This is a genomic window from Acidobacteriota bacterium (genome assembly GCA_016208495.1).
Lineage (GTDB): Bacteria > Acidobacteriota > Blastocatellia > Chloracidobacteriales > Chloracidobacteriaceae > JACQXX01.
Genome location: JACQXX010000085.1, coordinates 1 through 57,671 on the forward strand (window position 1 = coordinate 1; position 57,671 = coordinate 57,671).

Here is a 57,671-nt window from a genome sequence, read left to right on the forward strand (position 1 = left end):
AAATCTGACGCAATGAGTCAAAAGGGTTGACGAAGGAAAAAGAAATGAGTATTCCCGACAGAACAAAAAATAGACAGAAGGAGAATACTCATCATGGTGGCCTATCATAGTCTGGATTCAGCCTATCGGAAAGTGGTGAAGCAGGCGCTGGCGAATGCAAGGAAACTGGGACAGGAAAAAAAGGCGAGGCGGTTGGGAGCAATCCTGGCGTTGGATCAGGGAATCCGGATTGAGGAAGTGGCGAAGTTGAGCGGGGTGACGGTGGAGACAGTGGCGGAGTGGGTGAAACGATTTTTGGTGGGGGGAATCCGGGGATTGATGGCGAAAAAAGCGCCGGGACGACCGGGAAAACTGACACCGAAGCAAAAGGCGGAAGTGAAGGCGATGGTGGTGGCGGGGCCGAAGGCGGCAGGGTTTGAAGGGGGGTGCTGGCGAACGCCGATGATTCAGGATTGGATCAAACGGCGGTTTGGAGTGATGTACAATGTGCATTATCTGAGTGAGTTGCTGAGAAATTTGGGGTTATCGTACCAGAAAGCCAAATTTGAGTCGGATCATTTGAATGACATTGCGCGCCACAAGTGGAAAACACAGACGTTTCCGGCGCTGGTGGCCGAAGCCAAAGCCAACGGGGCCTGGTTATTATTTGGAGACGAAGCCTCGTTTCCGCAATGGGGGACCTTATCCTATACCTGGGCGGAACGGGGACACCAACCCGTGGTCAAAACCTCGGGGAAGCGCAAAGGCTACAAAGTGTTTGGGGTGATTGATTATTTCAGTGGCCGGTTTTTTGGCCGGGGTCAGGAAGGCAAGTTCAATTCCGAATCCTACCAGGCATTTTTGACTCAGGTGATGGCCCAAACAGGTGAGCGGTTCGTGATCTTGATTCAGGATGGAGCCAAATATCATACCAGTGCCGCCATGAACGTGTTTTTTGCTCAGCATCAGGATCGGTTGCGAGTCGAGCCGTTGCCGACCTACTCTCCCGACTATAACCCGATTGAGAAATTGTGGAAGCGGATCAAGGAAACGGAAACGCACCTTCACCATTTCCCGACTTTTGAATCGCTGGTGACCAAAGTTGAGCAGGCGATTGCCCGATTTCAAAATAGACAAGAAGAAATTTTGGCGTTGTGTGGGTTGAAGGTGCAGAAACGGTGATTTTTCCTCATATCATCAGTTTCAATTTTTTCCGCATGCCTTCTTTGTCTGAACCTGATGAGCCTTTTTGATTTACTTACCCAATCTGAAGAACGCCGACCACTTTCTGTTTCTGAACTCACTGCCCAAATTCGCCGCCGCCTGGAAGGTGAATTTGGCGCAGTGATCGTTCAGGGTGAAATCTCAAATTTCAAAGCCCACTCTTCAGGGCACTGGTATTTCACGCTCAAAGATGATCGGGCGCAAATCCGCGGCGCCTGTTTTCGCAATGCCAATCAGCGTATTCGATTTCGCCCAGCCGATGGGCTGAGTGTGATCGTTCGTGGAAGCCTGTCGGTCTATGAACCTCGTGGCGATTATCAATTGCTGGCCACGATGATTGAGCCGGTTGGTGTTGGTTCACTTCAACTTGCCTTCGAACAATTAAAAGCCCGACTTGAAAAAGAAGGACTCTTTGACCCGGCGCACAAACGGCCCATTCCGCTCATGCCACGTCGGGTAGGTGTGGTGACGTCTCCGACTGGAGCCGCCATTCGCGATATTGTCCGGGTTCTTTCGCGTCGCAACGATACGGTCAGCCTTTTGCTCTATCCAGCAGCGGTTGAAGGCGAGAGCGCGGCCAAAGAAATTCGGGCTGGAATTGAATATTTCAATACCCACAACACCGGCAACACAGCAGTTGATGTGCTGATTGTCGGGCGCGGCGGTGGTTCGGCTGAATCACTCTGGGCGTTTAATGACGAAGCCTTGGCGCGGGCCATCCATCACTCTCAAATTCCAGTTATTTCAGCCGTCGGCCACGAAGTTGATTACACGATTGCTGACTTTGTGGCTGATTTGCGTGCCCCGACGCCATCGGCAGCCGCAGAAATGGTGGCGATTCAGAAAAGTGAAGTCATTGGGCAGTTAAACCGGGCGGAAGTGACCCTGGAGCGGCACATTCGATATAAACTCCTTGTTGCCAGGTCACGCTGGCAGGAGCTGGCCCGACATCAGGTCTTTTCGGATGTTCAATCCCGATTGCGTGACACCCAGCAATGGCTTGATGAATTGTCGCAACGATTGGAAACCAGCATGGTGACTGGCCTGCGGTCACTTCGCGAACGTGAACAGCGAGCGTCGCAGCAACTTTATTCATTTGACTGGTCACGCTATTTTCAACTTCAACGCCAGCGTGTCGGGCAAACCGAAGCCCGGTTGCATAATGTGCTTGCTCATCAACTGGAAGCCCGCCAGGCACGGTTCGAGCAGGCAGCGGCCCGTCTGGAAATGCTCTCGCCGTTGCGGGTGTTGAGTCGTGGGTATGCACTGGTGTGGAATCAACAGGGGCAACTGGTCAAGCGTGCGGTTGACATCAAATCCGGAGAACTTCTTCGCATTCGAGTCAGTCAAGGTGAATTCAACTGTACTGTTCTTGATTCTCAACCTGAAGAATCCTAATCTCTCGAAATTCCAAATCTTCACCATTTCCGCACCCACTCAACCCGTTTCAACTCGAAGGAATACAGTTGTTTCCTTCTTTCCTGCCCATTTTCATTCTCAAACCTTATGCACCCAAATGAACAGCTCATCAACAAGTTCTACTCAAGTTTCCAGAAGCGCGACCACGTCGGAATGAATGAGTGTTATCACCCCAATGCGGAATTCACCGATGAAGCGTTCGTCGGCTTAAAAGGCAAAGAAGTCCATGCCATGTGGCACATGCTGTGTGAGCGGGCAAAAGACTTCGACATGACATTTAGCAATGTGCAGGCTGATGACCGCAAGGGATCGGCCAACTGGGAAGCCCGCTACACGTTTCGGCTGACTGGGCGACCGGTTCACAATGTCATCAAAGCCTCCTTTGAATTTCAGGATGGAAAAATCATCCGCCATCGGGACACCTTTGATTTCTACAAATGGGCCCGGATGGCCTTTGGGATGAAAGGCACATTGCTCGGAGCAACCGCGTTTTTCAAAAAAGCCGTTCAGCGAAAAGTCCAAATTACGCTTCAAGAATTCATGCAGGCCAAGAAGTACAATAGCTAGGAGTTGGGCTGAAAAAACCAGGGCTTGGGGCAATCAAAGGGATGAGGGATGAAGGATGAGGGATGAAATAAAACCAGGTCTTCAACCCCAAGCTCTCAGCCCCAAACCCTCAGCCCTGGTTTTTCAGCCCTAAGCCCTGAGCCCTGAGCCCCAAGCCCGAAGTCTTCAAAGTCACCTTTTGAGTCATTTTCACCGTGGCTATTGAGCAAATGAGGCAAAATTGCACAGTTTTGAAAACCTTCCCCATCGGGAAGGTTTTTTTATGCGCGGAAAACTCCTGGAACGTGAGTGGAACCAAAGGTTTAGAAAGGCCGTAGGACAAAAGTGAGTAATCACTTACTTTGGCACAAAGGTTGCTCTCTTAATTCTCAGAGAGCGCAAACCACAACCACGTGAGCCCGATGGCAAAACGGAGGAGGTGGTAATTTGGTAACAGGAGACAACCAATATGAAATCCACATTTATTCAAAAAGTTATTTACACGGTGCTGGTCGGATTGGTGGTAGGCAGTTTCATGACCCCAGCGGCACTGGCCCAAACCAATTCCAATACCCGATTAAAAACCGTAACTGTCACCGTGAATGTTGAAGGCAACACAACCCTTGATCCCAAAGACTTTATGGTTTTTGAAGATCGCATTCAGCAAACCGTCGTTTCAGCCATTCCAGCATCAAGTGAAGCGGCACCGCTCAATCTGGCGATTGTGATGGAAACGGCGTTGCCTCAAATCAATGTCGAATTGCAACGACTCCGAACATTTGTGCGGGAGCTTCCGGCTGGTTCGCGAGTCATGGTGGGCTATGTTTGGGGCAACTACCTGACGGTGCAACAACCATTTTCAACTGATCTGGATGCCGTTGCAGCCAGCATGCACGTGGTACCGGCAACGCAAAACGGAGTCTGGAGCCCATACCTGCCATTGATGGATGTCTTGAAGAAATTCAATGGATTACCTGAAGGACGCAATGAAATCCTGTTCATTTCCAATGGGTTTGACCCATTTAATGGTTCATTTTCCTCACCCTCGTCAAATCTTTACCTGGATCGAGCCGTGAGACAGGCCCAGCGGTCAAATATCACGATTCACACGGTTTTCAGTCCGGCGCCGTATGTCAGACGCTTTAATGCGGTGTTAACTGGTCAGAGCGCATTGGCCTACGTTGCCGAAGAAACCGGCGGGCAGGCTTACATCGGGACCAGAACCGGTTTTGTGACATTTGATTCACCACTGAAGAACCTGAGCAATGCGCTCAAAAATCAGTATGTGATTACCTATCAGAGCACAAACCTCGACAAGAAATTCCATAAAGTCGAGGTCAAAACCGATTACTCAAATGTGAAAGTGTCGGTTTTGAAAGGGTATTCAGTGAAGTGAGGTTATCAGGGTTCAGGGTTCAGGGTTCAGGGTTCAGGGTTCAGGGTTCAGAGTTCCTAATCCCCCCGGATTTTGTGGGATATGCTCAAAATGAAGCAAAAAGTCCGAAAAATAGCCTGTTTTGAGCTGTTTTATCTGTCACCCACAAAAATGTAGGTTAGCTAAGTCCTTTGTTTTCGATATAGGGTTTGCCTGCTGCCAAAATTCCTGCGCCGCACCAAACAGCATCACTGCTGATATGTGGCATTCTAAAACTGGATCAGACCACACTGATTGCCCATCCGGAAGACACTGTATCCGCTGCGGATGCTGCCAGATTGCGGAATGCTTTTTCCCGACGCGCCCAGGGTGAGCCAGCGCAATATCTCATTGGTTCACAAGAGTTTTATGGTTTGGAGTTTCGGGTGTCGCCAGCCGTTTTGATCCCACGCCCGGAAACTGAATTTCTGGTTGAAGTGGCCCTTGAATTTTGCTGTCAACAAAACCTTACCCACCCACGGATCATTGATATTGGGACTGGTTCCGGTTGCCTGGCGGTGACGCTGGCGGTGAAATTGCCAGCCGCCCAGGTCATCGCGCTGGATCTTTCCCCAGATGCGCTTGAGATTGCCCAGCAGAATGCTACGACTCATTGTGTGGCAGACCGAATTCAATTTCTGGAAAGCAATTATTTAAGCGCCGTGCGGGATCTCCCACCTTCTGAACGAGTTGATGTTGTGGTCACTAACCCTCCATACATTTCGCAGGCAGAATATGCCGGACTCCAGCGCGAAGTCCGTGATTTTGAACCGAAAATGGCACTTGTTGGAGGTGAAGAGGGAACGGAAGGCTACGCCCAGATTCTGATTGATCTGGATCGAGTGCTCAAACCCAACGGGCTCTTTGCCTGTGAAGTCGGCTACACCCAGGCGCAAACCATTGCCAGACTTGGACTTCAAGTCGGTTGGGATGACCAGCGGATCATTGATGATTTGCAGGGAATTCCACGTGTGGTGGTTCTCAGGAAACAGCGAGTGAAGAGCGAGTAGTGAGATAGCGAGTAGCGAGTAGGGAAACAACCACTTCAGCCCAAAGTCTTCAGCCCTGAGCCCCATAAGCGTCAGGATAGGGGTTTTAGGCGCGCAGGGTCGTTTGTTCAATAGCGCCGTGGTGCGAAGCCCACGGTCTTCAGCCCGAAAGTATTAAAGTGCCAGCAAAAAATCAGTAAATCCTTCATCTACAGCCTTTTGCCAGCTTATCAATAAACTGCCGTAGGTCGTGTTCCGGCGGTTCCGATAGTACTCAATCAGCCACAAAATGGTCGGACGTTCCAGTGTGAGACAGATGCGTTGCCGGTAGTTGAGAAATTCCACCATCACATCGCAATCGTGGAGCGTTCCAAGGTCTTCCTGAACCGTCTTGAGAATATGGAGCAATTGTCCGGCATTGGAGAGGCAACTGGCAAAGATTTCAATGGCATACCGCAATCGTTTGCCCGCAATGCGCATGATATGTTGTTCTTCGCTGGCAGTTGGGTCCGCCAGACAGGGCTGATGGCTTAAAAATTCGTGGGCCAGGGCTGACAACACAACGTGGGCCTGTTCTTCAAAGAGCACGGCGTGGGCAAACGGGTCAGATTCCACCTGCCCAAAAAATTCGACGAATTCACCGGGATGCCACTTCTGAAGGGTTTTTGCCAGCAACGCAAACTCTTCAGCTCGAATGGTGCCGATGTAGCCATAAAATGAATCAAATCCGTCGAGGAGGTCTTTTGGACCCCGACGTTCGGCTTTTTCCAAACTTTCAAGCATCACGTCAAGGTCACGGACCGTGCCCAATGTGCGGGTGACGTCGCGCGCTTCGCGTTGAAAGCGGGCAATGCGTTTTCCAGGGAAGAGCGTGCCGAAACTCCGCCACGCAGCCCGTAATCGGCGCGAACATACGCGCATATCGTGCAAGTTTTCAATGTCGGTATCTTCCAGAACCGCATCCCGATACGAGGCCATCTGTTCAAAGCGGGCCATAATCACGTGGCGTGCCGCCGTATCGAGGTGCATGCCCGGATGTAAATCAGGAATTTCCCAGGGTTTTGCCATAGAAAGAAGAATGAGGAGTTGAAAATGAAGAATGAAGAATGAAGAATGAAGAATGAAGAATGCAGTGTCAGTACCACCTGCGTGAGCGGGTGAGTTTTCCATTCTACATTCTAAATCAAACATTCGACATTCGGCCTTCCCGGAGGATTGCAATGGAGCAGTATTTGGAGGACTTCAAAAAACATCTGATGTACGAGCGCAACGTTTCGGAACATACCTTGCGCAACTACCTGAGCGATTTGGAACAATTCCACGATTATCTGTGCCCGGTTGATAAACAAGGTGTTCGCCGTGAAGTCAATATCCGCGATATTGATAACATCACGATCCGCGAGTATATGGCGACGCTATATAGCAAAAACAAAAAGAAGACCTCAATTGCCCGCAAACTCGCCACACTCCGCACCTTTTTCAAATACTTATGCCGTGAAGGGATCCTGGAAATGAACCCGGCCCGGCTGGTTTCGTCGCCCCGGCTTGAGAAAAAGCTTCCGAATTATCTCACGGTTGAAGAAGTCATCCGCTTTATCGAAATCCCAGATTTGGAAACAGTGCTCGGGAAGCGGGATCGCGCCATCTTGGAAATGCTGTATGGAACTGGCGTTCGCGTCTCGGAACTGGTCAATTTGAACTTGCAGGATATAGATTTCACCCAAATGACGGTGCGTGTGCGAGGAAAAGGCCGGAAAGAACGCATTGTTCCATTTGGTGAATATGCCAAAAAAGCAGTGGAACTCTACCTTGGCGTGCGCGGCGAACTGATGATGAATGCGCCGGAAGACAAGCGGGTACCGAACGCGGTCTTTTACAACTATCAGGGAACACGCATCACGACGCGCTCCGTTGGGCGAATGATTGACAAGTACATCAAAGAATGCGCCGACCTGCACCACATCAGCCCACATAGTTTGCGGCACTCGTTTGCAACCCACCTGCTCAATGCCGGAGCTGATTTGCGTTCCATCCAGGAATTGCTTGGCCACGCCCGGCTGTCAACCACCCAGCAATACACCCACATTTCACAGGATCGGCTGATGGAAGTGTATGACAGAGCCCATCCAAAAGCCTGATTAGTGGCTAGTGGTTAGTGGTTAGTGGTTAGAAATCAATACTTTCGAAGAAAAACCCTGAACCCTGACAAGATGACCGACTGACAAGGTGACAAGGTGATTTTTTCATCCCTCATCCTTCATCCCTCATCCCTTCCGAAAACCCTGAACCCTGAGATGGTATTCAACAATGACTGACTTCGATTTAATTGTGATTGGTGCCGGCACTGGCGGATATGTCGCGGCGATTCACGCTGCCCAGGCTGGTTTGCGAACTGCACTGATTGAAAAAAATGAAAACCTTGGCGGCGATGCGATTTTGCATGGGCTTGTACCGCGTCGGTCCTGGCAACAGAGTGCTGCGGTCTTTGAACAAACCCAATCGGCAGCGGAGTTTGGCGTCCTGGCAAGCAATGTGGCGCTCGATTTCGAAGCGGTGCAGCGCTACAAAAACAAAACGGTGCTCAAATCGGTCAAGGCCCTTGATTACTTGATGAACAAGAACAAAGTCAAAGTCTTAAAAGGGCAGGGAAAGCTTGAAGACCCAACCACGGTTGTTGTGACCACTCCGACCGGAGAGCAACGGATAACCACAGGGAAGATCATCCTGGCGACGGGTTCCACTTCGCGAACACTGCCTGAACTTCCGATTGATGGGCAGTTTATTCTCAATAGTGCGCAACTGGTTGAAATTGGGTCGCTTCCGAAATCGCTGGCGATTGTCGGTGCCGGGTCAACGGGTGTTGAACTGGCATCAGCGCTGGCCAGATTTGGCGTCGCGGTGACGTTGATCGAACAGCAAAACCGGGTGCTCCCACACGAAGACGAAGCCATCAGCCTGGAATTTGAACGGTCGCTCCGGGGCCTGGGCATCAAGATCAAAAATCATACCTACTGTGAACACGCCGAAGTAACCGGCACGGGCGTTGAACTGACGCTCAGGAATCAGGTCGGAGAGCGGCTTTCTCTGTCGGTTGATAAAGTGTGTGTGACTGTCGGGCGAGTTCCCCAGAGCGCCGGGCTGGGATTGGAGTGGACCCAGGCGGCGATCAAAAAGGGCTACGTTCAGGTCAACAAAATGCTGCAGACGGCAGAACCGACGATTTATGCCGTGGGCGACGTGGCCGACACGGTCTGGTTGCCTCACGTCGCGGCTTCGGAAGGTTTGCTGGCGGTTGGGCACATTCTCGAACGCGACGAAGTTGACCCGATCAATTACGCCCACGTGCCGAGTTGTACCTACAGCGACCCGGAAGTGGCCAGTGTCGGGTTGACCGAAGCCGCCGCCAAAGCCCGTGGACACAAAGTCCGAACTGGATCGTTTCCCTTTGTCGCTAACACCCAGGCGCGGGTGCTCAACCAGACCGAAGGCATGGTCAAACTGGTGAGCGACGCGCAATATGACGAACTCCTCGGCGTCCACATTGTCGGCGCGCGAGCTACAGAACTGATTGCCGAAGCGTGCATTGCCCTGCGTGGAGAAATGACAATTGACGAACTGATTCGCACCCTGCATGCCCATCCGACGCTCTCCGAGGCTTTGTGGGAAGCCGCGCTGACGATTCACAGCCGTCCAATTCGGTTTTGAGAGCCAGGGTTCAGGGTGGAAAACCAGGGTTCAGGGTTCAGGGTTCAGGGTTTCTTTCACAAATAGGTTTTTGGTTTGCACCTCGAAGAGTTGCAGTTCGGATAGCCGGTTGGTTGGCCGCTTTGGGCCTACCACCGGACCCAAGGCCATCTGTTTGTTTCTCCACGCGTCCCCCGCGCCTCAAGGCGCGGGGGACGCGTGGAGAGATGGAGAGAACGAACTTTTTTCCGGTGGTAGCTCGCAAAGCCTCGTAACCGACCGGCTATCCGAACGGCAACCCTTCGGGATGCTCAATCCAATTCTTGAAGCTCAATTCCTTTCGAACCCCGAACCCCGAACCCCGAACCCCGAACCCCGAACCCCGAACCCCGAACCCTACCTCACATATTTGTCCAGCACGTCTTTCACGGCTTGTGGCTGGTAAAATTCTTTCCAGAGGTCTTCGGCGGGGTATGATCTCAGCGTGCCGAGTTCGGTATAGCGCAAATAGCGCATGCCTTCGGGGCTGCCGTCAAACCGGCCATCCGGCAACAAATCGAGCCACGCCCCCGGTCCAAACGCGTAGCGATACAAAAACGTCTCTTCGCGTTCAAAATCCCAAAATTGCAACCGCCCCGCAGCACCTGCCGCGACCAGATATTTCCCGTTGGGTGCAAAACTGACAGTATAAACCGGCCCTAAATGTCCGTATTTGCTTTTGCTTCCAGGCGCTTTGCCCAATATGGCCAGACACTGACTGGTCTCCACATCCCACAATCGCACTGTTCCATCATCGCTTCCACTCGCTAGTCGTTTCCCATCTACCTCAAACGCCACTGAAACTACTGGAAGCTTATGCCCTGATAGTACTCGTACCACGCGCTTTTGCTCTACATCCCACACATGCACTGTTCCATCATCATTTCCACTTGCTAGTTGCTGCTCTTCTACTCCAAAAGCTACGGAACTAACCCCAGATTGATTGCTTCTCAGTACTTGTATTGCATGTCCTTGCTCAATATTCCATATTCGCACTGTCCCGTCAGCACTTCCACTTGCCAACGACCTTCCATTTATCCCACCAAATGTTACTGATGTTACCCAAGATTTGTGGCCTTCCAGCGCCTGCACTAACTGTCTTTGCTCCAAGTCCCACACCCGTACTGTCATATCCCCACTTCCACTTACTAACTCTTTCTTATCTATCCCAAATGTTACCGAACTTACCCAAGCTTGATGGCCTATCAATACCTGCACTACTTCTCCCCGCTCCACATTCCACACCCGCACCGTCCCACCATCACTGCCACTGGCCAACCACTTCCCATCCCTCCCAAATGCCACTGACCAAACCCTAGACTTATGGCCTTCCAACGCCTGTGCCTCCTCGCTCCGCTCCACATTCCACACCCACACCGTCCCATCGTGATTCCCACTCGCCAATCGTTTCCCATCCACCCCAAACGCTGCCGATTTTACTTCTGACTGGTGGCCTATCAATACCTGCATCACCTCACCTCGGTCCGCATTCCACACCCGCACCGTCTTGTCAGAACTCCCACTCGCCACCTGCCTCCCATCCACCCCAAACGCCACCGACCTCACCCCTGACTGGTGGCCTTCCAACACCTGCACCACCTCGCCCCGCTCTACATCCCACACCCGCACCGTCTTGTCAGAACTCCCACTCGCCACCTGCTTCCCATCCACCCCAAACGCCACCGACCAAACCCCTGACTGGTGGCCTTCCAATACCTGCACTACCTCTCCCCGCTCCACATCCCACACCCGCACCGTCCGATCAGCACTCCCACTCGCCAACCGCTTCCCATCCATCCCAAACACCACCGAACTCACCCCTGATTGGTGACCTTCCAGCACCTGCACCACCTCACCTCGCTCCACATCCCACACCCGCACCGTCTTGTCATAACTCCCACTTGCCACCCGCTTCCCATTCATCCCAAACGCCACCGAACTCACCCCTGATTGGTGACCTTCCAACACCTGCATGACCTTTCCCCGTTCCACATCCCACACCCACACAGTCCCATTATTACTGCCACTTACCACCCGCTTCCCATCCACCACAAACGCCACCGAACTCACCCAATCCTGGTGGCCTTCCAACACCTGAACCACTTCACCTCGTTCCACATTCCATACCCGCACCGTCCCATCATAACTCCCACTCGCCACCCGCTCCCCACCTCCCCCAAACGCCACCGAACTCACCCAATCCTGGTGGCCTTCCAACACCTGCACCAGTACTCCTGTCTGACTCTGGTAGAGGTACACCAGATTGCCGCTGCCAACCGCGATCAGGTTTCCATCCGGGCTGTAGGCAACTGCATTTACCTGGTTTGAATGCCCAAGCTGAACCATTGGAATCAGGTTTTGCAAATCCAGGGTAAGTGAGATCAATCCCTGACAATGCTCAATGACAACTGTGGCAAGAATGGATGGGTCATAGTTTGCACCGCGAAAATCACAATTCCTCAACTTTGCTGAGGTAAAAGAAACACTCTCAAATTTGGCCGCTTGAAAATTGGTTTGCTCAAACTCAGCATGATTAAGGTTAGCTTTGGTAAATTCGGCATGGTGAAAGTTGGCATTGGAAAAACAGGCTGCCTCCAGCATCATGCCTTCCAGTTTGGCCTCCGGCATCTGAATTCCTGGTGGGATCCGAGTTGAAAATTCAGCTTGTAGCTTTGCCAAGTCATTGATTTTTTCTTCCATTCGACAGCGAATCCGACCGCTCCAGTACAAAAGCTGGAGCGCGTTTTCTGAGACTTTCGCTGTGTAGGGTGCCGTTAGAATCCCGCGCAAAACTTCGGCTATCTGGTCGGTTTCATCCAGCAAAGCCAAAAAGAAGACCACTTTTTGTTCAAAGCGTTTGGTGTTGAGGACTGAGCGGGCACTTTCGTCTGAGGCAATCAGGCATTCGTGGAGTTTGCAGGCCAGAAAGAACTCCATAAACGAGCGGTGCATAAACAAAAAGTTCCCGCTGTGGTCACGTTTGAGGAAGCTGGCGGCCTGGATTTCGCGGTCAACCAGTTCGGGTTCTTCGTCACCGACCGCAATCACCCGTTCGGTCATGAGCTTTTTCACAAAGGTCAAGAGTTCGCTAAAGTGAATCGCCGTCTGGTCGGTATTCCACATTTGCCACGCCAGTTCGAGCATCAGCCGGTAGCGTGTTTCACCACTCAGGATGCGGTTTTTCTTTTCGGTGTCTTCGCGTTCAATCCACAAATCGGTGTAGACCCGATACAGCGTGGCGGTGGTCACTTTCTGGTTAGTTTGATCCAGCTCCGGCAGTGACTTGACGATCATATCCAGCAGCAACGGACGATGGGCCAAATCCGCCAGATTGTGGATCTTGCGAAGTTTGCGAAGCGTCTTGACTTGTTCTGCTGGTCTGACCACCTGTCGGATGTACTGGCGAATTTGCTTTTTATTAAACTCTTGCAGATACAGTACCTCGGCATCAGAACGCTGCCGAAGATCCCGCTTCAATTTGGTTTCTGTTTCAGAAAGTGTCGGCCCCTGGCCAATCACACGGGCCTGTTCCTCGCGGTTCTTGAAATAGTGGGTGCGACAGGTGATGAGGACCTTTCCGTTCTCTTTGGCAGCGCGGCTTAATTGGTTGAAATTGTTGCGGATTTGATCTGAAAGCATCCGGTCAGCCATTTCATCAAAGGCGTCAAAGAGCACGATGATCTTGCCGGTTTTCACCAGGTGTTCAAACCGTGAAAACAGAATGTCGCGCAGTCCCTTTTCATCAAAATGGCTGACGATGATGCCCGGAAGCGAAATCTCTTTCCGCACATCCTTTAAAGAAATCAGCACCGGCGCCGGATGCCGCACCGGGTCCAACAAGAACGCCTGTGCCCAGTTGCAGGCTAAAAAGCTGGAAATCGTCGTTTTGCCAGTGCCTAAATCCCCCAGCAGCACGAGCAGGTTTTCACGGCTGTCACCCAACCAGTCAGCGATGTATTTCAGCGCCGGAGTTGGTTTCGGGTTTTCGTACTGCCGGAGCACTTTGTCAGCCACAACGTCAGGCCGGATAAACCAGTCGTTTCCCAACCAGCGACGTTGCCGCCAGTCTTCATATTCGGCAATGAGTTTTCGGGCATAGTGCTCAAGCGGGACCAGTTCACTGAGCAATTCACCATAGGTCAGGCAGGTGATTCCGGCTTCTTCAAGCGACGTTCGTGAGCCGGCGGCAAATCCCTGGGCGGAAATTGCAATCCACCGCATCATTGGGAGTTTGCGTTGGGCCAGGTTTTGTTGAGCCAGAATCTGGTCACGTTCCTTGCTGGTAATTTGGGTGTCTTTGCATTCGACAATCGCCTGGATGGTAAAACCGGCTTCTTTTTTCTGAACCTGGAGATCAATCTGAATGCTGTGAAGTTCAAAGTTCCGTTTCACTTCAAAGCGCAGCAACCGGTAGATGTCGGCGACCTCGTCTTCAAACCGCTTTCCTTTGCGATAACTTTCAGCGCCTGAAAGTCTTCGGTCTTCACGGTCAAATTTGCGCTCCCGGTGCGGGGCGTCTTCCAGTTCGGGTGCTTCACGAAGAAACCGATGTAACGGCAAATCAAGTGCTTCCAACAGTTGCCGGAAGCGAAGGTCAAAATCATCTGCCCGTTGAAAGTCAATCACTGGAATCTGTTGCAAAACTTCTGGCGTTGGGCAGAGCTTCAACAAAAGCGGAATCACCAGTCGCTCGCTGGGCGGTGCATCCGGGTGTGATTTGAGGAATGAAGCCAGCGATTTTTGAAAACTCTGGTGACGAATCGCCTCTGGAGAAAGTCCGATGATCAGCTTGCGTGAATTTTTCAGCGCGCTGTCAAGGTTGGCGGTTTGGTGACCAGACAGAGCTGAGACGCCGGCGTCCTTCAACTTTTTGGCAAGGGTTTCGGCCCATTCGTGATCTTCGGGAGCAAAGTTGAGAAACACGTCTACGTGGGGCACCCATAACGCCTGGATTTGCTGTTGCGCCAGTTGCAATTGATTTTGGAAGCTTTCGGCCAGGGCAGGGGACAGGTTGGGACGTGCCAGCATGTCTTCAAAGCGTTTCGCCTGTTGGAGCAGGTGGGCGACTTCCTCAGAGATTTCAAACGAGACGTGACTGGTCACCCAGTCGGAAAAATCGGCTGCTCGTGTCTGCAAATCTTTTTCGCGTTCAGGAGTCATCCACAGAATCACGGCGCTTTTGGTATCGCGAATGTCCTCCCGATGGCTGTTAAGCAGTGACAGAGCGGTGTCATATCGCTGGCGGCTTTGCTGGTGCAGATCGTCGAGTCCAATCGCAAACACACAGGCCGGCTGATGGAGCGTCCGACAAAACCGGGGCAGGCTCAACTGGTCATCCGGCTGATTGGCGAAGTCAAACTCAACGAACGAATACCCCGTGACCGTCTCCCGAAGTCGTTTGAACACTTCACTTTGCAGCACCGCCGAATTGGCGACAAGAAAGATGATGTGTGAACGCCCCGGATTGCGCAGGCTAATCTGGAGGCGTTCCATTTGTTCGAGGAGCAACGTGTCGGAGGTATTGGCCATAGGACTAGGGTTCGGGGTTCAGGGTTCAGGGTTCAGGGTTCAGGGTTCAGGGTTCAGGGTTCAGGGTTCAGGGTTTTCGAAAGGGATTGGGGTTCAAATATTGAATTGAGCATCCGAAGGGCTGGCGTTCGAATAGCCGGAATTGGATTGAGCATCCCGAAGGGCTGCCGTTCGGATAGCCGGTGTGTTGCGAGGCTTTGCGAGCTATAGAATTTCAGATAAGGAAACCACGAAATACACGAAATACACAAAAAATAAATCCAAATATTTCAATGGTTTCTGAACTATGATTGCCGAAAACGCCACGGAAATAGTTATCTGAAAACCTATACCGCCGGGAAAAGAGATTGAGTTTCAAGAATTGGATTGAGCATCCCGAAGGGCAACGCTCCGTGGTGCAAATCAAAGTTTGTCCCAGGTGAGCGGATGAGCGTCGTACCAGAGCCCAGGATCCCGATAGGCCACAATGTATCGTTTATCCAGCAAGTCTTGACTGACAGGCGTTCCCGAATGGGATTTGGTCGCGTGAACTTCCTGTAATTCTTTGATTTGATTCCGGTTGAGCGGACCGGAAAACTTCACGGCACGGTTCTCGATGGTTTTTTGGGCCGCTACGTGGTTGATTTTTTCAATTCCCAGCAATTCAGCCTGGGTACAGACTTCCTGAATCATTCCGATGAACGTGCGAAGGACGCCTCCACTGTGCTGAATGAGAGGATCCAGGACATCGGGTTCAAACAGATCAGAGTTGGAGAGTGAAATTTCTACCAGCCGGGTTCTGACAACCTCAGTGAAGGTGGTGTAACCCTCATCGTGTTTGGAATAAGACGTGTGAGTTGAATTTTTCTTGAACAGCTTGATATTTGGCACAAAGTAGGACTTGCATCCATCGCCAAGTTGATCAAACCCCAATGAATGAAAGACATACATCGGGACAGTATAAACCACATTACAGATTGGCCCTTTGAGCGCCTGGCTTTCCAGGAAAATCAAATCTGCCTGTTCGGGTTTGGAAAGTTTGTCGAGTCCATCAACCACAATCAGAAATCGGCGATTCAGCTTCGTCTCAATCTCAGCAATGATGAGGTTGACCGCCGTGATGATATTTTGGATTTGGGGCTCAAGTTCACGTTTGCGGGCTACTTTCTCCGTAATCCCCGAACTCATTTTAAAAGGTTTGAGCACTGATTCAGCGAGTTTGCCCCCATACTTTGATCCAACCATTTCGGCACCAAAACAGATCACGTTTTTGGCAAATTCAGCCGCATCGAACGCCTGATTGGTTACTTCTTCATCCTGGTAAATGGTGAGGTTAAAAATGGATCGTTCCAGGTCTTTGAGCAAAGATTTATCTGGATTGGCGCCATGATTCTGACCTGCTTTAAACGCCGCAATTCCCAGCAGGTACAAGATATCTATCTGGTTGGTTTGGCTCAGATCAAGATTGTGCTGGGCGTCAAAATACAGAATCAGGTACTGAGAGGCATATTCCTTGAGGAATTTCAGGAGCAGAGAGCTTTTCCCGCTCCCACGGTGACCGATAAGGAATCCGCGCGCCGGGGATTTTCGGGCTGGATTGCGAAAATCAATGATCATTTCCTGCAAAGGGTTGTGCTCACGTTCGCAATAGAATTGCTCCCCTCGGTTTCCTGTCAAAACTTCTGACGGGTCGAATACATTTTTCACCTGATCCCAAAATTCCGGAGGCCGTGGCATAGTGGTTTATCTCCAGGTCATTGATGAAGTTGTGATACAGCAAGGATTGTGGGCGGAAAGGAATACCACTTTACCGAATTGCCACCATTGATGCCACGAAAAAATGAAGTGGAACTGTTAAAAATTCTTTTGTTTGGATTGATCATTCAACGTCCAAAATGATGTCGCTTCCTGAGGGGGAAAAAAGATCAGTGATTCCCAATTCACGTCGGCTTGCGATATAATCCGCGCCCTGTCATTTTATGCACTCTTCAAATTCTGAATCGTTCGGTTTGAAACTACATCTTCAAAAATCTATGACCACTTCTGTAACCACCAGCACTGTAACCACTTCGCTCACGCGTGAGCAGAAGCTTGAACTCTATCACTATCTGCGGCAGACCCGCTTGCTCGAAGAACGACTGACCAATCTCTATCGCCAGACCAAGGTCATCGGCGGTCTGTTTCGCAGCCTTGGCCAGGAAGCCAATGCCGTTGGAACGGCCTACGCGCTCGATAAATCCAAGGGCGATATGATCACGCCGTTGATTCGCGACCTGGGCGCCGTCCTTGTGATGGGTGGGACGCCACGCGAGATTTTGCTTCAATACATGGCCCGCCGCGATGGTCCAAGCCGTGGACGCGACCTCAACATTCACTTCAGCGACCTGAATCGCGGATTCATCGGCCCAATTTCGCACCTTGGCGACCTGATGCCGGTGATGACTGGTGTGGCGCTCGCTTCGCGGATGAAAAAACAGGACCGTGTGTGCATGGTGTATATGGGCGATGGCGCGACTTCGACCGGCGCCTTCCACGAAGGACTCAACTTTGCTGCCGTCCAGCGGTTGCCGATTGTGGTGGTGGTTGAGCACAATGGGTATGCCTACTCAACGCCGACGTCAAAGCAAATGGCGGTGGACAACATTGTTGAAAAGGCCGCTGGATATGGTATCCGCGGGGAAATGGTGGATGGAAACGACGTGCTCGCGGTGTATGAAACCACCCGCGACGCGGTCGAATATGCCCGCTCCGGTCAGGGAACCGTGCTCATCGAATCCAAAACCTTCCGGATGAAGGGCCACGCTGAACACGACGACCAGCGGTATGTGCCAAAGGAATTGATCGAATACTGGACCGCCCGCGATCCGATTGCGCGCTACGAAAGCTATCTATTGGAAAATCAAATCGCGACCCAGGAAGATCTCGACGGTATTGTCGCCAAAATCAACGCTCGTCTTGATGAAGACGTCGCCTTTGCCGAAGCCAACCCGATGCCGGACGGCCCAACGGCGGCTGAAGGGGTGTATGCTTCGTGAGACCAGCGAAGTCGCAATCTGTCAGTACCACCTGCGTGAGCGGGTGGGAAGCTCAACGAAGTTGCAAAAAGCAAAAGCTGCCTGAAGTCACCGACTCAGGCAGCTTTTCTTTTTGGAGTGCGGCCCACTTGACGCCACTTTATTTTCGTATGCCTTGCCCAAAAATCAAAAAGCCACGAACGTGTCGTGGCTTTTAAAACAACTTTGTTTGAGAAGTGATGGCGGAGGCAGAGGGACTCGAACCCCCAAGCGGTTCCCCGCGCCAGTTTTCAAGACTGGTGACTTACCAATTAGCCTATGCCTCCGGGGAATTTGAGATAATAGTCAGACTGACCTCGAAGATCAAGCAAAAACTTCAGGCAACCTGGATCTATTGCCAAATGACTGTAAGTTGGAAAAGATGTCTACTCAGGATACATTTCAAAAAGAAAGGAATCGTATGAGGACCATTGTTACATACCAACAAACAGACTCGGTTGCGACCATCACCATGGATGATGGGAAGGTAAATGCCATGTCGGTGACCATGATCTCGGAAGTAAATAATGCCCTGAATCAGGCGCTGGTTGATAAATCCGCCGTGGTGTTGACGGGAAGAACGGGTCTGTTCTCGGCGGGTTTCGATCTGCCAGTGCTCAAAGCAGGCGGTGCCCAGGCCCGTGAGATGCTCAGGACGGGTTTTGAACTGGCGGAACGGTTATTGTCATTTCCAAAACCAGTTGTCATTGCCTGTAGTGGACACGCCTTAGCCATGGGGGTTTTCCTGGTACTGTCCGGCGACTACCGGATTGGCGCCGAAGGTGACTTCAAAATCGGCGCCAACGAAGTGGCCATTGGGTTGACGATGCCCGACTTCGGCATTGAAATCTGTCGGCAACGACTTGCGCCAGCCCACTTCAATCGTGCGGTGATCAATGCTGAGATCTACACTCCTGGCCAGGCAGTTCTGGCTGGATTCCTCGATCAGGTTGTCCCTATGGCAGAGTTATTGGATGTGGCGCAACAAAAGGCGATACAACTCACCAAACTCAATATGCCAGCCCATGCCGCAACGAAGTTACGTGCCAGAGGGGAAACGCTGAAGGCGCTGCGCCGGGCAATCGAAATGGGCGATGACATCCCCTGGGCTCAAGAGGAATGAAACAGGAACTTTGGAGAAAATAATCTATCTGGAATTGGGAAATCGGGGCGGGCCGAAATGCCAGTCGCGCATAAATTCATGCGTCCAGGCGGCACCGGCCTTGGGCTGGATCATCGGGATTCCCGGCGAATGAATATAATGATGGTGTTTGTAATGCACGACGTCCGGATGGTCTTCACCGGCCCTGGCCTGGGACAGGTTTGGCAGGTAAGCGGATTGAAGCGTGGCCTGGAGGTAGGCATTGAAGGCTTTACGAACTTCTCCCAGCACGCTGATGGAACCCGAAGCAAAAATGGCCCAGGGTTCGGCGATTTCCTGAAACCAGCCTGGGCGTTCGGCGATAGTTTCAAAATGTGGGCCAAAGCGTTCCGCGAGAGGTTGAAAAACTGAAACCACCTGAGCTTTCAGATGTGGCTGTTGACCGGCAAATTCAACGTCAAGCACCAAAACGTGAGCCCGCTCGCCAACCACAACCCATTCTGAAGCAAAAATCGGCAGAAGTTCCGGGCTGGCGGTTGGATACACCATAAGCGTCGCGACGTCAGCCACAACTGATTGAATCCGGGAATATTTCAGATTTAACCGACTATCCGCCAGAATCCATCCATCGCTGGTGACCTGGAGCATTTTAGCTGATTCACCAAACACAGCATGGCGAAACGTTTCGGGACGAGATTCCTGGACCATTCCGAGTGGCGAAATCAATTCAATTGCGTTCTCCAGTGTCCAGCCAACTGCATCTTTGAGCATTGTGAGATCACCTTACCGAAAAATCCGGCGGGACCAGGAATTTTCAACCAGCTTTTCCAGGGAAATCGCGGAACAATTCAGCCGTGGTAGCACACGGCCTTTGGAGCCGTGCGCTATCGCGGAGTGGGAAGTTGTCTTTAAAGCGCAGGTGATTTTGGAAATGGGTACGCCTGTTCATAGGCAAAAGCAGTGTTGAGCAACCGGCTTTCGGCAAAATGGGGTGCAATCAACTGCATGCCGATTGGAAGACCCGCTTCGCTCAGACCGCAGGGCAGGCTCAGGCCCGGAACTCCCACCATGTTGAGTGTGACCGTGTAAATATCGGAAAGATACATCTGGAGCGGATCATCGGTTTTTGAACCAAGTTTGAAGGCCGGCGTGGGCGATGTCGGTGTCAACAGGACGTCACACTGTTCAAAGGCACGTTCAAAATCCTGGCGCAACAGCGTCCGGACTTTTTGGGCTTTGAGGTAATAGGCGTCGTAGTACCCGGAGGACAGCGTGTAGGTCCCCAGCATGATTCGGCGTTTGACTTCGGGGCCAAACCCAAGATCACGGGTTTTCTGATACATCTCGTGGAGTGATTTGACGCCTTCAACGCGGAATCCATAGCGGACACCATCAAACCGGGCCAGGTTGGCGCTCGCTTCGGCGGTGGCAATGATGTAGTAATCCGGAATCGCATACCCTGAGTTGGGAAGTGACGTCTCGACCAGTTCGGCGCCTAATTCCTGATACCGGGTCAGCGCCTGCTGAATTACGGCATTGACTTCCGGGTCCAGTCCATCACCAAAGGCTTCTTTCGGAATGCCAATTCGCAAACCTTTGATAGTGCCGGTCAATTCAGCCAGATAATCCGGTACTTCGACCTGAGCTGATGTCGCGTCGTGGGTGTCGCGACCAGCCAGGACGCCGAGCATGCGGGCCACATCCTGGGTGGTTTTCGCCATAGGCCCAATCTGGTCCAACGATGATCCAAATGCCACCAGTCCATAGCGTGACACTCGACCATAGGTTGGCTTTAATCCAACGATGCCGCACAAACTGGCTGGCTGGCGGATTGATCCGCCGGTGTCAGAACCAGTCGCCAGGACACACAGGTCAGCGGCGACGGCGGCGGCACTTCCGCCACTTGATCCACCGGGCACACAGGTCAAATCCCAGGGGTTGCGAACCGGGCCAAACGCTGAATTTTCATTCGACGAACCCATGGCGAATTCGTCCAGATTGGTTTTGCCCACGATGATGGCACCCGCCGCTTCGAGTTTTTCCACCGCAGTCGCAGTGTAGGGAGGCTGAAAATTTCCCAGGATTTTCGAAGCGCAGGTGGTTCGGACACCCTTGAGGCACTGATTGTCTTTGACCGCAATCGGGACACCAGTCAGGGCCAGAAACGGCTTCCCGGTGGCCAGATCGGCATCCACTTGCGTCGCTCGGGCCATGGCTCGATCCCTGGTGATGGTAATAAAAGCATTCAATTCTGGATTCAGCGCTTCAATGCGGTCCAGCACGGCTGTGCAAACTTCAGTGGCCGTTGTTTCGCGTGCGGCGAGCGCTTTCTGAAGCGCCTCGACGGTTAAACCGATGGTGTTCAAGTTCAGAGTCCTCCCCTAAAAGAATGAAGAATGACAGAGTGACAAGATGACAAGATGACAAGGTGACTTTTTGACAAGGTGACTTTTTGACAAGGTGACTTTTTGACAAGGTGACTTTTTGACAATCATTTTGTCACCCTGTCACCTTGTCACTTTGTCACTTTGTCACCCTGTCACCTTGTCACCTTGTCAAAAGTCACCTTGTCATTTCATCATTTTCCAGCAACTGGGCGAGCGTTTTGTGTGAGCCATGCCCGTTGGTCCTGGCTTTTTCATGAACGGCGGCGCGGAGTTCATATTGTCCGACGACGCCCTGGAGCATTTTTTTCAGGCGCTCCAACCGTGCTTGAACCGATATCAGTTCAAGCAGTTCAAGTCGGTGAGCTGTACTTAACTGGAGTGTGCTCGCAATCGAAAACGACAGTTCCTCTGGATCATCAGGTAATTCGTCTTCAGTCAAATCGTTGTTTTGAATGACCTGGGTGGCGCGGATGGTACGCCGGTACAACGTTGTGACCTGATCAGCCAATTCATTGAGGTCCTGGTCGGTCAAATTATCCTGAAAGAATTCAACTTTTGCCTGAAGATAAGATTTGGTTTCGATATATTCAAGGGTTCGATAGCGCATTACCCCAGTCGTTAGCAGGTTCAGGCGGCCTTCTTGAAGCGGAACCGTCGCCAGGATAAAGGCTGCACAGCCAACTCTTGCGGTTGGCGGCGGCCAGCCTTCTTTACTGTCCAGAAACGTGATTCCAAACAACCGGTCGTTGTCCAGGCAGTCTTTGATCATTTCCTTGTACCGCTCCTCAAAGATGTGGAGCGGCAGCATCGCGCCTGGAAACAACACCAGCGGCAAGGGAAACAGTGGCAGTGTTCGTGAACCTTCTAAACTTGGAATCGGAGGAATTGACATAGGAACGGTTTGGGTTCGGGGTATGGGGTTCGAGGTATAAGCATCAGGATAAGGAAATGTGAACCTGTTTGAGACAAGAAGCGGAGGAGAAACGGGAACAGGGAGACCTTCCGCGGAGGTTGTACGGTTGAATGAACTCCGGTTGGGAGCAGAGGAAGGAGGCAATTGAATGTGTCTCGGTGTCCCCCTGTCCCTCTGTTCCCTTGTCCAGATCGGACGGTGTTCCCTTATCCTGGCGTTTATAATCCTGAACCCTCAGATGGATTATTCACTGACACGAAGGACCGCCAGAAACGCTTCCTGCGGGATTTCAACCCGTCCGACACGCTTCATCCGTTTTTTGCCTTCCTTTTGCTTTTCAAGCAGCTTCCGTTTCCGCGTAATATCGCCGCCGTAACATTTGGCCAGCACGTTTTTACCGGCGGCTTTGACCGTCTGGCGTGAAATGACTCGATTTCCAATCGCCGCCTGAATCGGAACTTCGAACAACTGTCGGGGAATAAGTTCCTTCATCTTGTCAACCAGCAGTTTGCCGCGTTGATAGGCGTTGTCACGATGGACAATGAGTGAGAGCGCGTCGAGTGGTTCGCCGGCAACCATCACATCCAGTTTCACCAGATCCGAGACCTGATAGCCATTTAAATGGTAATCAAGCGAGGCATATCCGCGGGAAACTGATTTCAATCGGTCAAAGAAGTCAAGCACCACTTCGAGTAATGGCAGGTCATAGGTCAACATGACGCGTTGGGGGCCGACGTACTCAAAGCCTCGTTGGGTACCGCGTTTTTCTTCCAAAAGCTTCAGGATTGGCCCCAGGAAATCATCATGGGTCAAAATGACCGCCCGGATGATTGGTTCTTCAATGTGTTCGATCTTGGAAGGATCTGGAAGCCGGGCCGGGCTGTCAATACTGAGGACTTCACCTGCCGTGGTCGTGACCAGAAAACGAACGCTGGGGGCCGTGGTGATCAAATCGAGGTTGAACTCACGTTCGAGCCGCTCCTGGACAATTTCCATGTGCAGCAACCCGAGGAACCCGCACCGAAAGCCAAAACCCAGGGCCATTGAGTTTTCCGGCTCATAAAAAAATGACGAATCATTGAGCCGCAATTTCTCAAGCGCGTCGCGAAGTTCCTCATACTTATCGCTTTCAACCGGATACAAGCCTGAAAAGACCATCGGCTTGATTTCTTGAAAGCCGGCACAGGGTTCGGCGGTCGGGTTGGCGGCACTGGTGACGGTGTCGCCAATTTGCACGTCCGCGATGGTTTTGATATTTGAGACAATGAATCCGACTTCACCGGCGCCCAACTCATTGATGGTTTGGGCTTTGGGGGTGAGGACACCCAGTGCTTCAACCTGATAATCACGCCCAGTCGCCATAAATCGGAATTTCATGCCTGGGCGAATCGTTCCGTCAATCAGCCGGATCATCACAATCACCCCACGGTACGGATCAAACCAGGAGTCAAAAATCAGTGCCTTGAGGGGTTCCTCGCGGCTGCCTTTCGGTGGTGGAATATGCTGAATAATGCCTTCCAGAACATCTTCCACGCCCTGGCCGGTTTTGGCGCTGGTCAGGACCGCGTTTGAGGCGTCAAGTCCAATGACCTGTTCGATTTGTTCCAGGACCCGGTCCGGGTCCGCCGACGGCAAATCAATCTTGTTAATGACAGGGATCATTTCAAGATTGTTATCGAGCGCGAGGTAGGCATTGGCCAGTGTTTGGGCTTCCACTCCCTGAGACGCGTCCACAATCACCAGTGCCCCTTCGCAGGCCGCCAGCGAGCGGGAGACTTCATACGAAAAATCAACGTGGCCAGGCGTGTCGATCAGGTTCAGGATATAGTCCTCGCCGTCTTGGGCCCGATAATTGAGCCGCACGGCGTGGGCTTTAATTGTAATGCCGCGTTCTCGTTCAAGGTCCATGGCATCGAGGACCTGCTCGGACATTTCCCGTGAGGAGAGCGCCCCGGTTTTTTCCAGGATGCGGTCGGCCAGCGTTGATTTTCCGTGGTCAATGTGGGCAATGATTGAAAAATTCCGAATTCGTTCTGTGTTCATAAAGCCGTTTCGAGAAAAAGTCCTTGGAAGTAGAAATGTGCCTGCCCTTTGGCAGCCCGATCCTGGAAAAGTGCTTTCCACAAAGCACATCCAGACTGTCAAACTGTGGTGATGAAAACCACACAATATATCTTATTTACCGGGAAAGCCCAACCTTTCATTCCTAAAGGCAGTTAAGTTATTCAATAAAAAGCAAAAGAAAAAAGGAAACAGCCTGTACTGTTTCCTTTTTGTGCTGTTTGATCGGAATTGACAAAGTGACAGGTGACAGGGTGACAAGGTGACAAGGTGACAAGGTGACCAGATGACAGGGTGACAGGGTGACAGGGTGACAGGGTGACTACTCGCTACTTGCTTCTCACTTTGTCTGACTACTCGCTACTCGCCACTCGCTTCTCACTTTGTTTTAGCAGAGACTATCTCGGGCGAGCATTGCGGCCCCGATCATGCCGGAATTGATGCCAAGTTGGGCAGCGACGATTCGGCATTGTTTGAAAGCTGGTTCATATGACCGGCGCTCCGCTTCGGCAATCACTGGCTTGAGTAGCAGGTCACCAGCCGCCATGCCGATACCGCCGACCACGACCAGTTCCGGATTCAGCAAATTGATAATGCCGGATAACCCAACGCCAAAATAGAGTCCGGTTCGTTCAAGTACGACCTGGGCCAGTTCATCACCAGACCGGGCTGAATTGACCACGTCTTCGAGTTCCATTTCCCGGTCTCGGGGGATGGACAGGCGTGAAAGTGAAGAGGTCCGATCACGATGCAGCCGTTTTTGAACCCGCCGAACGATGCTGGCACCCGAAACATAACTTTCCAGGGTGCGCTCTCCATCCAGGTCAATCGTGGTAAATCCGATTTCCCCGGCATAGCCCGTCGAACCTCGCCACATCAGTCCATTTAAAATCATGGAAGACCCCATTCGGTGACCAAGATCCACATAATAAATATGCCGAAATCCACGGGCGACACCACACTGCCACTCACCATATGCCGCCACGTTACTATGGTTATCAATCACCGTGGGTAACTGGGTCGCCCGCAACAGAGCGTCATAAATGGCAACCGCGGATAACCCCGGAAACCCGGACCACGATTCAATTTGGTTGGTCTGCAGGTTGACCAATCCCGGCACACCAAATCCGACGCCAATAATCGTCCCCGAATCACTTTCAGCCGCCTGTAAATCCTGAATGGTATTGCCGACCAGGGTAATGAGTTCGGGAAACGTTGTCGCCGCTACAGCTTGCCGGCGCTGAGTCAGAATCTGGCCGGTTGGATCGCACACGGCAGCCCGGAGGTGTTTGCCTTCGATATCAAGTCCGATGTAAAGCGGTGAAGTCGGTTCTGTCGTCATGAAAAGTCTCTTCAACGGTAGCAAGGTAGTGAAGTGGTGAGACAACGTGAGTCGTGAGTAGCGAGTAGTCAACCCGAGGAACAAGCAAGCAGGCAAACAAAACCTGATTATCTTTTCTCGCCCTGGGTACTCTGGCGTTACTGAATAACAATTTTTCAATCAAATGAGAAGATTTTCTTCTGACCACTCGCTACTCGCTACTTGCTCTAAATTGCTACTCACCACTCGCTAGTTATTTGGCTGTTCAGGTGGTCGGCGTTTTCGGTTTTTCTGAGCTTCTATCGCCATCTGACGCTTGATTTCCCGTTCAAGCCATTTGGATTTTATTTGCCATTCTTTTGCCTGACGGATTTGTTCACGTTGTTCAGGTGTCAGTTTCGGTGAATCCTTTTTCACGGTTGAGGTTGATTTGGGAGGCGCCGATGGGTCTTTCGGGGTATCAATCGTGATGACTTCATCCCCATCTCTGACTGTAATGCGTTCCGTCGTTGATTGGCCACTGCCGCTGGAGGTCGGCGTTTTCGGAGGTGTCGGTGGTTTGGCCGGATCTGGAAATTCTGGGTGGCCATTTCCCTGGGCTTCCTTCGGATCCAGTTCAGGGAGTGGTTCCTCAGGCAAAGTTGGGTCGCCCGGTTGGATATCTCCTGGCTTTGATGGGGCTGACGGTGGCGTTGGAACCACAATCTCAACTGGTGTTGGGGTTGGTTGGCCCATGAAAAAGTGGCGATAGACCATAATGCTCAAGCCACCAACCAGCAACAGAAGCGCGAGCAAAAGTTTGTAAGCCAGTGGCCGCCTGGTGTTTGCCACGGCCACCAGGGTATCCACGGCAGTTGGGGTGGGGGAACTGGTATCGGGCTTTTGGACCGGGCGAGTGACCAGCGGCGCCGACGATGCCAGCGGCATGGTTTCCAACGGGGCCCCGCTTGATGGGGTTGAAACAAGCAGGTTGGTGCCTGCCGCGTCTTCCAACCTGACCGGAGCTGGGGCATTGGGTCTGGTCTCAAGGTTTTGAATCTGTGGTGTCCCCAGAATGACTTCCGTTTGTGGCAGCTCAAGCGGTGTGCTGGGCGCAATCACCGTCATGGCTTCGGTGTCAATGAGCGGATGGGCCGGAGTCGTCGGGAGCATGCCAAAATCGCTGGCGGTGCTTAGTCCCGCGATCAGCATTGGCCCAGAGGAAGCCTGAATTTTCACGCCAACCGCCTTGGCAAATTCTTGCGCCAGTTCCGCCGGTGTTGGGCGCGTCGCCGGGTTTTTGTGCAGGGCTTTAAGCACCACAGCTTCAACTGTTTCTGGAATCGCTGGATTCAAATCGCGCAGCCAGGGAGGCTCCTCGGTAACCTGCATCAGAATCACCGCCGCCAGATCACCGCTTTCGGTGGCTTCAAACGGCAGCCGACCGGTCAGCATTTGAAACAATGTAATCCCCAGGCTATACACATCGGCTTTGCCGTCATAGGGGCGATTCCGGAGACGTTCTGGCGCCATGTAGGCGGGTGTACCAATCAAGCCAGCGGTTGGCGTTCCCTGACGGCCAGACGTGGTCGTGTGGTCAATCAACTTGGCAATTCCAAAATCCACGACCTTGACCACTTCACCGCGCTTGGTCTGGTGGAGGAAAATATTGTCAGGTTTAATGTCGCGGTGAATGACGCCCTCGGCGTGGGCTTCAGCCAGCACATCACAGACTGGGATCAGAATTTCGGCGGCACGCAAGGGCGTGAGCGGGCCTTTAAGATTGAGTTCCTGAACCAGCGAGTGCCCTTCAAGCAACTCCATCACCAGGTAGGCAAACCCCGAGGAGGACATTCCAAAATCGTAGACCGTCACGGCATTGGGGTGTTTGATGCGACAGGTTGAGGCCCCTTCCTGTCGAAATCGGGTCAGATCCTCTGGGGACGGTGAGGTAATCGAGGTCTGTAGGATTTTGACCGCCACGGCCTGACTCAGTCCAAGGTGTGTGGCCCGATACACGGTGCCAAACCCACCCGCGCCGATTTTCGATTCGAGGCGATATTTCTCGTCCAGAACCGTTCCCAGCAAGCCGTTATTGATTGGAGATACAGCAGAATCCATAGCGTTCTTACCAATTGATGGTTATGGGCTAAAAGAGAGAATGAAGAATGAAGAATTGAGAATGAAGAATGAAGAATGAAGAATGAATTTGGTTTTTAGTTCTTGGTTCTTGGCTTCGAAAACCCTGAACCCTGAACCCTGAACCCTGAACCCTGAACCCTGAACCCTGAACCCTGAACCCTGAACCCTGAACCCTGAACCCTGAACCCTGAACCCTGAACCTAGCGGTCTTTCTTTTTCTTGTCATCTTTCTTTTTCTTGTCATCGTCTTTGCCGGCGATTTTTTCCAATCCCTTTTTGATCCCTCCGCCCACTTTCCCCCAAAATCCTTTCTTTTCTTCTTTTTGGGCTACCGGTTCAGGTTTGGTGCTGGTCGTGGGTGGTGGTTTCGGTGACGCCGTATCGGGTTCAGTTTTGACTTCGGTGGTATCTGGACCGGCATCCGGGGTGGCGTTCACTGGAGTGGTTGGTTTGGTTGATCCCGTTTTGTCTGGTGAGCCGGTCTCGCTTCCTGGATCTGTTGTGCTTGACCCATTTTCAGAGAGAGGCGGCACAGTGGTTGTCGGCGCTCCAGAGTCAACTGGTTGGGTCGTTGCCGGTGGCTTTACCAGTGGCGTACCGTTGGTTGAAGAACCTGGACTGAGCAACGACATTGTCCCCAGGGCTGCCCCTCCGACCCCAATCAAGAGAACGGCGCCGATGGCCAGGGGACGCCACCGGTTTGGCTGGCTGACTGGTCCGGTTCCAGCACTGGTGGCCACTACCAGGCTGGTCGGTGCACTGAGTGGTGTGGTTTCATCAATTGCCCTGGTGGCCGGTGTGGTCAGAACCTGAGTGGCGACGGCGGCTTTGGCTTTCCGTTCCTCGATCAAAGGGATGTCTTTGATGGGGACTTGCTCGGTTGATTGAATGGTGACATAGGCGGCGGCATCAGGATATTCCTCCGCCACCGGTGGCACGGGTGGCAGTGTCTCCAGATGCTCCGAGTGGGACTGGTTGCCCGATGAAAAGCTGGGACCGGTGATGGTGAGTGCGGCGGGGGTCGCGTTTCCCTGAACGGTTAAAAATGATTCCGGCGGAGCGAGTGAACTCGAAACCAGAGGTGCCGACACTGGCGTGTCGGTGTTTTCGATGGCGCGGGTCGCCTGGGTTCGAGTTCGTGCAAATGCCTGCTCGATTTGCTCAAAGAACTTTCGAACTGAAGCTGGCCGCGCGTCTTTTTCTTTTTCCAGCGCGTGCATAATCGCATCGCTGATATCAACTGGAATATGTGGGTTGACCTGAATCGGCGGCTCGGGTTTTTTGGTCAGATGGGCGCTTAACACACTGACGACTCGGCCCCGAAATGGTGGTTGCCCGGTCAGCATTTCATAGAAAATCACCCCCAGGCTGTAAATATCGGCCCGGTGGTCGAGTTCACCACCGTCACAATGTTCCGGCGACATATAGGCCGGAGTCCCCAAAATTTCCCCCGTCCCGGTCAGATTGGCAATCGAGTCTGAAGATTCAATCAGTTTGGCCAGTCCAAAATCGAGGATTTTCACCAGGACATCGCCCTGCTCATTGTCTTTGAGCATGATGTTTTCCGGTTTCAGGTCACGGTGAATGATGTTTTTGGTATGGGCGGCGTCAACACCCGCGCAAATCTGTTGAACGAGTTGAAATGTAGTGGAGATTGGAAGCGCGCCTTGAGCCTTTAATAACTCACGCAACGACTGGCCTTGAATATATTCCATAACCAGATAGGCATTGCCATCGCCCAGGATCCCAAAATCATAGACGGTAATGATGTTGGGATGTTCGATCCGGGCGGCGGTGCGTGCCTCGCGCAGAAACCGATCACCCAGATTCTGAGTGCCCAGCAAATCAGCGCGCAATACTTTCACGGCCACGACCCGATCCAGCAAGAGGTGACGGGCACGATAGACTGCCCCCATGCCCCCACGCCCAAGGACAGATTCAATCTGAACTTTGCCGTCAATGACCTGGCCAACCAGGGCTTCGAAGGGGGATGTTATTGAAGCCGGAGCCGGGCCCACACCAGCCACCGTCATGGCGGCATCTGGTGAGACGAGCTTGAGTTCTGTCCCATCAGCGGAACAGAAGGCAATAGCATCAGGATACTGTTTCTGACAGACCGGGCACTGTTTCATGACACGATGACCCAACTGGGATTTGGAAAAATGTTTGGGGAGGTGTAAGTGCCAGAATACCACTAAAGGATGATTTTGAACACTTTGAACTCGGAGACCAGACTTTCTTTCGGCGTTGCTTGCCAGAACACATCCTGTCAGCTAAAACAACACATCCTGAAAATCTTGGGGCTGAAAAATCCAGGGCTGAGGGCTGAGGGCTTGGGGCTGAAGACTCGCAAGCTCGGAGCGATTGAAGGGATGAGGGATGAAGGATGAAGGATGAAATAAAACCAATTCTTCAGCCCTCAGCCCTGGTTTTCTCAGCCCTGGTTTTTTCAGCCCAACTGAAGCGAATCTTACTCCAGAGAGGTTGCATGGCATCCCACGTTGACCCCGATTCACGTTCAAAAACGATTGAACACCCCCACTTCAAACCATTTATCAGCAGCGCCACGATTCTGCCGGAATTTACCCTGCGAACCGTCATTCTGGGCTCGATTCTGGGGGTTATTTTTGGTGCCTCCTCGGTGTATCTGGCACTGAAAGTCGGCCTGACCGTCAGCGCTTCAATTCCGATTGCGGTGCTCTCCATTACCATTTTTCGGGCTTTTGGGCGGGCGTCAATCCTGGAAAACAACATGGTCCAAACCATTGGCTCAGCGGGTGAGTCAGTGGCCGCCGGGGTCGTGTTTACCATTCCGGCATTGCTGATTATGGGGTATTCGCTTGAAATTTCGCGGGTAGCGCTCATTGCTTTGACTGGAGGCTGGCTGGGAGTGTTGATGATGATTCCACTCCGCCGCGCCCTGATTGTGAAAGAGCATGGAAAATTGACTTATCCGGAAGGAACCGCCTGTGCCGAAGTCCTCATTGTCGGCGAAGAGGGCGGAAGTCAGGCGAAAACAGTCTTTTCAGGATTTGGGTTGGGAATTTTCTACAAATTTCTGATGTCGGGCCTTCATTTATGGAAGGAAGTTCCCGAGAAAGTCATCCATCGCTTTCCTGGCGCTTCGGTCAGTGCCGAAGTTTCACCGGAATTGATGGGGGTGGGCTACATCATTGGTCCCAAGGTGGCATCGGTGATGCTGGCTGGCGCCGTGCTGGCTTATCTGGTCTTGATGCCAGCCATTAAGTTTTTTGGCAGTCTGGTGGCGACCCCGCTCTTTCCGGGGACGATTCCAATTGCTGAAATGACGTCTGACCAGTTGCGTGATGCTTATATTTTGTATGTCGGCGCTGGTGCGGTGGCAACTGGCGGCATCATCAGTTTACTTCGCTCGATGCCAATGATTTTGTCAGCGTTTCGCTCCAGTTTGGGGGGATTAAAAGCCGGACTGGTCGGGGGGAGCACCGAAGCCCGAGTTGAACGCGACCTGTCCATGAATTATGTTCTTTTTGGGTGCGGGATCCTGGTGCTGGTCCTGGCTTTTTTGCCGCAACTCCAACTCAACTTTTTCGGAGCGGTGCTGATTCTGGCCTTTGGTTTTTTCTTTGTCACCGTCTCATCACGCATTACTGGTGAAATCGGGGCTTCCTCAAACCCAATTTCCGGAATGACCGTGGCCACGATTTTGTTGACCTGCATTATTTTCCTGTTTATTGGGAAAACGGGCCCAGAATGGCGGGTTGTGGCACTCTCAGTGGGCGCTGTGGTGTGCATTTCCGCCTCGATTGGCGGGGCAACGTCACAGGATTTGAAAACCGGTTTTCTGGTTGGTGCCACTCCCAAATATCAACAAATGGGCTTGATGATTGGTGTGACTGGCTCCGCCATTGCAATTGGCTGGGTGCTCTTTTTCCTCAATGAATCGGCCACGATCCATTATCCAAAAGACTTTCCACAGTACACAGCCACTTCAAATTTTGTTGGTTCACAGACCATGCCCGGCGGAAAGACCTATCGCATCCACAGCATTCCGGTTGCCACCAATGGTATTTTGCCGGGCCGCTATCTGGTTGATGACTCAGGCAAAATTCGCTTTTCGATTGATCCAGGGGTTGGCGGTCGCGAATCAACCCAACTGATGAAAAGCTCAGGCAAAGTGGCTGAAACCGCGAAGCCAATCGGGATGATGCGTGGGCTGGATGGCGTTGAATATCAACAAGTTGCGGTGACTGTCGGCGAGGTTGAAACTCAATATCTGGTTGATGAAAGCGGGCAGGTTCAGTATAAATTTGAGCCGCGCAAATCGCGCTACGATGCTCCCAAAGCCACCCTGATGGCACTGATCATTGATGGTATTCTGACCCAGAAACTTCCGTGGAGTCTGGTTTTTCTGGGGGTCTTCATTTCAATCACCCTGGAATTATGCGGAGTTGCCGCCCTCCCTTTCGCGGTTGGGTTGTACCTGCCATTTTCAACCTCGTCTCCGATTTTTCTGGGCGGAGTGGTCCGCTATCTGGTGGATTTGATACTGGCCCGACAAGGCAAAGCTGCCGCCACTGAAGCCGAAGCCGAATCAGGCAATGGCGTCCTGTTTAGCTCCGGGTTGATTGCCGGTGGTGCAATGGGAGGATTGCTGGTGGCGGCGCTCAATGCCTTCAAAATCGGCGAACATGCGCTGGCTGAAAAAATCAACGTGGCCGAGCATTTTGAATGGCTGGAACACGGCACCTATGCGGATCTGACGGCGATTGTTTTATTTGCCCTGATGGGAATTGTTCTCTGGAAAGTTGGGCAGCAAACCGCACCAAACAAAGTCGAATGACGTCGTGACAAGATAACAAGGGGGCTAAACCCCATAAGCGCTAGAATAAGGGTTTGAGGCCCGCAGGGTCGTCGTTTAATAGCCGTGGTGCGAAGCCCACGGTCACGGCCAGAACGCGACCCAATCCCGATAAAAGCATCGTTCAATGCCAACGGAAAGGACACAGGGATTCTTATCCTGGCGCTTATGACCCCGAACCCCGAACCCCGAACCCCGAACCCCGAACCCCGAATCCTGAATCTCCAAACATATGCTTCGAAAACAGACGCTGAAATGCTTTTTTGTCGCACTCCTGATGATCCTGTGGGTCGGAGGGCTGACCCGCCCGGTCTGGGCTGAGCGGGTCGTGACCCCAGGCGCACCAATTGTTCCGGCTGAGCAACAGGTGCTGATCTTTTATGATCCGGTCAAGAAACAGGAAACGCTGGTTTTTAGTCCAGCCTATCGGTTTCGTGAGCAGAAGTTTGTCTGGATTGTGCCGGTTCCGGCCACGCCTTCAGTCGGAACAGGTCACCAGTTTGTGTTTGAGAATTTAAAGGCCCGTGTGGCACCTGATATTGAAGTCAAAATTCGCCGACATTGGAAAGTCAGCAGCTTTCTGCTTGATCTCATCAAACGACTGACGGCACCGCCAAAATCAGATGATCCGTTTGCCAATCTCAAACCAGGACAGGTGATTGTGTCTCGGCGCAACGCCAACCAGACGGTGCGGGTTATTGCTCCAGGGGAAAAAGACAAATTCCTGAATATTTGTCGCGAAAATTTTGAAGACCCGGACTACACCCCCCCGGCTGATCTGGTTGAGTGGATGAAACCCTATGAAGAGCAAAAGTTTTCTTTTGTTGCGATTTCGGCATCTGCTGACCTGGTTGATCAGAACTCGGCGGCTGACGAACAGGTCTTGATGACTCCATTCCGGATTACCTTTCCGGCTGAAAAACCATTCGTTCCAATGATTCGCCCAGCCAGTGCGGTTCCTAATGGCTGGCGGCCATACAACGTGTTTCGGTATTTTGTGGTCATGCCTGAGCGGGCTGAAGTGCGCGTCGGAGACCAGCCTTTTTTTGACCAGACACATTTGGTGTATGCCAACCGGGTGTCGCGTGAGGACTGGAATACCAAAATCTGGCCTGGATTGCGGATGACAACCGTTCAACCGACCGAACCGGCCCCCGTACCACCAAAACCTGAAGCTGCCTCCAAAACGGGGAAGTCGCCAGCTCAACCTGAGCCAAAACCTGAGTCAAAACCCGCAACCACGCCTCCATCATCCACCCCGTCCTCTACGCCACCACCGGCTGAAGAAGCACCAGTTGGAAATGATCTGTTTCTCACGGCCTATGCCCGTGCTGATCAGCAACTGACGCCAATTACCCAGGATGGCACAATTGTTCCGGCTGCCACTCAGGCAACATTTAAATTGCCCACCAAAGTGGAATTTGAGGATCGGGATGTTAGTTTTCCAATTGAAGGACCACTGCTGGTGATTGCTGGGATTGCTGTGTACTTGCGTCAGCGACGGCAGGTGAATTCATAGTAGGGCTGAGGGGATGGAGCAATCGAGGGATGAAATAAAACCAGTTCCTCAGCCCATTTTCTTCAGCCCTCAGCCCCAAACCCTCAGCCCTACCTTATGACTCAAAACCAGCGAACCTTAGCCATTGATTGGGGACAAAAACGAACCGGTTTTGCCATCTGTGATGAACTGGGAATGACGGTTCGCCCGCTTGAAACGGTTCGTGGTCCAAAAGAGGCTGTTTTACAGCGGGTGGCGGAACTGGTTTCAGCCTATGACGTCCAGCGAATCGTGGTTGGGGTCCCGCTTGGCGCTGAAGGGCAGATTCGTGAAGCGGCTGAGCGAATCCTGGCTCTAGTTGAAGAACTCAAAAGCATGGTGACCTGTCCTGTTCACACCTGGAATGAACGATTAACCTCGTATGCCGCTGACGAGTGGATGCGCGAGCGTGGCTATTCAGCCCGTGAACGCCAGCAACGCTCAGATGAAATTGCGGCAGCGATTCTGCTCGAAGATTTCTTGGCTTCCTGTCCGTTTTCCACATAACTCCCGGCGCACATCTTATACCAATTTGTAAGGAAGTCCTTGTATGAGAAAATAGTCAAATAGTCCAATCAAATAAACTTAGTGGACTACTGACTACTGACTACTGACTACTGACTACTGACTACAAACTGGTGTTCTTGAAATGGAACGTGTTGATCTTTATGCGATACCTGTGTGTCCGATTTGCGCTCTTGAGTATGCTGGTGTGTCTTCCGGCACTGGCTCAAACCCAACCATCAAAACCAGCGCCGGCAGCGGCTGATTCCTGCGAAACTGACCCTGGATTTCACAAACTTGATTTCTGGCTTGGGAATTGGGATGTGTTTGTCAAAGACCAGAAAGTTGGTACCAATCAAATTGAAAAAATTCTCAGTGGCTGTGCTGTGACGGAGTACTGGACTGATGCCACCGGCAGCCAGGGCAAGAGTTTGTTTTACTACCTGCCGGCAACCAAACGCTGGCGACAGGTGTGGGTTACGGAACAGGCCAATCGTACCGGCGGCGTCAAAGAAAAAGAATTGATCGAAGAACTCAAAGATGGCGGGTTGCGATTTCAAGGTGAAATCATGCTTCTCACAGGCAAAACCTATCTGGATCGAACCACACTCACGCCGCTCTCAAAAGACAAAGTGCGGCAAGTTATCGAGTTTTCAATGGATGGCGGCAAGTCATGGAAGTCCGCCTTTGATGCCATATATCTTAGAAAAGATTGAGATTCACCAGGTTATGGTACCATTTTCCCAATGTTGCCATAATAACCCGCGTAAAACTGAATCACGATGCTCGCAATGTAGAGTGCGACCAGGATGTACATGGCGATTGGGAAAAAGAAGAGCACGGCTTTCAGGACTTTTTCCGATTCTTCTTCATACATTCGGGCGGTTTGTTCCAGCACCCGGTCCAAATCGCCGGTTTGTTCCCCGAGGGCAATGATGTGCACATACTCTTTCGGAAATACGCCAGCCGCTTCAAATCCTTTGGCCAGTCCAAAGCCTTCTTCGAGGTAGCCGAGAATAATCTGGCTTTTGCGTTTCAAGTAAGTGTTTTCAAACGAGCTGGTTGAAAGCTGCAGGCAGCGCCGCATATCAATCCCCGCGCTATAGAGCGTTGCCAGACAGCGGCTGAATCGGGCTAACGCCATTTTATGCAGGCTTTTGCCCAGGACTGGAATTTTGAGCCGTACCTGATCATAGATATCAATCAAGACACCCTGCGATAAGACAAATCCCACATAGAGTGCCACGCCAATTGCCAAAAACGGTGCCGCAGTCCAAAAAACGGCGCTCAGGTATTCGCCAAACGAGCCATTCCACCAGATTGGAATTTTCGGGACAAAAAGTGCTGCCAGAAATAAAAAGCTTGGGTAAAGCATGGCCAGCAAAAACCGGAGCTGGTTTTTGTACTGCTTTTCATACATCGTCGAAAGCTGGAACAAATTGGAATCAAGGCGGCCATTTTCTTCTCCAACCGCAATCAGCGCCGCTTGAAGTTCAGTAAACACTTGCGGTTGTCTGGCAACGGCTGATCCAAGCGTCTTTCCTCCCATCACATCGGCATAGACCCGCTCGGTGGCTTCCCGAATTTGGGTGTCCCCACTATGCTCTGCCGCCAGAGGCAGGCTCTGGCTGACAGGGACGCCTGACTTGTAAAGCTGTCCAAGTTGTTGATAGAACAGAGAAAGATTGCGGCTTCGAAAAAGATTCATATCCTACCTGGAAGAAAGAGTGACAGAATGACAAGGTGACAAGGTGACAAGGTGACAAGGTGACAAGGTGACAAGGTGACAAGGTGACAAGGTGACAAGGTGACAGAATGATAAAGTGACAGAATGATAAAGTGACAGAATGATAAAGTGACAGAATGACAAAGTGACAGAATGACAAGATGGCTTTTATTCGAAACCCTGAACCCTGAACCCTGAACCCTGAACCCTGAACCCTGAACCCTGAACCCTGAACCCTGAACCCTGAACCCTGGATACATCCAACACTGCACGTAGGAAACCAGCTATGGTTCCAGTAAGTCAAATACCACATCTGTTGTGGAAAACAACCTGGGATATGTTTGACAAAGGGTGTGTCGGCTATGCCAAAGAAGCTGCCTACTCCTTTATTTTGTCCTTTTTCCCCATGTTGTTGTTTTTGACGGCGTTGTTTGCAATTTTGGGACGTGACTACATGGGTGAAATCCTCACGACGTTGCGAAATGTATTGCCGCCTCATAGTCATGCGCTGATTCAAGAATACATCCAGGCTTTTTTCCAAAACCAGCCATCGCTTGGAATTTTGTGGGCCACTGCGATTGCAACGCTGTTTCCGGCTGCCGGGTTGATGGGCACCTTTTCTAAAGCCTTTGATCACATTTATGAAAACCCCAACCGACGATCATTTTGGGCTGACCAGGGCATTTCCTATCTCATGGTGGTGATTATCGGAGCGCCGCTCCTGGTTGCGACCATTGCGACGGCGGCTGGAACCAGCTTTGAGCGGATGATCGTCGGGAAAATGGGCAACGAGCAAATCTTCAGTGTGGCCTGGTTTTTGGGACGCTGGGCAATTGTGTTTGTGACCGTGATGTTGATTGCCATGCTGCTCTATCATTTTGGGCCAAGTCGAACGCCAGCCTGGCGGCACATTGTCCCAGGTGCGATGCTGGCCTCGTTTTTGTGGATTGTGCTCACGCTCGGATTTGGGGCCTATGTGTCAAATTTCGGGTCCTATACCTTGTATGGAAGTCTGGCAGTGCCCATTATTCTGCTGGTCTGGATGTATTTTTCAGCACTGGTGATGTTAATCGGAGCGGTGTTTAACCGGCAATGTGAGATCCATGTGGATTGTTCACTATCACCCGAATCGCGAAACATTTCAAACCATCCTGAATACCTGCGACGATCAATGGCACCAGAAAAAGGTTTGATCAAGGAGGCTTCGAAATCGCCCCAGCTTCGAAAGAACCAAAAGTCAAAATCAAAGTCTACCTCCCCAACCCCCAACCCCCAACCTCCAACCCCAAAGTCCAAACTATGACTACTCCTGTAACTCCTAAACTTGCTGCCGGAATCGTTTTACTTCGCCAGTCTTCTGTGACCGGCTGGGAATTTTTCTGGGCCAGACGCTCTAACAAAATGCCGTTTATGAGCGGTTTTCATGCTTTTCCCGGTGGCCGGTTAGATAAATCGGATGCGGAACTGACAATTGAGCATTCGCTATCACCTGAACAGGCCGCCCTGTGCGTCTGTGCGATTCGCGAAGCCTTTGAAGAAGCCGCCATTTTGATTTCACCTGATGCTCACAAACTGACAGTGGAAGAACGACTTACGGCCCGTAGTGCTTTGATGCAGGATGAATTGACGTTTGCTGAATTTGTTAACCTGCACCGCCTCCGACTTGATGCGCGATTGTTGGTTCCGGCTGGTCGCTGGGTGACGCCACCCTATGCTGCCCGACGCTTTGATACCTGGTTTTACACGGCTGAAATTCCAGAGGGGCAGGAACCCGAACTCTGGACCGATGAACTCGAACATGGCACCTGGGCCACGCCGCTGGAGGCCGAACGCCGCTGGGCGGATTTACAGGTTTTGTTGGCACCTCCAACGTTGCACACGATTCGGGGCATTGGTCGCTGGATTGAAACTGGTGCGGGAGAAAAACGGGATTGGGGACATCTGACGCGTCTTTTGACCAACATTCCCGAAGCCAATGGCAAACCAATTGAATGGATTGAAACCCGACCTGGCATTTTTGTGTTTCCAGTTCGAACACCGACGCTGCCACCGGCAACCCATACCAACTGCTATTTAATTGGAGATCAAGAGCTTATCGTCATTGACCCGGCTTCGCCCTACGCAGATGAGCAGGCGCGACTGGATGCCCATCTGGCCGGTTTGCAAGAACGTACCGGGGCTCGGGTGCGTGAAATCTGGCTCACCCATCATCATCCAGATCACGTTTCGGGTGCCGAACACGCCCGTACGACGTGGCGAGTGCCAGTCGCGGCACATCCCCGGACGGCTGAATTGCTCAAAGGCAAAGTCACGGTTGACCGATTTCTGGGTGACGGAGACGTGCTGGAACTCGACGGCAACCCTGGCTGGCGGCTTCGTGCCATTTTCACACCAGGTCATGCGCCAGGGCATTTATGTTTTTTGGAAGAAAACAGCCGCGCGATTGTGACCGGCGATATGGTGGTGGGGCTGGGTTCGGTCCTGATTGCCCCTCCAGATGGCAATATGCAACTCTATCTGGATTCGCTGGAAAAGCTTTCAAAACTGTCACTTACCATGATTTTGGGCGGCCACGGCCAGGCAATGGGCAGCCCGAAAAAGCACATTGCCAGCTATATCAAACACCGCCTGGACCGCGAAGCACAGATTCTTGAAGCCATGACGACTGGGGCCGAAACGATTGATGACATTGTCAAAATTGCCTACGCGACGACCCCGGTGGAAATGCACCCGTACGCAGCGCTTTCAGTCAAAGCCCATCTGGAAAAACTTCTCAATGAACAACGGATTACTCCAGTTGGCGAAGCCCGGTGGCAGGTGGCCGGATGAAGGAATGAAGAATGAAGAAAAATTGTTTCCTGGTTTTTGTTATGGTTCTTGTAAAATATTGATCTCCAGGCACTAACGGTAACATTAGCTGATCTTGTTTCAGGCGTTCAGATAACTCTTTGAAAAATCGGATGAAAGCTCAAAATCATCAAAACAACATTGTGTGTCATTACAACGAACCGCTCATCACATTCTCAATTCTTCATCCTCAATTCTTCATTCTTCATTCTCAATTCTTCATTCTGCCTATGTTGATTTCACTCCAGCTTGGACAAAAAAATCGTGACTATCACAGCCGCGGATTTGGCGGGCAGCTTGGGCGTCAATCGCACATTCTGATTGGCCAAACCAGCCGGCAATTTCACTGGTCTGGGCTTGGATGTCTTTCAATCAAGACCTTTTCGCAGGGAACGGCTTATTACAACGCCGGCAACGGACATTTTGCCGTGGATGACAGCCGGTACCTGGTGTTGAACGAGCATCAGCCATACACGATCACGATTGATGTTGCCAGACCAATGTCTTCTTTTTGTTTGTTTTTTGAAGTCGGTTTATTAGGCGAAATAGCTGAATCCAGACAGTTGACCACTGAAACCTTGCTTGAGAATCCAGAAGGGAAGTCTCTGGCGTCAATTGCTTTTTTCGAGAAAACGTATCCTCACGACGATCTGCTTTCGCCCGCTTTGCGACGATTGCAATATCTGGTCAATGCCGGAGTTGTTGATTCTGGGATTTTGACTGAACACATGTATGACATTGCCGGGCGACTGCTGGCGGTTCATTCCCAAACCGTGGCTGATGTGGAACAGTTTCCAGCGGTCCGGCCTGCTACGCGTGACGAACTTTATCGCCGCTTACATCGTGCCCGTGATTTCATTCTCGCCAGATTTGACACACCGCTGACACTGGCTGACATTGCCCAGGTCGCCTGTCTTTCGCCAAATCATCTGCTACGAACTTTCAAACAAGCCTTCCAGATAACCCCGCATCAGATGCTGACCAGCATCCGTCTCGAAGCAGCAAAACGACTTCTAAAAACCACAAATCATTCAGTGACTGAGGTTTGCTTGATGGTCGGTTTTGAAAGTCTTGGTTCGTTTAGCTGGTTGTTTCGGAAGAAGGTCGGGTGCTCACCTGATACATTTCGAAAAAGGTGATTTTCAAGAAGCATACTCTGGTTTCAAGTTCCTAAACTCCGCAGTCAACTACGTGCTGCAGGAGGTTTCAGGAAATACATGGCTTTACCATCACCAATAATCGAAGTTTCTCCGATACCATCAGAACCCGAAGCATCAGTTCCAGGGTATGCCATCACCCGGCGGATGTTTTGCTGGCTTCCGCTGGCAATGACGGCAAGTTCATCTGTTGCCAGAGGAAACTCACTTCAAGAGCCCCAAAAAGTTGACTCACTGGCGGCTGGACTTGATGTTTTGACGTGGGCTGAATTCCTCCATCAGGCTGAAAAGCTGGGAGGTGTCAAGTTTCTGGGCAACCAGGTTGACCGGTATGTGTACCGGGTGGCTTCGTTGGCAGCCCAGGTGCAGGGGGTTCCCGCCGCCAAAGTGTTTCCATTTGCCAGTCTCCAACCGCCAGTGTATTTCGGCCCTTCGCACAGAGGCGCTGGACTGCTCGTTATTGAATGGAAACTGGCCCCCGGTGCTGTCTTGCCACCACATAACCATCCAAACTACAGCATTTGCACGCTTGGCCTCGAAGGCGAAGCCCGGATGTCAAATTATGAAGTCGTGGGGGCGGCACCTGAATTTTCATCCAGCAAAAGCTTCCAGGTTCGAAAAACCAACACTCAGTGGATGCGCCCAGGTGCGATCAACACGCTCTCACCACACCGTGACAACATTCATACCTTCCAGGCTGGAAAAGATGGTGCGCGTGGGATTGATATCGGAACATTACACGGCACGGATCAAGGGTTTTCCTTTTTAAAACTTACTGAAAAACCTGTTGATCCGGCACGTGATATTTTTGAAGCCCGGTGGATTGGAACCAAACCCTGACAGGGTGACAAGGTGACAGAGTGACAAGGCATAAGTGCCAGGATAAGAAAATGTGAGCCTGTTTGAGACAAGGAGCTTGGGGAGACAAGGAGACAAGGAGATTCTCCTCCCGACGGTGGGAGCGGGAGAATATTTTTTCTCCTTGTCCCCTTGCCCGCTTGTCCCCCTTGTCCAGATTGGACTCTGTTCCCTTATCCTGGCGCTTATGGGGTGACAGGCTGACCGGGTGACAAAATGACAACGTGATGTGGGGTTACCTTCTTATACCATTTTAGAATGAAGTGATCGTCTTAGAAAACAGTCAAGTAATTCAATCAATTGAAGTTAGTGAACTACTGACTACGATCTACTGACTACAAACTGGTATTACTTCTTCATTCCAAAGATGAGCCAGAGGGTCAGAACCGGCATCAGGAGGGTATATCCGATCAGAAACTGGGCTTCACGATGAGCGAAGTTCACCGTGTAGCCCCATCCGACAAGTTTCTCGACAAAAAACGCCGGGTCTTCCGGGTTGTAATAGATGGTTCCGCCTCCGTACCAGTGTTCGGCATCAGATGGACGCTGGACATAAACCCGACCGACCCGAGTTTTCAAATCGCGATTAACTCCAATCATTTGAAACAAATACCAGAAGCCGATCACAAACATAATGCCTGTGATTGAAAATAAGACCGTGTTGACCATGCGGGCATAGGATGCAAATTCGGGCAGGCTGCTAAACACGGTATTGAGCGCAATGGCGCCAAGCACAACCGATATCAACGCTCGCATCCAGTCCATCAACATCAGATTCAGGTTGAGTTGGCGTTCTTTAAGTTCAAGATATTCTGCCGCATGCTCACCAGGAAGCGTCATTTTGACCCCGAGCATCCCCCGTTTCACCAAAAAAAGAAGTCCATGCATATAGAGCGTCAGCACTGGAATGGCAAAGACTGAGGTAAAACTCTTGCGCGCCCAATCGTCCACTTCGCCTTTCCAGTTCCAGTGAACTGGAATCCATTCTGGGAGTTGTGGATAGAAATACACCAGCGCCAGAAATGGTCCAATCAAGGCAATGAGAATCGCGACTTCAACCGCCAGGTTGGTATAATCGGCCAGATGGCGGGTAATGAGCGGCGCCGCATACCGTTGATTTTCCTCCACCAACGCGAAGGGTTTGATCTGACGGGCAAACACCACATACAGAGCTGAATTGGCAAACAGGATCAGGAACACCCCAAGAATTCGGGCCAACCCAATCTCTCCGCGAAAGATCGTGACCAGCGCACCCAACACCTCAATTTGCAAAAATGTCAGGACCAGCCAGAGCCGGTATTGGAGCAGCAACCGGTGACCATGGTCACGATAAAATTCCGGGCTGACACGAACTCCAAAAAAGGCTTCTTCCGCCCGAGAAACTGGCATATACCAGCAAATCAGCACCATTAACGCATCCATCAAGAGCCAAACAATAAACGCGAGCAACATAATCCACCTCATTTCAGGGCTAAGGGCTGCGAAAGGGATGAGGGATGAAACCAGGGGATGAGGGATGAGGGATGAACTAAAACGAATTCTTCAGCCCGTTTTCTTCAGCCCCAAGCCCGATGGTCTTCAGCCCTGGTTTTTTAGCCCCAGTCTTTATTTGCTTGAAATCAATCCTTGAAGCTCCGTTCGCACCAGTTCAAAGATTTCTGCTTCAGAAAGCCCAGTTAAGACCAGGTGTGCCAGAACCGTTCGCAGTGAACGGCGAGCCGCTTCGAGCACATTTTCCGGTCTGCTGTTTCGCGACGTGACCACGGCCCCCGACCCATGTCGGATGGAAATCAAGCCTTCGGTTTGGAGTTCGCGATAGGCCGTGGCAATCGTGTTGAGGTTCACACCAAGATGAGCCGCGAGCTGGCGCACTGGCGGAAGCGGGCTACCGTCGCGGAGTTCGCCACGGGCCATCAGGGCTTTGAGTTCATCAACCACTTGCTGGTAAATCGGACGACGGTCAGCTTCATCAATTGTGATGAACATAGGCAAAGTACCTTTTCTCAGGAAAATTGTATAGTGTCTCTATACACCAGACACTTTACGTCGTCAATGAGAATAAGTTCAGAGTCCAGGCTTGATGGCAACTCCGTTGCGGAAAGGTCGGTTTTCGCCCGGATGGACGCCGGAGAATAGCCGGACGGGAATGTCAAATTCTCGCGACCTTTCCTCAACGAAGTTTCTATATATGATTTCTTCCCAGACCATTGTGGAGTATGTTTTCATCACTTCCCCTAACTGCTCGCTTCTTACTTTTTACCTTGAGTTGCGCTCCACATTTCCCAAGAGGAATCTATGAACTTTCAGCCCAGGTCTTTCATTTTGTTTGGTTTGATGTGGTTCGTTATCGTGATGTTTGGGAATTATCCAGTGGTCAGAGCCCAGGCTTCGACTCTGGAGACGATTCAGGCTGGAACAAAACTCGAACGTGACCTGACTGGTGGGGCCAGCCAGCAGTTTTCGGTTTCACTGCAAGCAGGTCAGTTTTTGAAAGTTGTGGTTGAACAAAAAGGGATTGACGTCGTGGTGCGATTGCTTGATGCCGACGGACAAATCCTGACTGAAGTTGACAGCCCGAACGGCACCGAAGGCCCGGAGTCACTTGCCTTTGTCGCGAAAAAACCCGGCCTGTATCAGGTGCAGGTTGAATCACTTGAAAAAGACACTCCTGCCGGGAAATACACGCTCACGGTTGACGCGATTCGGCCAGCGACCAAAGAAGATCGCGCTGGGTTACGAGTTGGCCGGCTCAATACCAAAACCCAGAAGCTGTATCAGGAAGGCCAGTCAGACGCTGCGTTTGAAGCCGCAAAGAAAGCGGCGACTGTGGCTGAGAAACGATTATCACCAGATGACCCCGAACTGGCCGTTGCGCTCAACAATCTGGCGACTTTCCATCGAGATCGGGGCGAATTCCCACAGGCAGTCCAGCTTTATCAACGGGTGATTCCCATGTTTGAAAAAGCATTTGGCCCAGAGCATCCACAACTGGCCACGGCGCTGAACAATTTGGGAATTGTCCTTCGGGATCAGGGCGAATATGTGCTGGCCGAGCCGATGCTCCAGCGGTCAAACACAATTCTGGAGAAAATGCTCGGACCGGAAGACCCAAATCTGGCGGCTGGATTTAGCAATCTGGGGCTGGTCTACTTCAATCTGGGCGAATATCGGAAGGCAGAGACGTTGCTGGTGAAAGCACTGGCGATAGCTGAGAAAGTGGCTGGTCCTGAACATCCGCTGGTTGGAACGTTCCTCAATATTCTGGCCGGTCTGTATCAGACGATGGGCGATTATGTGCGGGCCGAACCGCTCTATCAGCGCTCGCTGGCGATTCGTGAAAAAGCGTTTGGTCCAGATCATCCGACGACGGCTGCCACGCTGAACAATCTGGCGTTGCTCTATCAAACCAAAGGCGATTTTGCCCAGGCCGAACCGATTTTTCGGCGAACGCTCCGGATTTGGGAAAAGACGGCTGGTCCGGAACATCCAAACACTGCCGTTGCGCTCAACAATCTGGCCTTGCTCTATCAGGACAAAGGCGACCTGGCTCAGGCTGAAACCACTTTCGAGCGGGCACTCGCTATTCGTGAAAAAGTGCTTGGACCTGAGCATTCTGATGTTGCCATCACGTTGAATAATCTGGGTTTAATCGCCAAATCGAAAGGGAATCTGAAACTGGCGGAAGATCATTTTCGCCGGGTCCTGGCCATTCGTGAAAAAGTTTTAGGACCAGAGCATCCAGATGTGGCGGATATCCTGTGCAGCCTGGGGATGCTCAAACAGGAGGCCGGTCATCCAGCGGAAGGTGAGCCGATGCTGCTCCGCGCCTGGGCGATTGATCAAAAAAGCCTTGGCCCTGAGCACCCAGACGTGGCTGGAACGGCCAGTTTGCTGGCTGAGTTTTACCAGCGGGAAGGTCAAATTGAAAAGGCCATCCGCTATCAGGTGCAGGCCAATGACATTCGCGAGCGCGAACTGGCGCTCAATCTGGTGGCTGGTTCAGAACGCCAAAAGTTGTTGTATCTCAATCAAAGTCAAACGGATCTGGATCAAACACTTTCACTGCTGGCTGCGGATGGCGGACGTAACCGCGACGGACTCCGGGCCGGGCTGACTGTGGTGCTGCGTCGGAAAGGACGTTCGCTCGATGCCATGGCTGACAGCATTCAGACATTGCGGCAACGGGCATCAGCCGAAGACCGGATGTTGCTGGATGAATTGACCACCGCGAAAACCGCGCTCGCGGTTGCTTCGCTCCAGCGCGGCGGAGTCGTATCAACCACGCCGCTCGGAAAACGGATTGCCGCGCTGGAAGTCAACATTGAACGGCTTGAAACGAAAATCAGCGCCCGGAGCATTGAGTTCCGTGTTCAAACACAGCCCATCACATTGGAAGCCATTCAAAAAACACTCCCGCCGGATGCCACGCTGGTTGAATATGCCGTGTTTTATTCCTTTGACCCAAAAGCCAGGCGGCTGGGCGCTCCGCACTATGGAGTGTTTGTGCTTGGCAGCAAAGGCGAGCCGCAATGGGCCGACCTGGGAGACGCGCAAGTGATTGAATCAGCAGTGGATGCCCTCCGTCAGGCGCTTGGTCAGCGGAGTTCTGCCGTGAAACGGCTGGCTCGAAATCTTGAACAATTGATCTTTGCGCCAGTCCGAACACTGGCTGGAGCGAATGCCAGATGGTTTTTGCTCTCACCGGATGGACGGCTGTCGCTGGTGCCATTTGCGGCGCTCGTTGATACGAAAGGGCAGTTTCTGGTCGAAAACTACTCGCTCGGCTATGTGACCAGCGGGCGGGATTTGCTCCGACTTGAAGCCAGCGTCAACAGCGGACAACCGCCGGTGATTATGGCGGATCCGGAGTATGGCCAGGGCGACGGGCCGATGCTGGCCGGGAATCGCTACAAACCACTTTCAAGGCTGGAAGGAACAGAACAGGAAGGCCAGTTTATCCAGAAGCTATTTCCAAAAGCGGAGTTGCTGGTGAAAAGGCAGGCGACCAAAAAAGCACTGAAAGGGATTACCCGACCATTGCTGCTGCACATTGCGACGCACGGCTATTTCCTTGAAAATACTGCCCCTTTGCCGATGCCCAACGTCACGGATATGCGATTGCTGGAACGCGAAGAAAGCACCCTGCCATTTAACATCGAAGCGTGGCGCGGTGCCAGTCCGTTACTGCGGGCCTGGCTTTTTCTGGCCGGAGCCAACGCGCCTTCTCAGGATGACGACGGGACCCTGACGGCTTTGGAAGCGACTGGATTGGATTTGTGGGGAACGAAACTGGTGGTTCTGGCGGCCTGTGACACCGGGGTTGGCGACGTGAAAAACGGAGACGGCGTGTACGGCCTCCGACGCGCCCTGGTGCTGGCCGGGAGCGAAACCCAGATGATGAGCCTCTGGCCGGTTTCAGATACTGGCACCCGCGAGTTGATGATGGGGTTTTACCAGCGTCTCCAGGCCGGAGAAGGCCGCGCCCAGGCACTCCGCAACGCCCAACTGCACCTGCTCAAGAACCCCCGGTGGCGGCATCCTTACTATTGGGCGAGTTTTATCCAGTCCGGCGTCTGGTCACCAATTTTCACGAAGTAGGGAAAAGTTCAGAGTTGCTGCCTTCAGGCGGGTTTTTGCGTTTGGGGTGATGCTTTTTCTTGAACATTAATTCTGCCGGGTAGGGGACTCTGGTTCAGATGTTTTGCCCTGAGTACAGGTACATTCCACCCCAAGATAATAAGTCCGTCCCTGAAGAACGATATACTGTTTGACTCGTAGCTTTTCAGTGTGTTGGGTATAAGGAATTTCCGCAACTGAAGCATTTCGAGCAGTTCTGGCATTTTTCAATGGCTGGTTGGCCACGGCCATAGCCACTTCGATAGAGTCTGAGGTTGTTTTTGATGCCATTGTTTCGTCTGTGTAGAAAACCGTTACTGTGACAAATTTTCCTCCTGGTAAGCGGTAAACCTGAGTGGTTTGTTCTTCCTCACCAATGGTTGTGGTAAACCGCCCAAGAGTTTTTTCTGCCTTTGCCATTTTCTGTTCCAGGTCACTCTCAGAAAGGTTCCGTTCGAAGATCCGCTGAGCTGTTTTGACATCAACCAGATAAACCTCGCACACATCACCAGGTGGACTTTGTGACGTGACACCCGCTGATTGGAAAGCAAGGGCTGCAGATAAAAAGAATGTAAGCATAAGTAGGGGTTACCTTTTGTGATTAAAAGGGTTATAGGTTTGTAGCTTTGATTCAAATTCCCCAATATGCGCTAATTCCTCATCTTCATCTGTATCAGCTATTTGTGAAACCAATCGGCATTTTTCGCAACGAAACGGGAATTTCCAAAAGTATTCAGCTTGAAGGTTTTCCTGGATGAGCCACTGGCCGTTGCAGCCAGGGCAGGTGCGGTTGGCTTCACCTTTTCCACGACCAAAGTACCGCATCAGAAAGTAGTAAGTCGGAATTCCCAGCGCGGCTTCAACTTTTTCAGCCAGTTGACGACCAGTTTGGGTAAGCCCAGAGTTCAGAGATGCAAGTTGCTGGTAGGCCGGGATTTCAAGCTCGCCTGAGCCAAGCCAGATGTTATCCAGATGATTATATTCACCTGCCCAGCTAAACAGGTCTTCGCGTTCAGTTTCGGTGACTGGAACAAGATAGGTTGGAACTCGGTGACCTGTATCCCCACAACAGATAGGTGAGTCTCCATCAAAGGCTGAAGTAAACAAAAACAGGAATGATGAAGTGCGAAAATCATGAAATGTCATTGGTACTTCGTTTTCCAGGAACTTCCAGGTTGGTCCCTTTCCAAAAGTACTGATGACATGTGTCAGGTATTCAAGTCCAGATTCTGAATGGTACCCGCGTGATGCTGCATCCGGACGTGCCAGTTTGGTATAGGCCACAAAACCATCTGGGCAAAGAGCGTGAAGAAAATCACCGCAAATTTGTCCGTTTTTCCGAAGACTGACCAGATAAGCGGTAACGAGATCATCAACTTCAGCAAGGTCATCTGAAGGTGATGGGAAACCAAAGGTGACTCGGGCAAGATACATAAACTTTCCTCCAGAGAAAACAAGCCAATTGGGACCGTTGATAACTTCTTTATGAAAAGTCTGCAAGAGTTTGCTCAGCCTGTGGGTCAGGTTTTCGGCACTCAGCATCAAAATGGTGGTGTCGAATTTCTCGAAGTCTTGCCTGGAGTGCTTCCTGGAATGCCTGACTTCGGCTGGAAAAAACTCGTTCCTGAACCAGCAAGTCAACCTGCTGAAGCAAGGTTTGGTCAATGGAAATGGTTATTTTTGAGGTGCTTATACAAATTAGGGTTCAGGGTTCAGGGTTCAGGGGGCGGGGAAATATAAATCGCTGAGAGCCTTTCGAACAAATCAGATTTTCCCTGAGCCCAATGTCTTCAGCCCGAAGATCTTCAGCCCGAAGTCTTCATCTCCAGGCCCAAAAAAAGGGAGACCGGATACTCCCGATCTCCCCCGTTTTATTTTGCTTCAAGCAAAGACCTTAGCGGATCTTGCTCGGAGCGCGGAACTGGCCGAGGCCGCTGCCCAGACCGTTTGGCGTTCCAACCAGCGTCCAGGTCGTGCTGCTCAAGAGCCGGCCTTGGATCCGGTTGTTGGTTGTGTCGCTGACCACCAGGAATTCACCGCCGGTCAGTGACCCAGCCGTAAACACGCTGATAGTGACGCCTTCCGGTGCGCGGACCAGACCCAGCGTTGTGCCGTTTCCGGCCAGCAACGTTGCTGTTCCCGATGTCCCTCCGGCAAACCGGATGACCCGGTTGTTGCCGGTATCGGCCACATACAGGTTATTGGCTGAATCAACCGCCAGTCCCTGTGGTGCCCGGACACCTGTCAACCCTGAACTCAAACCAGCCAGGACGGTGCCCGTGTTGGCATTGGTTCTGGTATTGGCATTTGTGACTTTCAGGATGCGGTTGTTGAGTGTGTCGGCAATAAACAGGTTGAAGTTGCTGTCAACTGCCAGTCCGTTCGGGGTTCGCACCCGACCAGAGGTCGTTCCACTGGCTGCCAGCAGCACACCTGTTCCTGGGGTACCACCGTTGAAGCGCAGCACCCGGTTGTTGCCGCCGTCCGCCACATACAGGTTGCCGGCTGAATCCAGTGCCAGACCCCGTGGTCCGCTCACCTGACTCAATCCAGTCCCGCTGGTGGCAAAGTTGGCCCAGGTCGCACCGCTGTTGGTTGACCACTGAATGCGGTTGTTGCCCGTGTCGGCCACGTAAATCCGCACACCGTCAAGGCTTGCGGTCACCGCTTCGGGGGTCTTGAACTGGCCGTTCCCCGTGCCGGTCGTGCCCGTTCCCACCACCGTCCAGGTCGTTCCATTGAACTTCTGAACCCGGTTGTTGGTCGTGTCGGCCACATACAGGGTGGCTGAACCACTGCCGCAGCTTGCCGCCACGTCAATCACCACCTGATCAGAACTGGCCGTGCACGGTGCATTGGTAATCGTCCACTGCAGCGTGTAGAGACCCGCTCCACCCGCTGGAGTAAAGGTCGCATTAAACGCATTCACATTGCTGAACTGCGCGGTCGAGGTTGATGGTCCGGACGCCACTGACCACGTTCCCGCGCCGACGCCTGGGTTGTTGGCCGCCAGCGTCACATTGCCGCTGACACAGGTTGACTGGTCAGCGCCGGCATTGGCCGTGCTTGGAGATGCCGTGTAGGTCAACACCACCGTGTCGTTGGTGGCTGGACATGGCGCCTGGGTGATCGTCCACCGCAGGGTATAAGTTCCCGCCAGGGTTGGCGTGAAGGTCGAGGTCGCTGATGCTGTGTTGCTAAATTGCGCCGTTGACGTGTTTGGTCCGGTGACCACCGTCCAGGCACCCGTTCCCGGTGATGGATTGTTGGCCGCCAGCGTGGCGGTCGTCGGGAAGCATAACGTCTGATCGCCACCCGCATTTGCCGTCGGAGGTCCGGCATTGACCGTGATGACCACCGTGTCGGTTGATGTTCCGGCGCACGGTGCATTGCTCACCGTCCACTGCAGGGTGTAGACCCCGGTGGTGGTCGGCGTAAAGGTCGCATTCGCTGCTGTCGTGCTGCTGAATTGCGAGGTTGACGTGTTTGGTCCCGTCACGATTGACCAGACGCCAGTCCCCGTGGTTTGTGAGGCTGCCAGCGTCGTGCCACCGGTACAGATCGTTTGATCCGGTCCGGCATTGGCCCCGGCTGGAGGCTGGTTCACCGTTACCACGGCACTGCCGACATTGGTAATTGAGCAGGTGTTTGAATCGGTTCCCGACACCGTGTAGGTCGTCGTCGAAGTTGGTGACACCGGGAAGGTAAACGTTGGGCCAGCACCATTTTGCGTGCCGCCGCCGTTGCTCAGTGTCACGTTGTACGGACCGGTGCCGCCGCTCACGGTGACTGAAACGTTGGTGCTGTTGCCGGAGCAGATGGTGGCCGTTCCGCTCACGTTTCCGTTGATCGTCGGGCAGCTTGAGCACGATGAGCAGGATGGCGTGGCAATCGAAACCGTATCCACCCGCCAGTTCGGGTTGGTATTGGCGGTTGACGTATCCCAGCCACCACGCCACCGAATCTGGATGGATTGGCCATTCAAACTGGTGGGCAGATTCACTGACGTTGTGACATAACTGGCCTGGCTTCCGGTCCAGGCTTGACGACCTGAAAGTGGGAATGACCCGGTGTTGAGGGTGCTGCTATAGCCATTGGCCGTAAAGGTTGCGCCCAGCGTGAGGGCATCGGTCCAGGTGGAACCACCGTTAGTACTGATTTCAAGCACTCCGCCATCCCACGAAGTTTCAAAATTCCACGCATGGCGGAAACTTAAAACCGCGCTGACGCTTCCAGCCGGCAAAGCGATTGACGGTGACCTCAGTGCATTTGAAGCGGCTGAGGTAATGCCGTTGGTGAATGCGGTATTGGCTGCTGTGTCTGGATTGGTTGATGTGGTGGCCCAGTTTCCAACCGATCCGGTGAGGACTGACGTGGTCCAGCCAGAGGGCAGAGTTGGTGCTGTCACGCCGTCAAAGTTCTGGGTGAAAATGTTGGTTACCGCACCGCCGCCCAACACAAAGGTAAAGGTGGCGTTGCCCAGATTGGTGACGCCATCCTGCAACTGGAGCGTCGCCGTGACGGTTGCTCCGCAGGTGCCGTTGGCCGTGAACTGATATGACCGCGAGACGGCTGCTCCGCCTCCGGTGAGGGCGCCATAGGTTTGTGAGGTGGTAATCGGCGTAATCCCACCTGAATTCTGAAGTGTTGCAACCATGTTTGAAGTACTGGTAGTTCCAGTGTTCTGGAGACCCAAACTCACCGTTACCGTTTCACCCGGATCAATGGCTGAAGTCGCCGGGCTGCCACAGTTTCCAGCCGTAATCGTCGAGCCTGCCGGAACAATCGTGATCACCGGTCCGGAAACGGTCAGGGTAAACGATCTCACAACGGCGGCTCCACAAATATCCTGAACTGTCACAAACACGGTGTAGGTCCCATTCGTGGTTCCACCCGTGGTGTTGACGGTGACAACACCAGCGCTATCCACCGAGAGGGTGCCACCTCCGGGAAGCGTGGTAGGTGATACCGTAACGGTTGAAATCGCGTTGTTTCCATCTGCTGGTGGAGCCGATGGCGTTACGGTACGACTGCTGCCGGGTAACGTTGACGGCGGATTCGTGTAGTTCCCCAACGTCGGCGTCAAATTGGGTTGCACAACAATATTAATGGTTCCGGTCCTGGTGGCGCCCGCGCTATCGGTCACCGTCACTGTAATCGGATAGGTTTTCGAGGTGTTGGTCGTGACCAGCGAGCATTCCGAAGCGGCGGTCACTGACAGCGTGCCATTATTGTTAGCTGCGGTTGCCGTCAGTTCAAACGGCAAGTTTAAAAGCGCCACAGCCAGGGTTCCAGCCCCATCTTGTCCGTCGGCTACTGTGCCAACGTTGGTCGTAACGGATGGGCTGCCACGCAGAATAGTGACGCTGCCTGTGATGTTCACCGTTGGGGCCGTGTTGGTCCCGGTGATGGTGAAATTGGTGTTTGAAATGTCAAAAAAGACATTTCCGATGGCTTCGACTTTGATGCGCGCCTGGGTGGTGGCAAACGCATTGTCATTTGGAATCAAAACCGACTGGCTTCCATCATTGGGTGTGCTGGCGGTCAGCACCGTTGGGAAGGTGTAGCCGCCGTCAGTTGAAAGCAGAATCCGAACGTTGGCCGTGTTGACACCATTGGCGGTTGTTCCGGCCACGTTCCAGGTCACATTGAGCGCGGAATTGATGGCGACTGATGTGGCCGTATTTGGCGCCGTGACGGCAAATGGGCCGGCTGAAGTCGTTGAAGTGACTGTCATTTGACCCCGGTTGGAGCCTCCGCCGTTGAGTCGGTTGTCGCGGACCGTCACCCGGAAGGTCATTGTCCGGTTCGTTGTCGGCAGAAATTCACCTGAAGCAAACGTTCCGCTAATCCCCGGCAGGCTGATCGTGGCTGGTGGGACATTGGCATTATTCAAAATGTACTGAAGTGCCGGGAACGTTCGCGATGGGCTGGTCACCGGATCATAGGATCGGAAAATCGGCGATGAGCCGTTATCACGTGGGCTGACGGTTGGGTTTTGGGTTGGGCCGAGATCGAACTCTTCCCAGCAGTACGTCAGCACATCGCCGGCATTTGGATCACTGGCTGATGCTGTCAAGGTAAATGGCGTCTGGTTTGGAATGGTGAAATTGCTGAGTGCCGCAATCGTGGGCGGGGTATTCCCGGTGGCGGTACTGGCGCCACAGTTTCCGGCACCAGTTGAGGTATATGTATCAATTTCCTGATAACTGATCGCGTGGAAATAGTCGTCGCTGTTCGGCTGAATATCCGAAGCATCACAGATACCGGCATAGGCCATAATCGTGTTGCCGCTGCCGACTTCATAGGCGGTTGATCCGTTTCGGTTTCCACCAGCACAGTTCCCAGTGTTGCCATTAAACGGATGGTTTCCGCCAAACTGGTGACCCATTTCGTGAGCCACGTAGTCAATGTCATATGGATCACCAACCGGATTACCCGAACCCGTTTCACCTCGGGCTTTCTGTCCAGAACGGCACACAACCCCCAATCCGGCAAGTCCGCCGCCACCAGTGCTGAACACGTGGCCAATGTCATAATTGGCGGAACCGATGACTGAATCCAGATTTGACTGGTTTTCACTCAACAAAGCTGAGGCGTTGCTGTTGCTATAAGGGTCGGTTGAAGCGTTGGTGTAAATAATCCGATCCTGATTGTTAACCAGCACCAGGCGGATAGCGAGGTCGCGTTCATACACCGCACTGACGCGGTTGACGGTCGTGATCACCGCACCAAGGCCACCAAGCAATGTGCCGCCGCCGGCTGCGGCAGTGTATTCACCCGTTGTTCCAACTGCCGTGCGATAGGTTCGCAAATTGGCACCAGTGGGAAGATTCGGCTGGAAGCTCCGGGTCGTGTGGGCTGATTCCGGATCTTCCTGAAGCGGATTTTCAAACAGGCAGCGAAATGGTTCAGCGTCTTTGCGGAAGTTCCGCTTATAGTATGACGCGTAAATCTCAGTATTATTTTTCAAGTATGGATCAATGTAAGTTGTTCCATGGACTGACAGAATGATGGCGTGAAAGCCTTGTGGCACCGTATCGAAGCGAACCACCGCCGTTGGGTCGTCAATCCCTTGACCAGCATAGGTTTTCAAGTCCGGATATCTGGTAGCCAGCTCAGATTCCATAATCGGCGATTCAACAAAACGAAAGCGGGCGAATTTTCCATCCGGCATTGGAAGAGAAATAATCGCCGCACTGGAAACACCAGTTTCAACCGATTCAAGCGGGGCACGTTGCAAGATTTGCTCGAGTGCCGTGTGATCAAGGTTGATCGTTCGGAAGGCAATCGGGGCAACGTTTCGCTGAACGACGCCGGCAGGATACCGCGCCTGGATTTGGGACGGCTCGACATCTTCCCAAATGCCATCATCCGATTTGCGAATCTGGAGCAGTTCCGGTTGTGGCTGAAGTTTCGAACCAGTTTGAGTGGTTGAACTCGAAGACGAAGAATGAAAGGAAAACAGTCCACTGTTCGCACGGCTGTTGGAAAACCAGAAAGCGGTTCCAATCACAGCCAGGGCAGTGATGAAAAGAAACGGTCGGGACAATCGGTACATAAACCCCCAGTGATTGTTGTTGTAAAAGACGAAAAAGAGCTGGATTTCTTCCGTTTACAGTGCAGTATCCAGGGTAAAGTACTCCAAAAACTGGAGATATAGCCTGGGAGAAATGATGTGTGACGGAGTCGGAACTTGAGAGGAGTCAGCAGTGAATGATCTGGCCTGGTGCTGAACTAAGGCAGGTTAGACAACAACAAACGAGGCGGCGGGAGAGTTACTGACTCTGATTTTTAAGCAATTCAGTTGTGCCTTCAGTTACGCTCACTGGTTGGCCGACAGCTTGTCGGTTTGGTAGCCCAAGGTCATCAACTGCGTTGAGATTATCACCTGGCGGCAAGGCAGCTTGCCCCGCTGGGAGGTGTTCATGGGTTGAATAACGTTGCTGGTCAGTCATCTGAGATACAGGTTCAGATCCAAAAAACTGGTGAACCCGCAAGACCAGGCGATACCAGGTAAATATAAGAAAAAGAGTCGGAATGGCAATCAATGGGATGACTTCTATTCCCCAGAAAAAAGTTCCAATCAGCCCAATGAGCGCAGCCAAAAATGTCATGGTGGCGCCGACGGTAAGCCCTCGTCTGCGGTGTGTCAACTGAGACAACAAAAGCAGTGTTCCGAGAGCCAGTGACAGAAGCGCCAGAATGAAAAAATAAGGATCAATCCCAAGATTGGGTGGAAATCTCAAGAACAATGTAACTTTGATTACTGCAACCAGCATCAGGACCGAGCCCAGGTTGATGTCGCGTTGCCGCAATTGATCTTCGCCGGGTGTCAGTTTTGGTTTTTCTTGAGGATCAGGGTTCAACAGTTGAAGAATTCCATTCACCTGAGTCCCGCAGTTTCGACAAAACTTTTGGGATTCAGACGCCTGTTGATGACCGCATCGGGGACAATAGAAAGAACCAGTTGTCATGGTACTGCTTAGGGTTCAGGGTTCAGGGTTCAGGGTTCAGGGTTCAGGGTTCAGGGTTCAGGGTTCAGGGTTCAGGGTTCAGGGTTCAGGGTTCAGGGTTCAGGGTTCAGGGGAATACCGTTCGTGCAACCAGTTCACTCTGAATTCTGACAACCTGATGATTTGAATGATTTCGCAGGAAGATGAAAGAATAAAGAATCCAGCCTTAAAAAGGCGGAAATAAAGCTGAAATTTTTTTACTTTCTCCAGTCATTCCTTGCAAAATGCTCAGGAGAACGTTTCCAGGTAAACCGCTCGGATGGCTTTTGTGTGCCGTTGATAGTCTTCTTCAAAGGCTGCAGCGCCTCGATATTTGAGGATTCGCGCCAGCAACTCTGTCTGGGCTGGCAATCGGGACGTGTGACGCTCGACCAGCAGTCGCATGATGTGATCGAGGGTTCGCAAAAAGTTATACCCGTCACGCAAGATGCGACCAGCTTCGGGGCGAATTGCCTGGCGTGCGATCAGGCTATCAATCAAAGCGATAGTGCCGTATTCCGGAGGATCCGGAATTCCCTCGCGCATTTGTACATATCGAGTGATGAAGTAGACGTCCATCATTCCGCCAACACCAAATTTGAAATCGCGCTCAGGTGACCGGCCACCCCGCTCAGATTGCAACCGACTGCGGATTTCAGCCACCTCATGGCGCAAAATTTCTCCGCGTTGGCGGGCATAGTCAAAAATGACCTCGCGGGCTGCCTGTTGAAGCTCTGTTCCAAACTCCAAATTTCCAGCCACCGGTCGCATTTTCAAATAGGCCAGATGCTCCCAACTGGCGGCTCTTCCGCGAGCATAATTCAACAAACCGCTTTTGCTCACAGCCAGCGGGCCATTTCGGCCATCGGGACGCAATCGAAAATCAACCCGGTAGAGCATTCCGTCAGCGGTAAGTGCCGTCAGAAGGCTGGAGACAGTTTCCACCATTTTCACCACGGCCTGACAGTTGGTGAGACCTGGCGAAACTGGGGGTGCCATTTCGTCATACACCACAATCAAATCCAGATCTGAACCATAATCAATTCCCTGATGACCAAGCCGACCTAATCCAAGAATTGACCAGGTTGGCATAGGTGACACAAACTCGCAGGAGCGGGCCACGTACTGGCAGGCAAACTGACAGGCGGCTTCAATCGCGGCTTCGGCCAGCGCAGTTTGGGCAAGGTTGATGACCCGGAGCGGCGCCCCTGAAATAACATCCGCACGCCCAATTTCAAGCAGTGCCACCGAATGTATCTGGCGCAAGGCTGTGTTGGCTTCGCTCAATGAACTGCACTCTCTCAGGGCGACCTCAAACTGGGCGGCAAGCGTTGCCCGCGAAAAACTGGACAGCACCGGTGGTTTTCCGAGCAACGGAAGCAACTTTGGATGACGCGTCAAATGCTGGGCAAAAAACTCACCGGCTTCACAAAACGATGCTGCCTCAGCCAGGGCCGTGGTGGTGAGGACTTCAGTTTGATCGGGTAACAGATGCTTGCGCATGTCAGTTTCCCACGGCTTGAACTCATCTTTATGATGAACCAGTCGCGTGGTAAATCCGGAGCGCGGCCCGACCTCAGCCAGTGACGATGCGGTGTTGATTTTAGAGCGGATATCGCGCACATAGGCGGCCCACGACGCAACCATATTTCGCAACAAGGTGAGCACGCGAGTGGTATCACACGACCGGGCCGAAATACTTTCAAGCAGTGAAACCCACAGACTTTGTTCGGTTTGCGCAATCCCGGAATTCGGCATTGCAAACGTTTTGAGAATTGCCTGCCGCAGGGCTTCTTCGGGGGTTGCGGCTACGGTGCGACTGGCAGTTACCGGAGGGGTAGCGGATTCAGGCGAAATGTCGGCAAAAATGCGCTGATAAATAGCGGTGACATGATCGCGGTGACGGGCCAGGGCCAGCGCAAACATTCGTGAAGCATAGGGCCCCTGATAGCCCATTCGTCGGGCGAGCAATCCTAATTTTTCTTCATCAAGGGGGATGGTATGGGTTTGGGCACCTTGCTCCATCTGGATGCGATGTTCGCATGTGCGCAAGAACGTATAGGCTTCGGCAAGCTGGGAACGTTCGGTTTCAGAAAGGTGGCCTTTTTCAGCCAGCCGTTGGAGCGCAATCAAGGTTTGGGGAGAGCGCAGCCAGGTATCTTTGCCGCCATGGCACACCATCAACGCCTGGGCAATGAATTCAATTTCGCGGATGCCACCTTTTCCAAGTTTGACATTATAGCCGCTGCTGCGCTCGGCCTGCTTGCGGTCAATTTTTTCCTTTGACAGGCGGACATCGCGCAAAGCGATTTCAAGCGGTTCCGCCAGATA

General features: G+C 52.3%; 36 protein-coding genes, 1 tRNA gene and 1 pseudogene (1 of these 38 running past the window's edge). 18 read left to right on the forward strand and 20 right to left on the reverse strand.

From position 1 onward, the window contains the following. Nucleotides 1-147: 147 nt before the first annotated feature. The 5 genes from HY774_17045 to prmC all read left to right on the forward strand — a co-directional run bounded on the left by HY774_17045 (nucleotide 148) and on the right by prmC (nucleotide 5,592). Nucleotides 148-1,161 carry an IS630 family transposase gene (locus HY774_17045; GenBank protein ID MBI4750194.1) on the forward strand — a complete coding sequence of 338 codons (1,014 nt, stop codon included), beginning with the start codon at nucleotides 148-150 and terminating at the stop codon, nucleotides 1,159-1,161. 57 nt (nucleotides 1,162-1,218) lie between these two features. Next, on the forward strand, nucleotides 1,219-2,601 hold the full coding sequence (locus tag HY774_17050; GenBank protein ID MBI4750195.1) for an exodeoxyribonuclease VII large subunit: 1,383 nt from the start codon (nucleotides 1,219-1,221) through the stop codon (nucleotides 2,599-2,601). A 108-nt stretch (nucleotides 2,602-2,709) separates the two neighbouring features. Next, a complete protein-coding gene (locus tag HY774_17055) occupies nucleotides 2,710-3,189 on the forward strand; it encodes a nuclear transport factor 2 family protein (GenBank protein MBI4750196.1) in 480 nt (159 codons plus the stop codon). 448 nt (nucleotides 3,190-3,637) lie between these two features. After that, complete coding sequence (locus tag HY774_17060; GenBank protein ID MBI4750197.1) at nucleotides 3,638-4,564, forward strand: hypothetical protein; 927 nt, start codon at nucleotides 3,638-3,640, stop codon at nucleotides 4,562-4,564. A 188-nt stretch (nucleotides 4,565-4,752) separates the two neighbouring features. Further along, the gene (prmC, locus tag HY774_17065; GenBank protein ID MBI4750198.1) at nucleotides 4,753-5,592 is read left to right on the forward strand and encodes a peptide chain release factor N(5)-glutamine methyltransferase; all 840 of its coding nucleotides are present in this window, start codon (nucleotides 4,753-4,755) and stop codon (nucleotides 5,590-5,592) included. Between the two features lie 153 nt (nucleotides 5,593-5,745). Here the strand turns inward: prmC and HY774_17070 are convergent, their stop codons facing one another. Beyond that, nucleotides 5,746-6,639 carry a CHAD domain-containing protein gene (locus HY774_17070; protein ID MBI4750199.1) on the reverse strand — a complete coding sequence of 298 codons (894 nt, stop codon included), beginning with the start codon at nucleotides 6,637-6,639 and terminating at the stop codon, nucleotides 5,746-5,748. Nucleotides 6,640-6,791: 152 nt separating this feature from the next. Here HY774_17070 and xerC point away from each other — a divergent pair, with 152 nt between their 5' ends. Further along, nucleotides 6,792-7,709, forward strand: coding sequence for a tyrosine recombinase XerC (gene xerC / locus HY774_17075; GenBank protein MBI4750200.1), 918 nt, complete (start codon nucleotides 6,792-6,794; stop codon nucleotides 7,707-7,709). 169 nt (nucleotides 7,710-7,878) lie between these two features. Then, complete coding sequence (gene lpdA / locus HY774_17080; GenBank protein MBI4750201.1) at nucleotides 7,879-9,276, forward strand: dihydrolipoyl dehydrogenase; 1,398 nt, start codon at nucleotides 7,879-7,881, stop codon at nucleotides 9,274-9,276. 375 nt (nucleotides 9,277-9,651) lie between these two features. Here the strand turns inward: lpdA and HY774_17085 are convergent, their stop codons facing one another. Both HY774_17085 and HY774_17090 read right to left on the reverse strand, forming a co-directional pair. After that, complete coding sequence (locus tag HY774_17085; protein ID MBI4750202.1) at nucleotides 9,652-14,823, reverse strand: TIR domain-containing protein; 5,172 nt, start codon at nucleotides 14,821-14,823, stop codon at nucleotides 9,652-9,654. Nucleotides 14,824-15,225: 402 nt separating this feature from the next. Then, nucleotides 15,226-16,539 (reverse strand): hypothetical protein, encoded by a 1,314-nt coding sequence (locus HY774_17090; GenBank protein MBI4750203.1) that lies wholly within the window; start codon nucleotides 16,537-16,539, stop codon nucleotides 15,226-15,228. A 296-nt stretch (nucleotides 16,540-16,835) separates the two neighbouring features. On the opposite strand from HY774_17090, the gene HY774_17095 reads away from it, so the two are divergent. Continuing rightward, a complete protein-coding gene (locus tag HY774_17095; GenBank protein ID MBI4750204.1) occupies nucleotides 16,836-17,837 on the forward strand; it encodes a thiamine pyrophosphate-dependent dehydrogenase E1 component subunit alpha in 1,002 nt (333 codons plus the stop codon). A gap of 219 nt (nucleotides 17,838-18,056) precedes the next feature. Here HY774_17095 and HY774_17100 read toward each other — a convergent pair. After that, a tRNA-Ser gene (locus HY774_17100) sits at nucleotides 18,057-18,142 on the reverse strand. 134 nt (nucleotides 18,143-18,276) lie between these two features. Between HY774_17100 and HY774_17105 the strand changes: the two genes are divergently transcribed. Beyond that, nucleotides 18,277-18,978: a crotonase/enoyl-CoA hydratase family protein gene (locus HY774_17105; protein ID MBI4750205.1), complete on the forward strand. Its 702-nt coding sequence runs from the start codon at nucleotides 18,277-18,279 to the stop codon at nucleotides 18,976-18,978. Nucleotides 18,979-19,002: 24 nt separating this feature from the next. On the opposite strand, the gene HY774_17110 is transcribed toward HY774_17105, so the two are convergent. From HY774_17110 to HY774_17140, 7 genes are all read right to left on the reverse strand, one after another. Next, on the reverse strand, nucleotides 19,003-19,728 hold the full coding sequence (locus tag HY774_17110; protein MBI4750206.1) for a hypothetical protein: 726 nt from the start codon (nucleotides 19,726-19,728) through the stop codon (nucleotides 19,003-19,005). Between the two features lie 137 nt (nucleotides 19,729-19,865). After that, nucleotides 19,866-21,329, reverse strand: a complete 1,464-nt coding sequence (gene gatA / locus HY774_17115; protein ID MBI4750207.1) for an Asp-tRNA(Asn)/Glu-tRNA(Gln) amidotransferase subunit GatA — start codon at nucleotides 21,327-21,329, stop codon at nucleotides 19,866-19,868. Nucleotides 21,330-21,519: 190 nt separating this feature from the next. After that, nucleotides 21,520-22,236 carry an LON peptidase substrate-binding domain-containing protein gene (locus HY774_17120; protein MBI4750208.1) on the reverse strand — a complete coding sequence of 239 codons (717 nt, stop codon included), beginning with the start codon at nucleotides 22,234-22,236 and terminating at the stop codon, nucleotides 21,520-21,522. Between the two features lie 264 nt (nucleotides 22,237-22,500). Next, complete coding sequence (gene lepA / locus HY774_17125) at nucleotides 22,501-24,300, reverse strand: elongation factor 4 (GenBank protein MBI4750209.1); 1,800 nt, start codon at nucleotides 24,298-24,300, stop codon at nucleotides 22,501-22,503. 406 nt (nucleotides 24,301-24,706) lie between these two features. After that, a complete protein-coding gene (locus tag HY774_17130; GenBank protein ID MBI4750210.1) occupies nucleotides 24,707-25,660 on the reverse strand; it encodes an ROK family protein in 954 nt (317 codons plus the stop codon). A gap of 228 nt (nucleotides 25,661-25,888) precedes the next feature. After that, on the reverse strand, nucleotides 25,889-27,739 hold the full coding sequence (locus HY774_17135; GenBank protein ID MBI4750211.1) for a protein kinase: 1,851 nt from the start codon (nucleotides 27,737-27,739) through the stop codon (nucleotides 25,889-25,891). Between the two features lie 221 nt (nucleotides 27,740-27,960). Beyond that, the gene (locus HY774_17140; GenBank protein ID MBI4750212.1) at nucleotides 27,961-29,892 is read right to left on the reverse strand and encodes a protein kinase; all 1,932 of its coding nucleotides are present in this window, start codon (nucleotides 29,890-29,892) and stop codon (nucleotides 27,961-27,963) included. 356 nt (nucleotides 29,893-30,248) lie between these two features. Here HY774_17140 and HY774_17145 point away from each other — a divergent pair. The 4 genes and pseudogenes from HY774_17145 (at nucleotide 30,249) to HY774_17160 (ending at nucleotide 35,357) form a co-directional block, all read left to right on the forward strand. After that, nucleotides 30,249-31,682, forward strand: a pseudogene (locus HY774_17145) (oligopeptide transporter, OPT family). 1,150 nt (nucleotides 31,683-32,832) lie between these two features. After that, nucleotides 32,833-34,119, forward strand: coding sequence for a DUF2330 domain-containing protein (locus HY774_17150; GenBank protein ID MBI4750213.1), 1,287 nt, complete (start codon nucleotides 32,833-32,835; stop codon nucleotides 34,117-34,119). A 96-nt stretch (nucleotides 34,120-34,215) separates the two neighbouring features. Continuing rightward, the gene (gene ruvX, locus HY774_17155) at nucleotides 34,216-34,644 is read left to right on the forward strand and encodes a Holliday junction resolvase RuvX (protein MBI4750214.1); all 429 of its coding nucleotides are present in this window, start codon (nucleotides 34,216-34,218) and stop codon (nucleotides 34,642-34,644) included. A gap of 161 nt (nucleotides 34,645-34,805) precedes the next feature. After that, complete coding sequence (locus HY774_17160; protein MBI4750215.1) at nucleotides 34,806-35,357, forward strand: hypothetical protein; 552 nt, start codon at nucleotides 34,806-34,808, stop codon at nucleotides 35,355-35,357. Between the two features lie 11 nt (nucleotides 35,358-35,368). Here HY774_17160 and HY774_17165 read toward each other — a convergent pair whose 3' ends face one another. After that, nucleotides 35,369-36,349, reverse strand: coding sequence for a type II secretion system F family protein (locus HY774_17165; protein MBI4750216.1), 981 nt, complete (start codon nucleotides 36,347-36,349; stop codon nucleotides 35,369-35,371). Between the two features lie 304 nt (nucleotides 36,350-36,653). Here HY774_17165 and HY774_17170 point away from each other — a divergent pair, with 304 nt between their 5' ends. The 4 genes from HY774_17170 (at nucleotide 36,654) to HY774_17185 (ending at nucleotide 41,211) form a co-directional block, all read left to right on the forward strand. After that, complete coding sequence (locus tag HY774_17170) at nucleotides 36,654-37,670, forward strand: YihY/virulence factor BrkB family protein (GenBank protein MBI4750217.1); 1,017 nt, start codon at nucleotides 36,654-36,656, stop codon at nucleotides 37,668-37,670. Then, nucleotides 37,667-39,196 (forward strand): MBL fold metallo-hydrolase, encoded by a 1,530-nt coding sequence (locus tag HY774_17175; GenBank protein ID MBI4750218.1) that lies wholly within the window; start codon nucleotides 37,667-37,669, stop codon nucleotides 39,194-39,196. The genes HY774_17170 and HY774_17175 overlap by 4 nt, the downstream gene beginning before the upstream one ends. A gap of 248 nt (nucleotides 39,197-39,444) precedes the next feature. Beyond that, nucleotides 39,445-40,353 (forward strand): helix-turn-helix transcriptional regulator, encoded by a 909-nt coding sequence (locus tag HY774_17180; protein MBI4750219.1) that lies wholly within the window; start codon nucleotides 39,445-39,447, stop codon nucleotides 40,351-40,353. A gap of 78 nt (nucleotides 40,354-40,431) precedes the next feature. Then, entirely contained in the window at nucleotides 40,432-41,211 is a 780-nt protein-coding gene (locus HY774_17185) for a hypothetical protein (GenBank protein ID MBI4750220.1), read from the forward strand. Between the two features lie 366 nt (nucleotides 41,212-41,577). Here HY774_17185 and HY774_17190 read toward each other — a convergent pair whose 3' ends face one another. Both HY774_17190 and HY774_17195 read right to left on the reverse strand, forming a co-directional pair. Next, entirely contained in the window at nucleotides 41,578-42,681 is a 1,104-nt protein-coding gene (locus HY774_17190) for a DUF1648 domain-containing protein (protein ID MBI4750221.1), read from the reverse strand. Between the two features lie 153 nt (nucleotides 42,682-42,834). Then, the gene (locus HY774_17195; GenBank protein MBI4750222.1) at nucleotides 42,835-43,215 is read right to left on the reverse strand and encodes a GntR family transcriptional regulator; all 381 of its coding nucleotides are present in this window, start codon (nucleotides 43,213-43,215) and stop codon (nucleotides 42,835-42,837) included. A gap of 309 nt (nucleotides 43,216-43,524) precedes the next feature. Between HY774_17195 and HY774_17200 the strand changes: the two genes are divergently transcribed. Next, a complete protein-coding gene (locus HY774_17200) occupies nucleotides 43,525-46,827 on the forward strand; it encodes a tetratricopeptide repeat protein (protein MBI4750223.1) in 3,303 nt (1,100 codons plus the stop codon). 66 nt (nucleotides 46,828-46,893) lie between these two features. Here the strand turns inward: HY774_17200 and HY774_17205 are convergent, their stop codons facing one another. The 6 genes from HY774_17205 to HY774_17230 all read right to left on the reverse strand — a co-directional run. Continuing rightward, nucleotides 46,894-47,424, reverse strand: coding sequence for a hypothetical protein (locus tag HY774_17205; protein ID MBI4750224.1), 531 nt, complete (start codon nucleotides 47,422-47,424; stop codon nucleotides 46,894-46,896). A 9-nt stretch (nucleotides 47,425-47,433) separates the two neighbouring features. Then, nucleotides 47,434-48,279: a DUF2310 family Zn-ribbon-containing protein gene (locus HY774_17210; protein ID MBI4750225.1), complete on the reverse strand. Its 846-nt coding sequence runs from the start codon at nucleotides 48,277-48,279 to the stop codon at nucleotides 47,434-47,436. A gap of 49 nt (nucleotides 48,280-48,328) precedes the next feature. Continuing rightward, complete coding sequence (locus HY774_17215; GenBank protein MBI4750226.1) at nucleotides 48,329-48,499, reverse strand: hypothetical protein; 171 nt, start codon at nucleotides 48,497-48,499, stop codon at nucleotides 48,329-48,331. A 240-nt stretch (nucleotides 48,500-48,739) separates the two neighbouring features. Beyond that, entirely contained in the window at nucleotides 48,740-54,406 is a 5,667-nt protein-coding gene (locus tag HY774_17220; GenBank protein ID MBI4750227.1) for an SMP-30/gluconolactonase/LRE family protein, read from the reverse strand. 217 nt (nucleotides 54,407-54,623) lie between these two features. Further along, nucleotides 54,624-55,322, reverse strand: a complete 699-nt coding sequence (locus HY774_17225) for a zinc ribbon domain-containing protein (protein MBI4750228.1) — start codon at nucleotides 55,320-55,322, stop codon at nucleotides 54,624-54,626. A 267-nt stretch (nucleotides 55,323-55,589) separates the two neighbouring features. Then, on the reverse strand, nucleotides 55,590-57,671 hold the 3' portion of the coding sequence (locus HY774_17230; protein MBI4750229.1) for a hypothetical protein. Its footprint extends 933 nt past the window's final position; 2,082 of the gene's 3,015 nt are visible here — the last part of the coding sequence; the start codon falls outside the window, past its right edge; it ends in the stop codon at nucleotides 55,590-55,592.

Excerpts from the sequence above, each read along its gene's own strand:
- HY774_17190 (MBI4750221.1), bottom strand. The coding sequence starts at position 42,681 with ATGTTGCTCGCGTTTATTGTTTGGCTCTTGATGGATGCGTTAATGGTG.
- HY774_17120 (MBI4750208.1), bottom strand. The coding sequence starts at position 22,236 with ATGTCAATTCCTCCGATTCCAAGTTTAGAAGGTTCACGAACACTGCCA.
- HY774_17140 (MBI4750212.1), bottom strand. The coding sequence starts at position 29,892 with ATGAAACAGTGCCCGGTCTGTCAGAAACAGTATCCTGATGCTATTGCC.
- HY774_17225 (MBI4750228.1), bottom strand. The coding sequence starts at position 55,322 with ATGACAACTGGTTCTTTCTATTGTCCCCGATGCGGTCATCAACAGGCG.
- HY774_17160 (MBI4750215.1), top strand. The coding sequence starts at position 34,806 with ATGCGATACCTGTGTGTCCGATTTGCGCTCTTGAGTATGCTGGTGTGT.
- HY774_17220 (MBI4750227.1), bottom strand. The coding sequence starts at position 54,406 with ATGTACCGATTGTCCCGACCGTTTCTTTTCATCACTGCCCTGGCTGTG.
- HY774_17135 (MBI4750211.1), bottom strand. The coding sequence starts at position 27,739 with ATGGATTCTGCTGTATCTCCAATCAATAACGGCTTGCTGGGAACGGTT.
- HY774_17095 (MBI4750204.1), top strand. The coding sequence starts at position 16,836 with ATGACCACTTCTGTAACCACCAGCACTGTAACCACTTCGCTCACGCGT.
- HY774_17055 (MBI4750196.1), top strand. The coding sequence starts at position 2,710 with ATGCACCCAAATGAACAGCTCATCAACAAGTTCTACTCAAGTTTCCAG.
- HY774_17090 (MBI4750203.1), bottom strand. The coding sequence starts at position 16,539 with ATGCCACGGCCTCCGGAATTTTGGGATCAGGTGAAAAATGTATTCGAC.
- HY774_17165 (MBI4750216.1), bottom strand. The coding sequence starts at position 36,349 with ATGAATCTTTTTCGAAGCCGCAATCTTTCTCTGTTCTATCAACAACTT.
- HY774_17105 (MBI4750205.1), top strand. The coding sequence starts at position 18,277 with ATGAGGACCATTGTTACATACCAACAAACAGACTCGGTTGCGACCATC.
- ruvX (MBI4750214.1), top strand. The coding sequence starts at position 34,216 with ATGACTCAAAACCAGCGAACCTTAGCCATTGATTGGGGACAAAAACGA.
- HY774_17085 (MBI4750202.1), bottom strand. The coding sequence starts at position 14,823 with ATGGCCAATACCTCCGACACGTTGCTCCTCGAACAAATGGAACGCCTC.
- HY774_17200 (MBI4750223.1), top strand. The coding sequence starts at position 43,525 with ATGAACTTTCAGCCCAGGTCTTTCATTTTGTTTGGTTTGATGTGGTTC.
- HY774_17110 (MBI4750206.1), bottom strand. The coding sequence starts at position 19,728 with ATGCTCAAAGATGCAGTTGGCTGGACACTGGAGAACGCAATTGAATTG.
- HY774_17070 (MBI4750199.1), bottom strand. The coding sequence starts at position 6,639 with ATGGCAAAACCCTGGGAAATTCCTGATTTACATCCGGGCATGCACCTC.
- HY774_17180 (MBI4750219.1), top strand. The coding sequence starts at position 39,445 with ATGTTGATTTCACTCCAGCTTGGACAAAAAAATCGTGACTATCACAGC.
- HY774_17130 (MBI4750210.1), bottom strand. The coding sequence starts at position 25,660 with ATGACGACAGAACCGACTTCACCGCTTTACATCGGACTTGATATCGAA.
- HY774_17205 (MBI4750224.1), bottom strand. The coding sequence starts at position 47,424 with ATGCTTACATTCTTTTTATCTGCAGCCCTTGCTTTCCAATCAGCGGGT.
- HY774_17210 (MBI4750225.1), bottom strand. The coding sequence starts at position 48,279 with ATGTATCTTGCCCGAGTCACCTTTGGTTTCCCATCACCTTCAGATGAC.
- HY774_17185 (MBI4750220.1), top strand. The coding sequence starts at position 40,432 with ATGGCTTTACCATCACCAATAATCGAAGTTTCTCCGATACCATCAGAA.
- HY774_17175 (MBI4750218.1), top strand. The coding sequence starts at position 37,667 with ATGACTACTCCTGTAACTCCTAAACTTGCTGCCGGAATCGTTTTACTT.
- HY774_17195 (MBI4750222.1), bottom strand. The coding sequence starts at position 43,215 with ATGTTCATCACAATTGATGAAGCTGACCGTCGTCCGATTTACCAGCAA.
- HY774_17050 (MBI4750195.1), top strand. The coding sequence starts at position 1,219 with ATGAGCCTTTTTGATTTACTTACCCAATCTGAAGAACGCCGACCACTT.
- HY774_17170 (MBI4750217.1), top strand. The coding sequence starts at position 36,654 with ATGGTTCCAGTAAGTCAAATACCACATCTGTTGTGGAAAACAACCTGG.
- HY774_17150 (MBI4750213.1), top strand. The coding sequence starts at position 32,833 with ATGCTTCGAAAACAGACGCTGAAATGCTTTTTTGTCGCACTCCTGATG.
- lpdA (MBI4750201.1), top strand. The coding sequence starts at position 7,879 with ATGACTGACTTCGATTTAATTGTGATTGGTGCCGGCACTGGCGGATAT.
- xerC (MBI4750200.1), top strand. The coding sequence starts at position 6,792 with ATGGAGCAGTATTTGGAGGACTTCAAAAAACATCTGATGTACGAGCGC.
- HY774_17060 (MBI4750197.1), top strand. The coding sequence starts at position 3,638 with ATGAAATCCACATTTATTCAAAAAGTTATTTACACGGTGCTGGTCGGA.
- lepA (MBI4750209.1), bottom strand. The coding sequence starts at position 24,300 with ATGAACACAGAACGAATTCGGAATTTTTCAATCATTGCCCACATTGAC.